General features: G+C 39.2%; 41 protein-coding genes and 1 pseudogene (1 of these 42 running past the window's edge). 24 read left to right on the plus strand and 18 right to left on the minus strand.

Annotated elements, in window-relative coordinates:
- The 4 genes and pseudogenes from ABJH98_RS03415 to ABJH98_RS03430 all read left to right on the plus strand — a co-directional run.
- Nucleotides 1-269, plus strand: a pseudogene (locus ABJH98_RS03415) (transposase); the annotation flags it as partial.
- 218 nt (nucleotides 270-487) lie between these two features.
- A complete protein-coding gene (locus ABJH98_RS03420) occupies nucleotides 488-1447 on the plus strand; it encodes a hypothetical protein (RefSeq protein ID WP_348306225.1) in 960 nt (319 codons plus the stop codon).
- A 303-nt stretch (nucleotides 1448-1750) separates the two neighbouring features.
- Nucleotides 1751-2662 carry a tail fiber protein gene (locus ABJH98_RS03425; protein WP_348306226.1) on the plus strand — a complete coding sequence of 304 codons (912 nt, stop codon included), beginning with the start codon at nucleotides 1751-1753 and terminating at the stop codon, nucleotides 2660-2662.
- Between the two features lie 280 nt (nucleotides 2663-2942).
- Nucleotides 2943-3854, plus strand: coding sequence for a hypothetical protein (locus ABJH98_RS03430; protein ID WP_348306227.1), 912 nt, complete (start codon nucleotides 2943-2945; stop codon nucleotides 3852-3854).
- A 145-nt stretch (nucleotides 3855-3999) separates the two neighbouring features.
- On the opposite strand, the gene ABJH98_RS03435 is transcribed toward ABJH98_RS03430, so the two are convergent.
- A complete protein-coding gene (locus ABJH98_RS03435; RefSeq protein ID WP_348306228.1) occupies nucleotides 4000-4743 on the minus strand; it encodes a hypothetical protein in 744 nt (247 codons plus the stop codon).
- 318 nt (nucleotides 4744-5061) lie between these two features.
- Between ABJH98_RS03435 and ABJH98_RS03440 the strand changes: the two genes are divergently transcribed.
- The 4 genes from ABJH98_RS03440 (at nucleotide 5062) to ABJH98_RS03455 (ending at nucleotide 10552) form a co-directional block, all read left to right on the plus strand.
- Complete coding sequence (locus ABJH98_RS03440; protein WP_348306229.1) at nucleotides 5062-5934, plus strand: tail fiber protein; 873 nt, start codon at nucleotides 5062-5064, stop codon at nucleotides 5932-5934.
- 273 nt (nucleotides 5935-6207) lie between these two features.
- Nucleotides 6208-6786, plus strand: a complete 579-nt coding sequence (locus ABJH98_RS03445; RefSeq protein WP_348306230.1) for a hypothetical protein — start codon at nucleotides 6208-6210, stop codon at nucleotides 6784-6786.
- A 314-nt stretch (nucleotides 6787-7100) separates the two neighbouring features.
- Complete coding sequence (locus ABJH98_RS03450; protein ID WP_348306231.1) at nucleotides 7101-7463, plus strand: hypothetical protein; 363 nt, start codon at nucleotides 7101-7103, stop codon at nucleotides 7461-7463.
- Between the two features lie 14 nt (nucleotides 7464-7477).
- Entirely contained in the window at nucleotides 7478-10552 is a 3075-nt protein-coding gene (locus ABJH98_RS03455; protein WP_348306232.1) for a T9SS type A sorting domain-containing protein, read from the plus strand.
- 94 nt (nucleotides 10553-10646) lie between these two features.
- Here the strand turns inward: ABJH98_RS03455 and sucD are convergent, their stop codons facing one another.
- From sucD to ABJH98_RS03475, 4 genes are all read right to left on the minus strand, one after another.
- A complete protein-coding gene (sucD, locus tag ABJH98_RS03460) occupies nucleotides 10647-11519 on the minus strand; it encodes a succinate--CoA ligase subunit alpha (protein WP_348306233.1) in 873 nt (290 codons plus the stop codon).
- 136 nt (nucleotides 11520-11655) lie between these two features.
- Nucleotides 11656-12150 (minus strand): HAD-IIIA family hydrolase, encoded by a 495-nt coding sequence (locus tag ABJH98_RS03465; protein WP_348306234.1) that lies wholly within the window; start codon nucleotides 12148-12150, stop codon nucleotides 11656-11658.
- Nucleotide 12151: 1 nt separating this feature from the next.
- Entirely contained in the window at nucleotides 12152-12760 is a 609-nt protein-coding gene (locus tag ABJH98_RS03470; protein ID WP_348306235.1) for a hypothetical protein, read from the minus strand.
- A gap of 3 nt (nucleotides 12761-12763) precedes the next feature.
- Entirely contained in the window at nucleotides 12764-13135 is a 372-nt protein-coding gene (locus tag ABJH98_RS03475; protein WP_348306236.1) for a hypothetical protein, read from the minus strand.
- A 245-nt stretch (nucleotides 13136-13380) separates the two neighbouring features.
- Between ABJH98_RS03475 and ABJH98_RS03480 the strand changes: the two genes are divergently transcribed.
- The 6 genes from ABJH98_RS03480 to ABJH98_RS03505 all read left to right on the plus strand — a co-directional run bounded on the left by ABJH98_RS03480 (nucleotide 13381) and on the right by ABJH98_RS03505 (nucleotide 21149).
- A complete protein-coding gene (locus ABJH98_RS03480; RefSeq protein ID WP_348306237.1) occupies nucleotides 13381-14679 on the plus strand; it encodes a sugar MFS transporter in 1299 nt (432 codons plus the stop codon).
- 157 nt (nucleotides 14680-14836) lie between these two features.
- Nucleotides 14837-16900: a M13-type metalloendopeptidase gene (locus tag ABJH98_RS03485; protein ID WP_348306238.1), complete on the plus strand. Its 2064-nt coding sequence runs from the start codon at nucleotides 14837-14839 to the stop codon at nucleotides 16898-16900.
- 146 nt (nucleotides 16901-17046) lie between these two features.
- Nucleotides 17047-19107 carry a M13 family metallopeptidase gene (locus ABJH98_RS03490; protein WP_348306239.1) on the plus strand — a complete coding sequence of 687 codons (2061 nt, stop codon included), beginning with the start codon at nucleotides 17047-17049 and terminating at the stop codon, nucleotides 19105-19107.
- A 48-nt stretch (nucleotides 19108-19155) separates the two neighbouring features.
- Nucleotides 19156-19290, plus strand: a complete 135-nt coding sequence (locus tag ABJH98_RS03495) for a 30S ribosomal protein THX (protein WP_348306240.1) — start codon at nucleotides 19156-19158, stop codon at nucleotides 19288-19290.
- An 80-nt stretch (nucleotides 19291-19370) separates the two neighbouring features.
- The gene (locus tag ABJH98_RS03500; RefSeq protein WP_348306241.1) at nucleotides 19371-20042 is read left to right on the plus strand and encodes a porin family protein; all 672 of its coding nucleotides are present in this window, start codon (nucleotides 19371-19373) and stop codon (nucleotides 20040-20042) included.
- 54 nt (nucleotides 20043-20096) lie between these two features.
- A complete protein-coding gene (locus tag ABJH98_RS03505) occupies nucleotides 20097-21149 on the plus strand; it encodes an alkane 1-monooxygenase (protein WP_348306242.1) in 1053 nt (350 codons plus the stop codon).
- A gap of 4 nt (nucleotides 21150-21153) precedes the next feature.
- Here ABJH98_RS03505 and ABJH98_RS03510 read toward each other — a convergent pair whose 3' ends face one another.
- Nucleotides 21154-22128 (minus strand): alpha/beta fold hydrolase, encoded by a 975-nt coding sequence (locus ABJH98_RS03510; protein ID WP_348306243.1) that lies wholly within the window; start codon nucleotides 22126-22128, stop codon nucleotides 21154-21156.
- A 172-nt stretch (nucleotides 22129-22300) separates the two neighbouring features.
- Here ABJH98_RS03510 and ABJH98_RS03515 point away from each other — a divergent pair, with 172 nt between their 5' ends.
- Nucleotides 22301-23251: an ROK family protein gene (locus tag ABJH98_RS03515; RefSeq protein WP_348306244.1), complete on the plus strand. Its 951-nt coding sequence runs from the start codon at nucleotides 22301-22303 to the stop codon at nucleotides 23249-23251.
- A gap of 133 nt (nucleotides 23252-23384) precedes the next feature.
- Complete coding sequence (locus ABJH98_RS03520; RefSeq protein ID WP_348306245.1) at nucleotides 23385-25082, plus strand: pseudouridine synthase; 1698 nt, start codon at nucleotides 23385-23387, stop codon at nucleotides 25080-25082.
- A gap of 57 nt (nucleotides 25083-25139) precedes the next feature.
- Here the strand turns inward: ABJH98_RS03520 and ABJH98_RS03525 are convergent, their stop codons facing one another.
- Together ABJH98_RS03525 and ABJH98_RS03530 are read right to left on the minus strand one after the other, a co-directional pair.
- Entirely contained in the window at nucleotides 25140-26327 is a 1188-nt protein-coding gene (locus ABJH98_RS03525; RefSeq protein ID WP_348306246.1) for a phosphoglycerate kinase, read from the minus strand.
- A gap of 248 nt (nucleotides 26328-26575) precedes the next feature.
- A complete protein-coding gene (locus ABJH98_RS03530) occupies nucleotides 26576-27196 on the minus strand; it encodes an L-threonylcarbamoyladenylate synthase (protein WP_348306247.1) in 621 nt (206 codons plus the stop codon).
- A 78-nt stretch (nucleotides 27197-27274) separates the two neighbouring features.
- On the opposite strand from ABJH98_RS03530, the gene ABJH98_RS03535 reads away from it, so the two are divergent.
- The 6 genes from ABJH98_RS03535 to ABJH98_RS03560 all read left to right on the plus strand — a co-directional run bounded on the left by ABJH98_RS03535 (nucleotide 27275) and on the right by ABJH98_RS03560 (nucleotide 41422).
- Entirely contained in the window at nucleotides 27275-27874 is a 600-nt protein-coding gene (locus tag ABJH98_RS03535; RefSeq protein WP_348306248.1) for a ribonuclease HII, read from the plus strand.
- Nucleotides 27875-28033: 159 nt separating this feature from the next.
- Complete coding sequence (locus ABJH98_RS03540; RefSeq protein ID WP_348306249.1) at nucleotides 28034-31084, plus strand: tail fiber domain-containing protein; 3051 nt, start codon at nucleotides 28034-28036, stop codon at nucleotides 31082-31084.
- 36 nt (nucleotides 31085-31120) lie between these two features.
- Nucleotides 31121-35053, plus strand: coding sequence for an Ig-like domain-containing protein (locus tag ABJH98_RS03545; protein WP_348306250.1), 3933 nt, complete (start codon nucleotides 31121-31123; stop codon nucleotides 35051-35053).
- A 197-nt stretch (nucleotides 35054-35250) separates the two neighbouring features.
- On the plus strand, nucleotides 35251-38316 hold the full coding sequence (locus tag ABJH98_RS03550) for an ATP-binding protein (RefSeq protein WP_348306251.1): 3066 nt from the start codon (nucleotides 35251-35253) through the stop codon (nucleotides 38314-38316).
- A gap of 119 nt (nucleotides 38317-38435) precedes the next feature.
- Nucleotides 38436-38777, plus strand: coding sequence for a helix-turn-helix transcriptional regulator (locus ABJH98_RS03555; RefSeq protein ID WP_348306252.1), 342 nt, complete (start codon nucleotides 38436-38438; stop codon nucleotides 38775-38777).
- On the plus strand, nucleotides 38774-41422 hold the full coding sequence (locus tag ABJH98_RS03560; RefSeq protein ID WP_348306253.1) for an ABC transporter permease: 2649 nt from the start codon (nucleotides 38774-38776) through the stop codon (nucleotides 41420-41422). Before ABJH98_RS03555 ends, ABJH98_RS03560 begins: the two co-directional genes overlap by 4 nt.
- On the opposite strand, the gene ABJH98_RS03565 is transcribed toward ABJH98_RS03560, so the two are convergent.
- The 9 genes from ABJH98_RS03565 to ABJH98_RS03605 all read right to left on the minus strand — a co-directional run bounded on the left by ABJH98_RS03565 (nucleotide 41391) and on the right by ABJH98_RS03605 (nucleotide 52983).
- A complete protein-coding gene (locus ABJH98_RS03565) occupies nucleotides 41391-42272 on the minus strand; it encodes an acyl-CoA thioester hydrolase/BAAT C-terminal domain-containing protein (protein ID WP_348306254.1) in 882 nt (293 codons plus the stop codon). The genes ABJH98_RS03560 and ABJH98_RS03565 overlap by 32 nt on opposite strands.
- A gap of 1 nt (nucleotide 42273) precedes the next feature.
- On the minus strand, nucleotides 42274-43080 hold the full coding sequence (locus ABJH98_RS03570; RefSeq protein ID WP_348306255.1) for a helix-turn-helix transcriptional regulator: 807 nt from the start codon (nucleotides 43078-43080) through the stop codon (nucleotides 42274-42276).
- Between the two features lie 105 nt (nucleotides 43081-43185).
- Nucleotides 43186-43620: a hypothetical protein gene (locus tag ABJH98_RS03575; RefSeq protein WP_348306256.1), complete on the minus strand. Its 435-nt coding sequence runs from the start codon at nucleotides 43618-43620 to the stop codon at nucleotides 43186-43188.
- A 169-nt stretch (nucleotides 43621-43789) separates the two neighbouring features.
- Nucleotides 43790-44926: an efflux RND transporter periplasmic adaptor subunit gene (locus ABJH98_RS03580; RefSeq protein ID WP_348306257.1), complete on the minus strand. Its 1137-nt coding sequence runs from the start codon at nucleotides 44924-44926 to the stop codon at nucleotides 43790-43792.
- 10 nt (nucleotides 44927-44936) lie between these two features.
- On the minus strand, nucleotides 44937-49259 hold the full coding sequence (locus ABJH98_RS03585; protein WP_348306258.1) for a CusA/CzcA family heavy metal efflux RND transporter: 4323 nt from the start codon (nucleotides 49257-49259) through the stop codon (nucleotides 44937-44939).
- 59 nt (nucleotides 49260-49318) lie between these two features.
- The gene (locus ABJH98_RS03590) at nucleotides 49319-49693 is read right to left on the minus strand and encodes a hypothetical protein (RefSeq protein WP_348306259.1); all 375 of its coding nucleotides are present in this window, start codon (nucleotides 49691-49693) and stop codon (nucleotides 49319-49321) included.
- Nucleotides 49694-49943: 250 nt separating this feature from the next.
- Nucleotides 49944-50618, minus strand: a complete 675-nt coding sequence (locus ABJH98_RS03595) for a bifunctional 4-hydroxy-2-oxoglutarate aldolase/2-dehydro-3-deoxy-phosphogluconate aldolase (protein WP_348306260.1) — start codon at nucleotides 50616-50618, stop codon at nucleotides 49944-49946.
- A 4-nt stretch (nucleotides 50619-50622) separates the two neighbouring features.
- A complete protein-coding gene (locus ABJH98_RS03600) occupies nucleotides 50623-51843 on the minus strand; it encodes a 6-phosphofructokinase (protein WP_348306261.1) in 1221 nt (406 codons plus the stop codon).
- 93 nt (nucleotides 51844-51936) lie between these two features.
- On the minus strand, nucleotides 51937-52983 hold the full coding sequence (locus ABJH98_RS03605) for a sugar kinase (protein WP_348306262.1): 1047 nt from the start codon (nucleotides 52981-52983) through the stop codon (nucleotides 51937-51939).
- Nucleotides 52984-53148: 165 nt separating this feature from the next.
- Between ABJH98_RS03605 and ABJH98_RS03610 the strand changes: the two genes are divergently transcribed.
- A complete protein-coding gene (locus ABJH98_RS03610; protein ID WP_348306263.1) occupies nucleotides 53149-54183 on the plus strand; it encodes a LacI family DNA-binding transcriptional regulator in 1035 nt (344 codons plus the stop codon).
- A 380-nt stretch (nucleotides 54184-54563) separates the two neighbouring features.
- A complete protein-coding gene (locus tag ABJH98_RS03615; protein ID WP_348306264.1) occupies nucleotides 54564-55892 on the plus strand; it encodes an RICIN domain-containing protein in 1329 nt (442 codons plus the stop codon).
- 86 nt (nucleotides 55893-55978) lie between these two features.
- On the opposite strand, the gene ABJH98_RS03620 is transcribed toward ABJH98_RS03615, so the two are convergent.
- Nucleotides 55979-57671, minus strand: partial view of a polysaccharide lyase family 7 protein gene (locus ABJH98_RS03620; protein ID WP_348306265.1) — the 3' portion only. Its footprint extends 278 nt past the window's final position; the window shows 1693 of its 1971 coding nt (coding positions 279-1971); the start codon falls outside the window, past its right edge — the gene reads right to left on this strand; it ends in the stop codon at nucleotides 55979-55981.

Here is a 57671-nt window from a genome sequence, read left to right on the forward strand (position 1 = left end):
AGCTCAATGAAAGTAGGAGAGAGTGGATGCTGAAGAAATTTGAATATGCTGCCAAACGTGTAAAGAAAGGAGTGAATTATAAAGTATGGCAAGATGGGTACCATCCCATTCACCTTTCATCAAATGAGATGATTGACCAACTTTTGGTTTACATACATCAAAACCCTGTAGATGAAGGATATGTTTATGAGCCAGAGCACTACGTATATAGCAGTGCCAAAGATTATGCTGGGCTACCTGGTTTAATAGCATTACAAATGCTCACTTAGATTTGTCACGCTTTGCAAAAGCGCGCCAGAGGGGGTTATGCTGGAGGAAAAGGAATTTTGAATATAGATTATGTTTGACTTTAGGGGAATGGAGAATGGATACGAGCTATAAGCTCGCACCAGCAGGGGGGATTAGTTTAATAAAAACACAATATAAAGAACCCTAGAATTGTTGATTTGTTGTCTATATTTACGGTGATTATATAGTTTTTTTTGCAATGAAATATATTTTACCGTCGCTTGTGATAGCCTTTTTTTCATATAGTGCCTTCGCTCAGCAGGGTATAGGTATAGGTACGGACAACGTTGATGAATCAGCGGTTTTACAAATTGATTCCCCCACGGGAAAGCAAGGCATTTTGATTCCCAGAGTTGATATTGACCTGGTAGCCACACCAGCCAATGGACTTATTATTTATAATACGGACGATGCTGGAAGCTATGACAATGGTCTGTATATCTATGATAAAAATGTGACACCCAACCAGTGGAGAAGGCTTGTAATGTCACCAGCAGTGGAAAAAATAGATATGAATTCTAATCAAATCATAAACCTATCTGATGGTACGAATGCCAAAGATGCTGTAAATAAGGACCAGTTGGATGCTGTGGACTTGTCCAATATTAATCGTGACGGATCAGACGTCATGACGGGAGATTTGAATATGGGAAACCATAAGATCTTAAATTTGTCGGATGGGACTGGGAATAATGATGCTGTTAATTTGAATCAATTGAATGTAGTAAAAGCAGATTTGAATGGGGGTATCAATGATTTAGCCGATCAATTAGGGAGTGCAGCTGCAATTAGCATCGTAGCTGATAGTTATTGTGGAACTGGATTTACTGTGAGTTCATCGATTGTTGAAAAGGTTGAAGTTGGTAGTTTGGTTAAAATTAGTGGTTATATAATTTTTAATGTTACTGCAGAAAGAGATTGTATCTCGGTAAGAGTGACTAGCACCATCCCAGAATTCAACGATATATATACTCCAGATTTTTCATACGCTGAGTTGGCCATATATCAAAGTTCAGCGTATAACCGTGTTCCGGGTTCAGTCCAGGCTGTTAGGTCAGGAGGGAATAATTACTTGGTTTTTCGAAGATCTGATTATCGAGATGTTATTCATGATGGTTATAATTGGCGTGCACGATTCCAAATTTCCTACAACAAATAGAAAGGTTTACTGGTGTAGCAGTCACGCATAGCGCTGTCGCTAAACGCGGGCCAGTGAATACAGTTAATGAATTTATAATATGCTTGGAGCTAGTAGCGTTGATAATGCCCCCGCTGGCGCAAGCTTGTAGCTTGTGCTGTGTCGTCCTGATTTTACTTTACAAGTTAAGAGTAATTATAAAGGCACCAATCCGTCTCAAGATGTTTATCATTGTTTTTCTTGTTTTAAGTCATTTTTTGTGTGTCCCATTCGGTGCTAAATTTCACTTTTAAATTTAGTAATGACCTCAAAAAATTATTAATAATGAAAACCCTAACCTTATTTATAATTGCCGTAGTGGCTTTTTATTCTTTGCATGCCCAGCAAGGTGTTGGCATTGGAACTGACGATGTAGATGAAAGTGCAATTCTCGAAATTGAAAGTAGCACCAAAGGATTGCTAATACCTCGACTCACAACTACTGCTATGTATACCATCAGTAGCCCTTCTGAAGGACTATTAATTTACAATATGACAGCCAAAGCTATGTTTATATATTCCAATGGAACTTGGTCACAACTCGGAACGCCAAAAGGATCTATCGTGATGTGGTCTGGTAATATTGGTAGTCTCCCTGCGGGATGGGCGTTGTGTGACGGACGTTGGTACAATCCGCAAGACAATTCGGATAGAGGAGTTAGCGCTTCAGCGTATCGTACAGTTAAGACTCCTGACCTGAGGGCTCGATTCATTGCCGGCTATGATCCAGAGTACGATGGGGCTAATAATGCATATGATAATCCAGGAAATTTCAGTACCGGAGGAACAACGGATGGTGATACAGGAGGCGAATCTTCTGTGGTACTAACAACTGGCCAAATTCCTTCTCATAATCACACCTCCAGCACTGGAGGGAACCACAGCCACACCATCTCGGTCAGCAGTGGAGGTGATCACGATCATGTTCTAAGAACCTCCAGAGAATATAATCGTTATCCGGATCTGGTCAATGGGCCTGGAGTGGTCTTCACAGGCGGTGGTGATAGCGATATTGATAATATCGATTATGAAACTGTTAGCACAAAAGCAGATATCGAGAATGACGGTTCGCATACCCATACTGCCTCAGCAAGTACACATACTGGTCATACCCATACCATTGGATCTACAGGTGGAGGTGCAGGACATGAAAATAGACCTCCGTATTATGTGCTAGCTTTTATAATTAAACTCTAAAGCATGTACGCGAATTTTGATGCCTTGATACACAAGAGAATTTCAAAGAAAAAAACGGCCAATTGATCTAGTGATAGTATAAGTGTCGCCGAATCTGAAATACCAGATTTTATTAGGTTTCAAGTCATTTTTCAGGGTATTGCTAAATCAGTGTAATAAATAATGTTGCCTCAATTTCTTGCAATCTTATCAATAAAGGACTAGGTCAATTTAAGATTTTTAAATCCTTCAAATTTCCTTTTTAATTTGCTATTAATTCATGTATTTCTCTCTATTTTAGATGATAAACCTAACCGATTTATTTATGAAATACATGGTGCTAGTCCTCCTGATTGGAGGTTTTTTGCAGGCCAAGAGCCAGCAAGGCGTTGGAATTGGTACAGATGTGGTCGAAGATGATGCCACCCTGCAAATTGAATCTACCACTGGTGGTCTCCTTATACCTCGAATGTCCACGACACAAAGAACCACATTAGGAGCAACGTCCGCTGGCCTAATAGTATATGATACGAATCTTGAGGCATTCATCTACTTTGATGGTACAAACTGGCTCCGTTTGGTAGTACAGCCCGCTCAGCTGAATCTCGATATGAGTAATCATCAAATAGTGAACCTTTCTAATGGTACAAGTGCCAATGATGCTGTGAACAAAAATCAATTGGATCTTTCAGCTTCTGGTGTGGACGGAGACAATTTGAGTTTAGACGGTTCGGATCAAATGGCAGGAGTGCTCAACATGGGTAACTATAAAATAGAAAATGTCTCTGACGGGGTTAATGCCTCGGACGTAGCTACTAAATCTCAATTGGACAATTTAGAAATTCCAGAACTGTTTTCGGCTGTAGGAGGCTCTTCGTCCTTTGTTGGTGGGGTGAGATGGACTATCATTGATACAGGAAATACTGACAATAAGAAGGTGGATCTGACCGCATGGTCAGATATCAATCAAGGAGGAGGTAATGGTTATTTAACCATTCAAATTCGTGGTGGCAACACAAGCCCGGCTAACTCTACTGCAAACAGTCTAGTGCTGCAGCGAAATTTCAGACCCAATGTTTCGACTATTGTTTCTCAAGAGGCGTTAAATTTTGGTATTTTCAATACAAACTATCGGTATTTTCACATTCGGGTTGAGCCTAAGGATGGGGCTACTGTGGGCTACTACGGACTCAAAGTTCGAGTACTGAAGTAAGGTTATACAAAATCAAACGCAGATGGAGCTTTGAAGATCGGAGAGTATAGGCGGAGAGTTTAAAAGTACGAAAATATGAAGCAGTAAAAATCCCTGTTAAAGTTTATTGCATTAACAGGGATTTTTACTGCTTAATTTAAACAGGTTAGGCGTTTTTGTATGCCTTCTTGTTTTTCTTTTTGAATTCTTCTACTAATACGTCCAGCGCATCCTTATAAACTTGCAATACTTTAGCACTTACATCTTCAGGACTCGCTCCGTCGCTCATTTCTACACCTCCTACAGAAGTTTTTGTAGAACCTACTACGATTTCAGTTTTTTCTTTGATTTCGAATTCTTGTACTACTTTTCCTTTGCTGTCTGCAATCGCTAATTTGATGACAGTCGTCGGTTTAATTTTACCTCCTACTTCAATTCCCATGGCGCCTACTCCCATGCCACCTTTATACATTTCTACTTGGTAACTCATATAAAAAGCTTCTCCTGGAGCACTTTTTAAAACTTTTTTGAATTTGTATAAATGTGGGTATGCTCCGAAATAGTAAATTTTTCCTGCAAGTTTATCTTTCGGTTCAATGGTGATTTTGAGTTCTTCGCCAAACGCTTTGTATGTCATATTTTCGATCTCAGTATATACTGTTTCTCGAAGTTTGTCGGTGCGTTCGTCGCCAGTAGTAGGGAAGTCGGATACTGCATCCCCCAGATTCTCACTCATATCTCCAGCTATATCTTTAGCAAGGTTTTGAAGAGTAGCATTAGGAGCTACGGTTTCATAAATTTCCGATGATAAACTAATATCGAAATAGTTAAGCGTTGCTTTGTCATTGATTTGAGCAAAATTCACATTTGAAATCAGGCAGACTAGTAATGTTAGATTGATTTTATTCATAGTTGTTTTTATAATTTGATAATTAATGAAGGGCAAGGATAATCTATAAAAATTAAAAAAATTAGTATAAGAATCACATTTTAAAACTTTATTTAAAATTACTTGAATCCTTTCAAGCACTGCTTTATTTTCGCGACTTCCAAAGGCTAGATTTGATTTATAATTTACTTTAATTAAATAATGAACTTGCTTTTGATGTCATACTAGCCAATGCATGAACTTGGAACATTGGCCTTTTGGCTAGTCTTAAATGTAGTGAAGGAGAATTATTGAACTAACCTGATTTTGAAAACCATGCCTATCAAATTTTGTTTCTATTTGAAATTTCAAATAGTTGCCTTTCTATTAATTCTGGTATTTATTCAATCTGTTTTTAGTCAACAAGGGATTGGTATCGGTACCGACAATGTCAATGATGATGCCATTTTGGAAATTGATTCTAGAACAGGTGGATTGCTCATACCAAGAATGACGACTGATGAGCGCAATACTATAAATCCTTCATCTCAGGGTTTGATAGTATTTGACATCGAACACCAAGCTTTCTTCTACTGGGATAAAACGGAAAGTATATGGAGGAAATTAGTAGATACCGAAGAGGATTTGGATGTAGAGTTAGGTGCTAAATCAATTAGTGCAAGCGACTATGGATTAAATGCTACAGGAAACGGACCCGTCCCAAAAGGCGGAATTATCATGTGGTCTGGAGCGACGGATGCAATTCCATATGGTTGGGCCTTATGCAATGGTAGATGGTATAACCCAAATGATAATACTGATTCAGGAATTAATAGTTCAGGCACAAGAACAGTAAAGACGCCTAATCTAACAGGTCGTTTTATTGTAGGAGCTGGAGGAATTTATTCGCCAGATGCAACTGGTGGAAGTAGTAGTGTCACATTAACTACTACTCAAATGCCTGCTCATACGCATGATAAAGGATCTTTATATACCAATACTACTGGTAATCACAGACACTCCACCAAGATTAATAATTTGGGTTTGGATCACAAGGGTTCTGCAACGGAATTAGGTAGAGGTCAAGATCAAACAAATGCCCAAGTCTATTATTCAGATTATCAAGGAAATCACTCACATACGATCTATGGATCAACTGGATCAACTGATAGTAATGGATCACATGAGAACAGACCACCGTATTATGCACTCGCTTACATTTTGAAAATGTAAATGATGAGCTATGGTTTGGCCTCTAAAATTTAGAAAAAAATACCTAAGACATCAAATTGCTCAACTGAAAATAGAGGCAATCAGTGATAACTTCCTTATGGTCTAGCATTGTATTTTATTTAGTTTTTTTGGTATTAGCTAATACCTAAAATTACGACCTAATCATAAGCGATATGTTCTGTAAATAAATCAAAATAACAAATATCGAATCAGTTGATCGAGTGAAAAATGTTCAACAGGTTCGCACTTTAACAATTAAAACAATTAAATAAAATGAAACTAACGAGTAAAAAAAACACTATGTTCTTAGCCATTTGCACAATATTTTTTATGGGTTGTTCGGATGATGATTCAAACGAAGATCAAATATTTGATGTAGTAAGTGAAGTCGTTTACGATGGAGAAACTTATGGTTTGGATAAAGGATATATCTACTTGGGTGGTGAAAATTATGATAACCAAGGAGAAATAATGGATGATAGTTTTATTATAGAGGCTTCTCTTGTGGCTTCTGGTTTGAGTTATATAGCACATGAGGATTGGGTTGAATTCCAAGGGTCGGGTGTGTTTTTGTCTATTGATTTCAATTCATCAGAAAAAAGCAAATTGGCAGATGGAATTTATGAGTTCGCTGGGAAATTAGACAACCGTGATGCGCTGACATTTTCAGGTGGAAATTTCACCACAGATTTAAGTGCATTAGCAGACAAAGATAGTTATGACGAAATTACTGGAGGTACCGTTAAAGTATCGAATGAGGATGGTGTAGTTACATTAGCCATTAATATGACAACTGAAAATTCTACGATCAAAGGAAACTTTTCTAATACCACCGAGGTAATTGAGCAATAACCTGGTGCAGTAGAATACTTCTTGATACTTTTATAAAAAAACCAAGGTCTGAATTTAAAATTCAGACCTTGGTTTTTTTATGGCTGTTACAGTTGAATCAACATTTAACGCTCGGCTTTTTCCATTGGGAATAAAATGAAGAGGTGAGATTAGTAGATACTTGAAATTTGTTTTACCTCATCTTTTAGTTTCAATATGCCAACAATTTAAATTTTACTCTTAAGTTTTCGACGTTTCATCGAAAACTAAGCATAAGTAGTGCGATATAGGGTATAAATTGCTGTAAAATAGATTTCAATTATAATAACCCCTAAATGATCAATTTGAAATATTGTTTTGCAGCCTTCAGCTTTTCAATTCTAATTTTTTCTTGCAAAAGCGCAGACGTATCTACAAATGAAATGTCTTATGCTTACGTAGTTTTATTTGATGAAAATACCACCCCTTTTGAAATTGATGAATTGAATCAATTTGAGACTAAAGAACTAAAGAGAACCAGCCGTTCTCAAAATCTTTGGCAATTGAAAATAATTACAACAAAACCCGAGGATGAGATTCGGGAACTACTGTCAGATTGCCCTTCAATTTTAAAGCTTAATAAAATTGAGAATATAGCCGAGGAACCTACTAACTCTATCAATTCTAAAAATGGAAAATCTAAACCAATCAAAAACTAACTCTGAACATTAAAATGAAAAATTTTACAATCATTATTACCTTGTTTGTGTCGTTTAATTTGAACGCCCAGAATCAAAAAAAAGAAATATTGAACAATGTGGAAGTTTCTTCCACAAAAGCATTTTTTCTGGGTAAAACGGAAAAAATAATAGATTTAGTACCAATTCGGTCTACAACCAGCGCTACCAAAAACCAATACAGAAAAGATAAAGCCACTCCACCAAACTTTAAAAATCGAGGGAAAAGTAAGGTTGTCCGACCTGAATTGGAGCATCTAGGGCCAGATCCTATAAGGCAAGTCTCTATAGAGAATAATAGGGGGGTAGCCATAGATCCAATCATCAATATTGAAGGAAAAAAGAATGGTTCGCACCCGCATGATCCAACTGGTGCCGCTGGATTGACTTATTATCTTCAAGCAATCAATTCAACGCAAATTGGAGTTTACAATAAAGATGACGGTACATTGGCTTTATCCTTTACAGGAAATACTTTATGGTCAACTCTAGATGAGTCTTCTTTAGGAGATCCTATAATTCTATATGATTCGGAGTATGATCGTTGGTTGATTACGGAATTTGCTGACCCTGCGAACTTATTAATTGCAATGAGCGATTCTTCTGATCCTACGGGTAGTTATTACGTATATTCTTTTTCCACTCCTGAATTTCCAGATTATCCAAAGTATGGAATATGGACTACTTCTTACATTCTAACAACCAATGAAGGATCCACCGGTGCATTGCATCAATATTTCTTTGATCGTGCGGCTTTGATCGCTGGAGACGAGAGTGTTACTATGCAACGAGTTGAGATTACAGGTAATACTAATACAGAAGCAGGCTTTTATGTGACTACACCAGTTAACTGGGTAGGAGAAGCGAACCCTGAAGACAATCAGGCGATGGCAGTTAAAATAAATGATTCTTCTTGGGGGGAAGTAGATGATGATGTAGTCGAAATTTTTGCATTCGATATTGATTTCGAAGATGTGGAGAACACCACGGTAACTAAAACTTCAATTATAACGACACCTTTTGATAGCTATCCATGCGATGATTTAGTTGAAGGCACATTTTCTTGCTTATCCCAAGGATCTACAGGAGGTTTAGATGCAATTCCCGAAGTAATTATGAATGTACCTAACTACAGAAATTTTGGTACACATGAGTCAATGGTTTTGAATTTTATTACTGATGTTAATGACGGAAGTAACCTTTCTGGAATACGTTGGATGGAATTGAGACGTACCGATGGTGATTGGGAATTGTATCAAGAAGGCACATTTGCTCCAGATGACAATCTTCATAGATATATGGGATCAATCGCTATGGATGGAAATGGAAATATTGGTTTAGCCTACAGTGTAAGTGGCCCTGAAGAATTCGCTGGAATTAGATTTACGGGACGATTTTCTGACGACCCTTTAGGAGAAATGACAGTTGAAGAATATGAAGTAGTAGAAGGGAATAGTGCAATCAGTAGTTATCGATTTGGCGATTATTCACACATGAGTGTTGACCCATCGGATGATATGACCTTTTGGCATACTGGAGAATACGGAGGAAATGGTTCTGGTAGTGCGAGGACTAGAATATTTTCGTTTAGGTTGGAAAAGAAGGATTATGATTTGTCAATATCAGATATCATTTATCCTGAGACATCTAGTGAACTTACGGATTCTGAATCTGTAGTCGTGGAAATTGAGAATACTGGAAATTTTACCGCTGAAAATTATACTTTGACACTGTATTTGGATGGAGAGGAAATACAAGAGGCCATTGATGGGACATCTTTAAGTGAAGGCGAATCTCTTGAATACACTTTTACTACTTCAATTGATCTTTCTGAAATTGGCGATTATTTAGTTGAAGTAGAAATTCTTTATGAGCAAGATGAGTCAAGTAGCAATAATAACTTTAAGAAGAATATTAGTCATTTGTATGATACAGATGTAGCCATAGAACTTGAATTACCTTCGACCGTATGTCTTGAAACTTTGGATGGTAAGGTCCTGCTCACCAACAATGGTCAGACTACTATAACGACTGCCTCTATAGACTTGATGAATGATGGAGAATTCCAAGAAACAGTAGAATGGTCAGGTTCAATTGAAATGGAAGAATCTGAGGAAATAGAGATTGTTTTTGATGATTTGACATCCGGAAACAATAATCTTTCTGTTGTTATTAATGAAGTAAATGGTTCTGAAGGAGATGAGAATTCTGAAAACAATACTTCAAATGCAGAAGTGAGTATTGATAATACCAAGAAACAAGTAAAGTTGAAATTGACATTGGACAGTTATCCAGAAGAAACCACATGGCATCTGAAAAATGATGAAGATGAAATTATTTTCTCTGGTGGTCCCTATGAAGGAGAAACAGGCACTATTTTAGAGGATTTATGTGTTGACGAAGTAGGGTGTTATACATTCACTATAGAAGATTCATATGGAGATGGGATCTGTTGTGATTTAGGTGAAGGTTCTTATATAATAGAAGATGTTGAAGGTAATGAACTAGTAATTGGGGATGGTATATTTGAATCTTCAAAAAGTGATGATTTCTGTCTGGAATTTGAGTGTCTTCTCACAGCTACCTTATCAACTTCAGATGATATTGGAGGGGAAGGCGGATCCATAATGATTGATGCACAAAGTGGTGAAGATATTGAATACAGCATAGATGGAGGTTCTTCATTTAGCACCAAATCACTTTTTGAAAACTTGGAAGCTGGAGACTATTCAGTAGTTATTAAGTCGGATCAAGGTCAATGTATCATTGAAGAAAACGTCACTATTTCCTTTGTGTTAGACACAAGTCCAATTTTGGATGGCCTAAAAATTATCCCTAATCCTTCCAATGGAATTTTTAAGCTGCAGTTACAAGGGTATAATTATATTGATGGATTTTTAAATATTGAAATACTTAACATCAATGGACAAATTATACAGAAAAGGAAATTTAGCAGATATAACGAATCCTTTGAAGGAACTATTTCACTTTATGCCTATCCAAATGGTATCTATTTTATTAAACTCGTAAACTTAGATACTAATCGTCTGATTAAAGTGGTAAAAAATTAATCTAATATAGTCTGGAATAGAAGAATGAGTAGAAAAGAAAAGCCCCATGTCTGATGCTCAGACATGGGGCTTATTAATATTATATATATACGACTTACTTAACAGCCTTCGCGATAGTCTCCCCTATATCTGCAGGAGATTTTACCACGTGAAGTCCGCATTCAGCCATGATTTTCATTTTAGCTTCAGCCGTATCGTCTGCGCCACCGATGATCGCACCAGCATGACCCATTCTTTTTCCTTTTGGAGCAGTTTGTCCAGCGATAAATCCAACAACTGGCTTTTTGTTACCTCCTGCTTTGATCCATCGTGCAGCATCTGCTTCGTAGTTGCCACCGATCTCGCCAATCATGACGATAGCGTCAGTTTCAGGATCGTTCATCAAAAGTTCAACTGCAGCCTTGGTAGAAGTACCAATGATTGGATCACCACCGATTCCTATGGCAGTAGAAATACCCAATCCAGCTTTCACTACCTGATCGGCAGCTTCATACGTCAATGTACCAGACTTAGACACGATACCGATTCTTCCTTTTTTGAAAACAAAACCTGGCATGATACCAACCTTAGCCTCTCCTGGAGTGATTACCCCTGGGCAGTTAGGTCCGATCAAAGTCACGTCTTTGTTCTCCAAATATTTTTTAGCAGCTACCATATCTTTCACAGGAATACCTTCTGTGATCGTAATGATTACTGATATGCCTGCATCAGCAGCTTCCATGATCGCATCAGCGGCAAATGCTGGTGGTACGAAAATAATTGAAACATTAGCACCAGCTTGGTCCACAGCTTCTTTTACTGTATTAAAAACAGGTTTGTCTAGATGTTTTTGACCACCCTTGCCAGGAGTTACTCCACCTACTACATTGCTTCCGTACTCGATCATCTGCGTTGCGTGAAAGGTACCCTCAGTGCCAGTGAAGCCCTGGACTATGATTTTTGAATCTTTATTTACTAATACGCTCATGCTATTTCAATTTTGTGCAAAAATAGGATAATATATGGCATAACCAAAGGTTAAAGCGGAGTTGCGTACTCCGAATAATCATTAATTTGAGTTCAATTTTAAATGTAAAATTGTTATTGGACTGTAGACCAAATAATTAGGCAGTTTTAGTGTAAGTAACAGACATGTATTTGTCGATAAATTCTCGAATACAGCCATCTCCACCATCTTTAGTTAGGACCATATCTACATAAGAAACTACTTCATCAGCTGCATTGGCAGGGCAAGCCGAGAGTCCCACTTTTTTCATGGCTGGAATATCATTGAGGTCATCGCCAATGAATGCGATTTCATTCATATTCAATTCTAATTCCTCACACCATTGTTCGAGTATCTCGTCTTTTTCTTCTAAGCCCGTATAGATGTGAGAAATGCCTAGCATTTTACCTCTGGCTTGAATAGCTCCTCCTGAAAAACTATGGCTGACGATCCCGACTCGAATTCCTTTTTTAAGGAGCATACGAATGCCGAGCCCATCTCTGGCATGAAACTGCTTGAACTGATGGCCTTCTTCGGTCACATTGATGCGACCGTCCGTCATGGTGCCATCCACATCCAGGACAAGCATTTTAATTTTTTCTGTGTTGATCATGTTATTTGAATTGATAAGAGATACCTATTCTAAGATCATTTTCGAATTCTTTAATGTTGCCATCCGTATTTTTCAATCTATTCAAAATACTCCTTTCGTATCGAGCTAATAAAGAAACAGAGCCAATCGGGTAAGTCAATTGAATTGGAATTATTATGTTGAATGGACGGATTGAGTTGTTTTCTGTTTTAAAGTCATCTGATTTTTGCTTGTATATGATTTTTGAAGAAATCGCATATTGGATAGCTAAACCTGTAGCAATACTTAGCTTATTTAGGTTTTTAGATAAAAGGGCACCCAATTGAATGTTGAAATTTTGGTTGATTGTTTTTAGTGACCCTAAGTCACCACCAACAACGTCAACCAATTGAGTTTCATTTCTTAATTTGATACGGCTGTATTCTAACAATACCTCATAAGTCAGCCATTCATTCTGTTCATATCCACCTTTCAGAAAAGCACCCAGGCCCATGTTGTATGGGTTTTGAAACTCCTGATCTGTTGATACGCTTATGACTGTTGAGGAAAAGCCGCCAGCTATGCTTGTAGTAGGTTGGGCATAGCTAACAATAGGAATGAAAAAAGTAGCGATAATTAATAATATTTTCATTTCTTACTCTTTTATAAGATTGTATCTTTCGGTCCTGCCATTTACAGTTACGTCCATAATGTAGGTTCCGGATTTCCATCCTGCTGCAGTTATTTCATAATTATTATTATCAGTAGCACTCAAAGATTCTTTTATTACTGGATTTTCATCAGGTGGTAAGTTGTCCCACAACACTTGATCATCCTCTGGGTGATCCAATTTTCCATAAATACTTACCTCCAATTTTGTCTCTTTCTGTGCCTGTACATTTATGAATACAGAATTATGAAATGGATTCGGATAAACGCTAATATGAGCATCAGAAATTTCTACTTCTTCAGTATGACAAGAGATACAAAAAAGCATCGAAAACAAGACGGAAAAGAAAAGCTTCATTCAAGAATTTTTTAGCAAGCTACGAATTTATGCAAAGCGTCATATCTAACAAACTATTGTGTTCCTATCTTTTTTTAGAATGCTTTTCAGAGACTAACCCTTGCGCTTCAGCGAAAAAACAAATTGGGAGGCATTATAAAAGTTTTGCAATTTGGATTTATTGCTATATTGGCAAACTCAAAAGAGTGGACGGCTTAAAATGGTAAAGAATAGGCTGAATTGTTAAGAAATTTTAAATAACGGATATGTCAAAGCAAAAAGGGAGTATGATCGTGCCAATCGCAATAGTAGCTGGATTATTTGCCACATTAGGGTTTGTCACGTGGGTGAATGGTGCTTTGATACCTTTCATGAAGTCAATTTGTGAGTTGACTGATGCGGAGTCGTTCTTGGTAGCTTCAGCTTCATATATTTCATTTTGTGTCATGGCGCTTCCGGCGTCTTTCATTCTTCAAAAAACCGGATATAAGAAAGGCATGTCTTTGGGGCTACTACTGATGGCAGCAGGAGCTTTAGTATTTATCCCAGCGGCTTCTTCGAGAACTTACTTTGTATTCCTAACTGGTATCTTCATTCAAGGAGCCGGTATGACGCTGCTTCAGACAGCGGTGAATCCATACATTACCATCTTGGGTCCGATGGAAAGTGCCGCGAAGCGTATTTCCATTATGGGCATTTGCAATAAAGCAGCCGGTGCTTTGGGTTCCATTATCCTCGGTACGCTTTTGCTTTCAGGAATTAATGAAAAGAACGAGTTGCTGGCTTCGGTTGGGGAGGCCGAGAAAGAAACGCTACTCAATACCATGGCCAGTGGAGTAGTTACTCCATATATTGTGATTGCTTGTGTACTGGGATTGCTGGCTGTATTGATCAATTTGGCGCCGCTACCAGATATTGAGGCACCGGAGTCTGAAGAAACTTCTGACTCGGGTGAAGCGAAGACTAGTATATTTCAGTTTCCTCATTTGTGGTTGGGCGTGTTGACCTTATTTACTTATGTAGGTGCTGAGGTGATTGCAGGTGATTCTATCATTAAATATGGGATTACCTTAGGACTTGATAATGCTGAATTTTTCACCTCTTTTACTTTAGGAGCGATGATTTTGACTTACTTGTTAGGAGTAGCATTAATCCCAAAATACATCAGTCAGGAAACTGCATTGAAAATCAGTGCAGGGCTGGGCATAGTATTTTCACTTTGCATCTTATTTACCTCAGGTTTTACCTCTGTATTGTTTGTAGCCTCATTAGGAATAGCGAATGCATTGGTTTGGCCGGCTGTTTGGCCACTTGCACTTAACGGGTTAGGGAAATTTACAAAAACGGCCTCTGCGCTTTTAGTGATGGGGATTTCTGGAGGTGCTATCATTCCACCTTTGTATGGTGCCCTAGAAGATGCAAAAAAGGCAGCCTTAACGGCAGAAGGAGCTGCAGATGCTGCAGCAACAGCAGCTACTGGTAGTTATTGGATTTTATTACCGTGCTATGCTGTGATCTTATTCTATGCTTTTTCTGGGCATAAGATAGGCCTGAAGAAAGGTTAAAAGAAAATAGTTAAGAATTTGGGTTAGATGGCCGTCCTGATGGAAGATTGGGGCGGCTTTTTTGGTTCATAACCAATTTTGACCGATCATATACTTTGCATTCCTAAGTGTTTTGTTTTGATCTATATTGGTTGGATTAACAAATCAACAATTACTCATGAAAAAACTCAAAGTACTAAAATACTTCAGTAGTGCAGTCCTATTAGCGCTTATGGCGTCGTGTGAATCGACAACAGATCAAACTACAGCAGTCCCAGGAATCAACCTTGCGATGATGGACACTACGGTGAGCCCTGCAGATGATTTTTTCAAATACGTGAATGGCAATTGGCTGAAAAATGCCCAAATCCCAAGTGATAGAGGTCGTTGGAATAGTTTCGATGAAGTTCGCGATGTTAATAGTCAAACCGTATTAGATGTATTGGAAAAAGCCGCGAAAAGCGGTAAGTATGTTGCAGGCAGCGACCAGATGAAAGCAGCTGATTTTTATAGTGTTGGAATGGATTCTCTCTTGGCAGAACAAGTGAGCATTCGACCAATTCAGTCTCAGCTAGAAGAAATTGCAGCTATTGAAGACACGGAAGATCTCCAAAAATACTTGGCAGCTCAAGAAACCTATGGTGGAGGTGCATTCTTCAATTTTTTTGTCAGTCCAGATTTAAAGAACAGTAAGGAAATGGCAGCCTATCTCAGTCAAGGAGGTTTGGGATTACCTGATCGCGATTATTACACCAAGACCGATGAGAAGTCAAAAGACATCAGAGCTAAATACTTGACGCATATCACAAAGATGCTTCAGTTTTTAGGTGACACCGAAGATAATGCTTCGGCTCAGGCTGAAAGAATCATGGCCATCGAAACCAGAATGGCAGAGGCTTCCATGACTAATGTAGAGAGAAGAAACACACCAGCCCTTTATAATCCTATGTCATTGGATGAATTGAGTGAACGTGTGTCTGCTGTTGATTGGGCTACTTATTTAGCAGATATGGGTGTGGAAAATATCGACACTTTGATCGTGATGCAACCCTTATTCATGGATGAGTATGAAGCAATTACCACTGAAGTACCTATTGATGAGATCAAAGAATACTTAAGATGGGATTGTTTGAATAATGCGGCTAACTTCCTGAACTATGACATTGTGAAAGCTAATTTTGATTTTTACAGCAAGGAATTGAGAGGTGTTGAAGAAATGAGACCTCGATGGAAAAGAGTCATTGGCACGACCAGTGGTGTTTTAGGTGAAGCAATCGGCAAACTCTATGTAGAGGAAGTATTTCCACCAGAGGCCAAACAAAAAGCGACCGCCATGGTGGACAATATCATGCAAGTCTATGCTGAGAGAATAAAGGCGTTGGATTGGATGACAGATTCTACTAAAATCAGAGCATTGGAAAAGCTGGATAAAATGTCAGTGAAGATCGGATATCCAGACAAGTGGATTGATTACTCAAGCATGGTGGTCAATACCGACCCTGAGAAATCTTCTTATTATGACAATATCATCGCAGCACAAAAATTTGATTTCCAATATGAGCTAAATAAAATGGGCAAGCCAGTGGATAATTCGGAATGGGGCATGACTCCTCAAACCGTTAATGCAGGCTATCACCCGCTGTACAACTCAATTACTTTCCCTGCCGCTATTTTGCAGCCTCCATTTTATAATTATAAAGCTGATGAGGCAGTCAACTATGGTGGAATAGGAGCAGCCATCGGGCATGAGATTTCTCACTGTTTTGATGATAGCGGTAGCCGATTCGACGCGGATGGCAATTTGAACAATTGGTGGACTGATGCTGATTTGGAAAATTTTCAGGAAAGAACAACCAAGTTGGTTGCACAATTTGATGCCTACGAACCGTTGGATAGTGTTTTTGTCAATGGCAAATTCACACTGGGTGAGAATATTGGAGACCTAGGAGGAATTTATGCTTGCTATTATGGGTTGCAGAAACATTTAGAGCAAAATGGCGATCCAGGTCTAATAGATGGCTTCACTCCTGAGCAACGTTTTTTTATTAGCTGGGGCACCATTTGGAGAGCCAAATACAAGGATGATAATTTGAGAACATTGATCAACACGGATCCACATTCTCCTGGTATGTATAGAGCCAATGGGCCACTTTCGAATATGCCAGAGTTTTATGAAGCATTTGATGTAAAAGAAGGAGACGCCATGTGGAGACCAGAAGAAGACAGAGTCTTGATTTGGTGATACCTGATTTTTGAAGCAAAAACCTTTAAAAAAGCTATTCAACGTCAGTTGGGTAGCTTTTTTGTTTGTCAATCTTTAGCATTCATTTGTTTAATATCTGTCTAATTGTTCTACCTTGCACCTTTTTGAACTAATTACCTTTAACGATGATGAAATTAAAATCCACTGTGAGTGGTGTAGCGTTGTTATGCGCAACTTTTCTCTTTAGCTGTGAGACAGCAAAAGAATCTAGTGAAGAAGAAATTGAGATGGTCAGCCTTGACCTTTCATTAAGAGATACCACTGCACTTCCAAGTCAAAACTTTTACCGCTATGCCAATGGTGGCTGGTTAGACAAAACAGAAATTCCTGCTGATCGTTCGGCATGGGGTAGTTTCCATGAGCTATTCGAATACAACGAAAAGGTATTGAGCTTTGTACTCGAAGAAGCCACTAAGGGTGAATTGTACGATGAGAATTCAAACGAAATAAAAGCGGCTAATTTCTATGCTTCTGGAATGGATTCATTGGGCATTGAAGCGCAAGGAGCAAAACCATTGATGCCGATGTTGGCTCAAATCGATAGAGTAGGCAGTAAAGATGATTTAGAAAGTACCTTGTCAGCATTGCAAATGATCGGTATTACACCGTTATACAATATCTATGTGGGTATTGATGACAAGCAAACAGATCAGTATATCATGAATTTGACTCAGTCTGGACTAGGTCTACCTGATAGAGACTATTATTTCCGAGAGGACAACACTGGAAAAGATATTATCGCTGGGTACAAGGCGTACATGACTAAACTTTTTGTGTTAGTAGGAGGGGATTCTACTACAGCCGCTGCCAAAGCTGAAAATATTTTTGCTTTGGAATCTAAGTTGGCCGAAAATTCAATGACAAGGTTGGAGCGTAGAAACCCAGAAACTACTTACAATAAGTTGACCCTAGAAGATTTGCAGGCTAAGAGCGACTTTATTGACTGGAAAAAGTTTTTCAGTGGAATTGGCGTAAATGACATTAGTGAGGTGAACGTAAACCAAATCGAATATATAGCTAAAATGCCTGCAGTAATTGAAAGTACCGAACTTTCAGATCTAAAGGACTATCTCAAATTAAGATTTATTAGCTCAAGCTCAGGTTACTTGTCTAATGATTTTGTAATGGCTGGTTTTGACTTTTATAGTAAACAATTGTCTGGTCAAGAAGAGATGAGACCAAGAGCCAAAAGAATGGTTAATTCCACAAATGGTAATTTGGGCGATGCATTAAGTAAGCTATATGTGAACGAAGTATTCCCTCCAGAAGCGAAAGAAAAATGCTTGGAGATGGTCAATAATATCAAAGCAGCCATGCACAACCGAATTGATCAGTTGACATGGATGAGCGAAGAGACTAAGAAGGAAGCTCACATGAAATTGACTAAGCTCAAAGTGAAAATTGGATATCCTGACAAGTGGGAAGACTATAGCAGCATTGAGATTACAAAGGACAACTATGTGCAGAATAGATGGAATGCCAATACATTCTCTAATGAAGAAAACTTTGGCAAACTTGGGAAGTCCATAGATCCAGATGAATGGCATATGGCTGCTTCTGCAGTAAATGCATATTACAATCCTCCTGCTAATGAAATTGTATTCCCAGCAGGGATTTTACAGCCTCCTTTCTATAATTACAAAGCTGATGAAGCGGTGAATTATGGTGGGATAGGTGCTGTGATCGGGCATGAAATTACACATGGATTTGATGACAGCGGCCGTAAGTACAACCATGAAGGCGAATTGAAAGATTGGTGGACAGAAGCGGATGCAGAGGAGTTTGATCGAAGAGCTCAAATCATGGTGGGGCAATATGATGCCTTTACCGTTCAGGATACACTCAATGTGAATGGTAAACTAACTTTAGGCGAGAACATAGCTGACCTTGGTGGAATGCTGATTGCCTATGATGCTTTGCAGATGTTTTATGAAAAGAACGGTAGGCCTGAAAATATTGATGGAATGACGCCAGAGCAAAGATTTTTCATGTCTCAAGCGACGCTTTGGAGAGGCAAATACAGACCACAGCTCGAGCAGCGGTTGCTGATTGGAGATACGCACTCACCAGGTAAATTTAGAGTAAACGGTCCAGTGTCTAGCATGACAGCTTTCTATGAAGCGTTTGGAATCGAAGAAGGAGATGAATTGTGGAGATCACCAGAAGAAAGAGTTGATATTTGGTAATTCGCTGATTTCCTTTTAGATTATCTTCTACAACTAAAACAACATTTCATGGGTAGAGGAGACATAAAAACAAAAAAAGGTAAAATTAGCAAAGGGTCTTTCGGCGTGAGTCGCCCACATAAAAAGAAAGCAACCACATCTGAAAAGCCAAAAGCTAAGGCCAAAGCCAAAAAGAAAAAATAGTCCTGATTTCAGGACTATTTTTTTTGTCCTCACTTCTATTCCCAAGCAATTTGATAATTTAGCGGTTCGATAGATTTCAAATGAAAAAAGTATCCGTATACCTGCTCTTGATTTTAGGCATTTTCATCTCAAATGAGACGCATGCTCAAAGAAAAACCTATGTGGGTTTGAAAAGTGGATATAATCTATCTTCAGCTTATTTTTTCCATTCATTTAACGGGTCTAATATAGTAACAGGATTGGAAGGTGGATACCAGGGAGGTATCATTGCGATGAACTATATCCGTCACCATATAGGCTTACAAGCCGAATTGCTTTACACCCAAAAAGGCTGGAAACAAAAGTTTGACAATGGAGAGCCGGATTTCATCACTGAGCTAGACTACATTGAAATACCACTTTTGGTCAACCTACACACCGGTAAAAAGCAGCTTCATATTTATGCGAATGCAGGATGTTTTGCAGAGTTCTTAGTGAATGTAACCCAAAGTACATTACCATCCGATACAGGAGATCAACAATTTTATCCCTTCGATGAATCCAGAGATCATAAGTTTGGGTATGGCTTTAGAGGCGGTGCTGGTGCATTTTATGATTTTGACTTTGGAACATTGATGCTGGAAAGTAGTTTTTCGTTTAGCTTGAGCAATATGCTCGAACCTGGCTCTTTGTCATCGGGCATTCCTAATACATCCAACAATCTGGTATTTGGCGTATCAATAGCTTATATGTTCTCCTTTGGGGAATTATAGGAATAGTACTTTTACCACATTATATTTATAGGTGATACAAACAACGGATTACCCATGAATATTCGATTTCTTAAATATTCCATAGTATTTATTATTCCATTTGTTGCCTATTTCTCTATCAATACGTCTGGTTGGTGGACTTTCAGCACCGCTATTTTGGTATATGCTTTACTCCCTTTCTTAGAGTTATTCTTTCGTGCCGATCAAAAAAACTTAGATCAGGCGCAAGAAGAACTGTTAGCCAAAGACCGCATTTATGATTATTTGCTGTATTTGGTAGTACCTGTTCAGTTTGCCTTACTTTTTTATTTTGTGTCTGTTATTGGCGTTATAGAAAGCACACCGTTAGAGTTAACAGGGCGCATACTTTCTATGGGCATTACTTGTGGTGCATTAGGTATCAATGTGGCACATGAGCTGGGTCATCGCAAAAATAAATTTGAAAGGTTTTTGGCGAAGTCGTTACTGCTTAGTTCTCTTTATATGCACTTCTACATCGAGCACAATAGAGGTCATCATAAAAATGTTTCAACTCATGAAGATCCTTCATCTGCACGAAGGGGAGAATGGGTGTTTTTCTTTTGGTTTCGCTCCATGATCATGGGATATATTTCGGCATGGAAAATAGAGACAGCACAAATGAAAAAGAAGGGCTACAGCTCTATCTCTATTCATAATGAAATGCTAAGATTCCAACTGATACAATTGGCTTTTTTAGTCTTGATTTATTGGGGTTTTGGCTACATGCCAATGATCTATTTTCTTGTAGCGGCTCTGATAGGAATCATACAGTTAGAAACTGTCAATTATATTGAGCATTATGGATTGAGTCGTACACAAAAAGAAACTGGACAATATGAGCGCGTGCAGCCATGGCACTCCTGGAATTCTAATCATACGCTTGGTAGGCTATTTCTTTTCGAACTCTCTAGGCATTCAGATCACCACTTTCTGGCCAGTAGGAAATACCAAATTCTTAGTCATCATGAAGCGAGTCCTCAAATGCCAACTGGATATCCCGGTATGATGTTACTATCTATGGTTCCGCCTTTGTGGTTTGTAGTAATGCATAATCACATCGAGCGGATAAATAAGGAAAAGGCTTAGTTGATTAGAGTCTGGCGTAATCCTTTACAAACTCAAGCGCTCTTTCGTCCATCCAAGAAGTTTTAGATCCCAGTTTAAAGAAACCAACATGACCGCCTTTTCTAGGTGTTTCCAGATGTAAGTATTCATGATATTTACAGGCTTTATAAGGGTAGCATTTTTCTCCAAGGAGCGGATCGTTTTTTGCATTCACAATTAAAGATGGCAATCTGATACCTGCATAGTGAAGATCGGAAGTAGCGGTACGGTAAAAGTGTCTGCTGTTTTTAAAGCCGTGTAAGGGAGCAGTATACCTTTCGTCAAATTGGCCAAAAGAAATAATCTGATCAATACCATCAATATTTACTTCACTAGGGAATTGATCGTGTTTTTGTTTGACCTTTTTGATCATTTTTTTAAGAAACCGCTGTTTGAAAAACCAGTTTTCTCTAAAAGTCAGCTGATGCGCACTATCCCAAAGATTGCAGGGGACAGAAAAAGTAGCCGCAGCTACGATATGTTTCGGAACACCAGGCCCATATTCTCCGAGGTATTTGAGCGTAGTACTTCCTCCCATCGAGAACCCTACTAAAACAATTTTTTTATAACGTCTCGTATCTATCGCATGCGTAATGACTTGCTCTAAATCTTCCGTATCTCCATGGTGATACAGCCTTAGCTTTTTATTGATCTCTCCACTGCATGACCGGTAATTCCATGCTAATACATCAAATTCATGATTATTAAAATGCCGGGCACAACTTTTCACATAATGACGATCTGAGTTGCCTTCCAAACCATGAGAAATTATAACTAAACGTTCATGCCCAGATTTTATCCAATCCAGATCCAAAAAGTCCTCGTCGGGAGTTGAAATTCGTTCGCGCTCATATTTAACGCCTTTAACTTTCCTGAATAAGCTAGGAACAATGGTTTGTAAATAACCATTCTTAAGGAAGTCTCTAGGGGAGTCGTATGAGGAGTAACCGTATATGGACATATTTCTCCATACAATTTATAAACTTGTTTAAGGATATCATATAAATTTTTATGGTATTAACGGTTTTGTTTAATTGTGATACGTAGAAGTACAGAAATCAGCAAAAAAAGTATATTTTATTACACCTAATCATCTCGGCTTATTCTATTTTTGAGAGGTTAAAAGGAAAAATATGGCAGATTATATACTAGGAATTGATATCGGTGGCACCAATACTAAATATGGCCTTGTAGATAAGAAAGGCAATATGATTGCTGAGGGTACTTTTGCCACTCGTGCGCATGAAAATGTGGATTCATTCTTAGTTGAGCTAAAAAAAAATATTCTTCCATCCCTAGAGGGTAAATCTGTCGTTGGTGTAGGCGTAGGTGCTCCTAATGCTAATTATTTTGATGGTACGATCAAGCAAGCTGCCAACATTACATGGGGAGATAATGTTCCGCTTCAGAAATTGATTAGTCAAGTTTTCGATTTGCCAACGGTTTTAACCAATGATGCAAGTGCCGCCGCGCTAGGTGAAATGAACTTTGGTGGTGCGCAAGGCATGAAAGACTTTGTGGTATTTACATTAGGTACGGGTCTGGGTAGCGGTATTGTAGTCAATGGCGAGATTGTATATGGCCATAGTGGGATTGCAGGAGAGATTGGACATGTAGGTGTTAACCCTGATGGAAGATACTGTGGTTGTGGTCGAAGGGGCTGTTTGGAGACTTATGTATCCGCTACAGGTATTAAAAAAACCGTATTCAAAATGATGGCTGACTATACACGGCCTAGTGTATTGCGTGATGTGAGTTATAATGACATGACGGCTGAAATGATCACCAATGCCGCAAAAGATCATGATTATATAGCAATCAAAGCCTTCGAATATACGGGGCAAATTTTCGGACAAAAGTTGGCAGATACTGTTGTGCATACTAGCCCAGAAGCGATCTTCCTTTTTGGAGGATTAGTGAATGCCGGTGATTATTTGCTCGATCCAGCCACGTACTACATGGAAAAATTCATGTTCAAACCTTTCAAAAATACAGTAAAACTTCTCCCTTCTTCCTTGATGGACCGCAATGCAGCCGTTTTAGGCGCCGCTGCTTTGGGTTGGAAGGAGTTTAAAAAGAAGTAGTAAGTAACAAACCTTCTGGATTTTTCTAAAAAGACTTTCTGTAATGGGCTATCGAATGCTGTTGCATACAAGTTATGATGAACCTGGTATCAGGTTTCGGTAGTCTGAATCATTCCATCTACCTTTGCCACTTATGAGTCAGGCACCCTTAGTCGAGGATAAACTATTCACCCGTTTCCATGAAAATATCGATGGAATAGAACTGCCCAAGCAGTTTACCTATCCTTTCTTCTATGAGCCACATCCCTTGTGTCTGATGGCTGCAAAGCAACTTCAAAAGCATTTGCTGGAGCAAAAAGATTGGCAGCATGATTTTGGGATTGACCGCTGGGTGGATGGTGTCAACATTGGGAAAATGTTTGGCGTGCTGTTGGTTCAAAATCAAGAAGGAGCAATTGGTTTTTTGTCTGCTTTTTCTGGAAAATTAGCGGAAGAGCATCACTGGCCTGGATTTGTCCCTCCTGTAGTGGACTATCTGACTGTTGATAGCTTTTTTAGAAAAGGAGAAAAAGAGATTGAACAAGTCAGTGAAGAACTGAGGGAATTGTTGAATTCCGAAGAGTATCTTGAAGCTGTTTCAGAATGGAACAAAATTCAAAAAAAAGCTCAGGAAGAGATATCTTCATCAAAAAAAAATCAGAAGGAAGCCAAACAGAAAAGAAAATTAAGGCGAGAAAAAGAGAAAGCCTCAATGTCTGCTGATGCCTTTGAACAGTTGGAGGCTAAACTCAAAGAGGAGAGTATGCAGCTGCATTATCAAAGTAAGGATCTAGCGAGAAAGTGGAAAAAAGAGTTGATTCAGCAAGAAGCGGAATTCAAAATTTGGGAGGAAAAAGTTCAAGCGCTGAAGAAGAAACGACGAAACTTGTCAAATGAACTCCAGCAGAAAATTTTCGATCAGTATCAATTTTTGAATATTGAAATGAAGACCCGCGGGGTTTGTGATATCTTCTCTGAAACAACTTTTAAAGTGCCTCCGTCTGGGGCTGGAGATTGCGCTTTGCCTAAGTTGTTGCAATATGCTTTTCAACATCAATTGAAACCATTGGCAATGGCTGAATTCTGGTGGGGTCAGTCGCCTAAGTCCGAAGTAAGGAAACACAGCTTTTTCTATCCTTCCTGCAAGGGAAAATGCGAGCCTATTCTGTCCCATATGTTAGAAGGAATGGAAGTAGAAGAGAGTCCAATGATGCGCGTTTCTACAGAGGAAAAAGTACTAAATGTCGTGTATGAAGACGAACATTTATTGGTTGTTAACAAACCTCATGAGTTTTTGTCGGTTCCGGGAAAGTCAAATGCAGATTCGGTATTGGCCAGAATGGCTAAGAAATACCCAGAAGCTACTGGGCCTCTTTTAGTGCATCGTTTGGATCGCGCCACTTCAGGATTGCTGTTGGTGGCGAAGACTAAAGAAGTTCACAAAGACTTGCAGGATCAATTTTTGAAAAGAATGATAAAAAAGAGATATGTGGCACTTTTGGAAGGTATTCTCAAAGAAGATTCGGGTACAATTGACTTGCCGCTTCGACCAGATATCGAAGACCGTCCGAGACAGTTGGTGTGTTTTGAGCATGGCAAGCCTGCCGCCACAAAATGGAAAGTTGTTAAAAGAACTGCCAATCAAACTCTGGTTCATCTCTGGCCTTTAACTGGCAGAACACATCAGTTGCGAGTGCATGCCGCTCATCAGGACGGACTGAATACGCCCATGGTGGGGGACGACTTGTATGGTAAGTCTGATGCCAGATTACATTTGCAAGCGGCAGAGCTGTCTTTTATTCATCCTGTCACACATGAGGAATTGAATTTCGTGCTGGATTCAGAATTTTAGAATAAAAAAAGCCTTTCTGACGAATCAGAAAGGCTTACCTATAATTTTTTGAATCAATTAATCTTCCAAAGCAGCTACTCCCGGCAATACTTTGCCTTCCATGTATTCTAGCAATGCACCACCGCCTGTAGATACATAAGAAACTTTGTCACCGTAGCCCAAATTGTTAATCGCAGAAGCAGAATCTCCACCTCCGATTAGGGAGAATCCATTGTTCTCAGTCGCAGCGACTACTGATTTGGCAATAGATTCTGTTCCCGTTGCAAAATTTGGGAACTCAAATACACCCATTGGTCCGTTCCAAAGTACAGTTTTAGAATTGGCAACTACTTCACTAAACATTTTGATAGTTTCTGGTCCGATATCCAATCCCATCCAGCCGTCAGGAATTTTATCTCCATCTACAAAATCTGAATTTGCATCATTATTGAAGTCATCAGCAATTTTGTTGTCAATAGGTAAATACAAATTCACCCCTTTTTCTTTGGCTTTGGCTTCAAGCTCCTTAGTCAGTTCTAGTTTGTCATCCTCACAAAGTGAATTTCCAATCTGCCCACCTTTGGCTTTAGTAAATGTGTAAGACATACCTCCACCGATGATCAAGTTGTCTACTTTATCAAGTAGTTTTTCAATGATCATGATCTTATCAGAAACTTTAGCTCCTCCCATAATCGCGGTGAATGGTCTGTTTGGGTTGTTCAATACTTTTTCAGCATTGTCCAATTCTGCTTGCATTACATAGCCACACACTTTGTCAGAAAAATACTTGGCCACTATTGTAGTTGAGGCATGCGCACGGTGAGCCGTACCAAATGCGTCATTTACATATACATCACCAAGCTTAGAAAGCTTTTCAGCAAAAACATCATCACCTTTAGTTTCTTCTTTATAAAACCTTAAGTTGTTGAGTAGTAAAACTTCGCCTGCTTGTAAGCCAGCTGCTAAATCAGTCGCATCTTGTCCAATACAATCTTCTGCGAATTTCACTTTTGTACCAAACCTTTCGGATAATGTATCAACCAAGTGTTTTAAAGAGAATTTTTCTTCAGGACCAACTTTTGGTCGGCCCAAGTGACTCATTAAAATAGCAGATCCTCCATCAGAAAGAATCTTCTTAATGGTTGGCGTTGCCGCTTTGATTCTGGTGTCGTCCGTAATTTTAAATTCTGCATTCAAAGGCACGTTAAAATCTACCCGTACTAAAGCTTTTTTGCCTTCAAAATTGAATTGATCAAGTGTGTTCATTGTAATTCGTGTTTATTATCTAATAAATTTTTAGCAATCATGGCCATTGGTAAGGAGAGTGAAGGTTAATTCTCTTTAGTCATTTCGACGGAACGGAGAAATCTTAGCGTCATTTTTCTTGATTTCGATGAGATTTCTCACTATTGTTCGAAATGACAAAGAAGCTTTTGCTTAATTAGCCTTCACTATTACATCAACGTGCCTTTTGGGTCATGCGCTTATTTATTAACCATGTTCATTTAAATTCTCTAATGGCTCAACTTCAAATTGAGTGTTGCCAAAATATCTTCTTCCGAAATCGCTCCTTTTCTGAGAATGACGGGCATTTTATTTTCAAATCCTACGATGGTCGACTCTTGTCCGTGTACACTTGGCCCACCATCCAATATATAGGCAATTCTGTCCCCAATTTGCTCATTTACTTCTTCTGCCGTAGTGGGGCTGGGGTGCCCACTCAAGTTGGCACTGGTTACAGCCAATGGAAAATCGAGCTGCTTGAGAAGCTCCAAGGTCATATCGTGATCGGGCACGCGAAGTCCCATGGTTTTTCCATTCGAAAGCATGACAGGTGAAACTTCTTGAGTCGCTTCAAAAATCAAAGTCAATGCACCTGGCCAGTACTTTTCTGCCAAAGTCCGAGCGTGATTGGGTATGTTTTTTACAAAGCCGGTCGCCTTTTCTAGGTGGTTTACCTGGGCTATGAGAGGTTTGTCTTGTGGACGCTTCTTGACAAGGAAAATCTCCTGGAGAGTCTCCGTTTTTTGCGCGTGACCAGCTAAGCCATAAACCGTATCAGTAGGGATGGCTACCAATTTTCCGGCTTTGAGAAGGGCTGCAGCGTGCAATATGTCGGTTCCTATTTTTGCCATTTCTATTAAACGAAATGCGAAGGTACAGAATACAATGAAAATAGGAGTTTTTCTTTACAAGATTCCTATTTTTGACGGATGTCTTTGTTGTCATTTTTTGAAGAAGGAATTATTGAAGCAGGATGCGACGAAGCTGGGCGAGGTTGTCTGGCAGGTCCTGTGGTAGCAGCTGCTGTGATTCTCCCTTCCGACTATTCCCATGCTGTATTAAATGATTCCAAGAAACTAAGCCTAAAACAGCGAAATGCTATTAAAGAGGAAATCAAATCTGATGCTATTGCTTGGGCTGTAGGTGTGGTCTCACATACCGAAATTGACGAAATCAATATCCTGAATGCTTCTTTTTTGGCTATGCATAGAGCAGTGGATCAGTTAAAAACTAAACCCGAGCTGTTGCTGATTGATGGCAATAGATTCAAGACCTATTCTGACATTCCACACGAAACCATCATCAAAGGGGATGGAAAATATTATTCAATCGCCGCAGCATCAGTACTCGCCAAAACTTATCGGGATGAGTTGATGACTGACTTGCATCAAGACTTTCCTGAATATGGTTGGCAATCGAATGCAGGCTATCCGACCAAAGCACATCGCCAGGCGATTCGCGATTTTGGTATCACTCCCCATCATAGAAAAAGTTTCAGATTGTTGCCGGAGCAACTTGAATTATTTTAGCCAAACGTCCTCTTACTTGAACTGAATCGATTTATTCTTGTATTATTTCAATATCGTATTGAAAAAGTACTAAGAAATAAGTATTTAACTTCTTTGTAATTCTTCTTTTATTTGATGGTCTGACAATTGTCAGGTGACTTGAAAAGAAAACCGAGAATTATGAAGCTTAATTACAACTCTTGCATAGCGTTGCTTGGTGTAGCAATACTATCCATCTCAAATCTATTTGCTCAAAATCAAAGGATTCCCTTTCAGGGAACTTTGTATCAAAGTGGAACAGCTGTAAATGGTACTGTGAACATCACTTTTACCATCGATGATCCAGCATGGACCGAGACACATGAAAATGTGAATGTGACGCAAGGAGTTTATGCCGTAGTGTTAGGCGCTTCGACTGCTTTTCCTACAGACATGTTTACAAATGGCGCAACGCCACAAATGACGGTTAGCATTGGAGGAACGGAAGTTGCAGATGTTCCGCTATATGCTCCTTTTATTAGTAAGGAAATAGTGGGGGAAAATATTCCAGATCAAATCAATAAAACATTTGACGAAGATGGGCCAGAATTTAATGGGCTTACTGTGGTAGTGGACGGTTCAGGAGATGCTCAAACAGCGGCTTTAGAAGGAGTTGCTCAATCAACCACTCAAAATACCGGGGTAGAAGGTTTTGCTGTTTCGGGCGCAGGCAATACAGATTTTCAATATGGTGTTTATGGTCAGTCAGCAGGTGATGGTACAGGAAATCATCGTGGTTTGATGGGTTACGGAGCTGGTGCTGGTAAGTACAATCATGGAGTCAAAGGATACGCTACTGGAAACGGGAACGGTGACACAGGAACAAACTATGGAGAAGGATCTATCAACTTTGGTGTTGAAGGAAATGCCAATGGAAATACTTGGAACAATACGGGAGTGGAAGGCTCTAATTCTGGAACTGCTGGGGTATGGAACTTCGGTGTGCACGGTATATCAAATGCAGGTACTGGTGATGCGGTAGAAAATCACGGGATTGCTGGTAGAGCATATGGGCCTGGGGTAAACTATGGTGTCTATGGGCAAGCCAACGATGGTGTGGAAAATTATGCTGGATTTTTCGAAGGTGATGTGAACATCAATGGTGAGTTGTTAGTAAATGGTTCACCAATAAATCTGGCAAGTGACTCACTGTTCGAAGTGAGAAATCCAGACGGTGACGTAAGAGCAGAGTTAAGCTATTTTGATACCAACGATGCTGGTTCGGTATTGCTTTATGGTACTAATGATTCTACAAAAGTAATTCTGGGAACATCAAGTGGTGGCTATGCAGGGGGACTTTGGTTATATGATTCTTTAAGAAATCTAGGTGCTCAATTAAGAGTGACTAACAAAGGTAGAGGTAACTTATATACCTATAATGAAAACCATCAGAATGTTGGATGGTTTGGAGGCTATAATAATGATGGCTTCGCTCAAATCGTCACGTATGATGATGCAGAAGAAGTAACAGGTGCCGCACTTATTGGTGCTTTTGCAGATGGATCTAATCCTGAATTCTATTTAGAAGGTGTCAAGCAAGAATATTTAGGTTTGGCTCGAATGAGAGTGGAGCAAGTTGGCGCAGAAGAAGCCGGTAAACTGGAAATTAACACCAGTAACAATGGAGCTGCATTCTCTGTGGGTGTAATAAATGATGCCGGAGGAAATGATACCGATGGTTATTCAACAGAAATGTTTCTCAGAGGAACGAATACACCAAACATACAAATGGGTGGCCAGGCCTGGGAAAACAACGATTTGGCGAATTTTCAAATGTACGGTAGAACGGATTCGGGCGATGGTTGGTATCATTCAAACATTAATATGTCTATCGGATCAAACGGAACTGATGATTGGGGTGGCTTGTCTATTACCAGATCAAATCTGGCAGGAAATACCAATACAGAAACTTTCAATGTCAATGGTCAAAATGGAGACGGAACTTTTGCTGGTTCAGTCAGCATGGGCAACAACAGAGTTAACCTTGGAACCAAATCTTGGGAAGGAAACGGCGGATCTGAAAGAGGTGTCATTTTCTTAGATGGTACTGATGATAGCGGCATAATTGATAGAGGCAGAGCTTCTCTCGAAGTAAATAATGATGGATCTGGAAGCTATGGATACTTGCTTTTGAGAAATTATGTTGATGCAGGAGGAGGAAGTCCAACGCATACAGTGGAATTGAATGGTGAAAATGGAGATGCTTCATTTAATGGAAATGTCGTAGCGGGAAGTTTTGAGTCAAATGGTGACTACAAAACCAATAACGACAATGGTGCCAATGTAGGTTGGTTTGGAAGAAATGGAAATGATGGGTATGCACGATTACTCAGTTTTGATGATTCAGAGAATTACACTGGTGCAGCAATTGTTGGTTCTTTTATCGACGGTAGTAATCCAGAGTTTTATCTGGAAGGGTCCAAACAAGCATTTTTTGGTTTGTCTAGACTGAGAGTAGAACAAGTAGGCACAGAAGAAGCCGGTCGATTGGAATTGAATACAAGTAACAGCGGGTCTAGCGTAGTAGCAAGTAATGTAGATCTAGGTGGTGGAAACTATTCAGGAAGTCTTGAATTGAGCACCAACCAAAGTAATGATTCTAAAATGAGTATCACTTCTGGTGGAATTAACATGGGTCAAAATGCTTATACTGATGGTATTGTTATGAATTATGATAATTCTGGTGGAGGTATACTGGAAATGTACTCAGGAAGTGCGGCACAAGTAGTCCTTAATGGTACTAATGGAACAGGAGATTTTACTGGAGCCGTTACTCACACCTCGGATGCTCGTTTCAAGAAAAACGTCAAATCCATCGATGGCGCTTTGGCTAAGACTCAGCAGTTGAACGGTTATACCTATAACTGGAACAAGTTGGCTAAAAAGCAAAAAGGCATTGATAACAAAGAAGAACAAGTCGGTGTCTTGGCACAAGAGCTGGAAGCCGTATTTCCACAATTAGTGAAAACGGATGACGAAGGATACAAATCGGTAAACTATGCCGCGTTGACCGCTGTGCTAATAGAGGCCGTAAAAGAACTGTCGGAGCAAGTAGGAACACTGCAAGGAGAGAATGCTGAATTGAAAGCAGAACTGACCAAAGTAGACGAGCTTGAAATCAAAATTGACTTAATACAAAAACTATTAGCGAAGCAAACCATGGAGGCTAGCAAAGCCACTGTCTCTCGATAATTGATTGTTTGATTGTTTAACTAAAACACAAAAGACATGAAAACGATAAGATATTATCTAATAGGCATCATGCTCCTCGCTGTACAACTGGTACAGGCTCAACCCGATACCTTGTTAGCTCCTAGTACACTACACCTGGGTGCAGGATGGGGGACGAATGGCGGGTATACCACTTTTGGTATCGCTGGCCAATATGTACAAGGAAGCATAGCGGGCGGAGACTATACTGGTAAAATTGGCTATTTGTTGGGTGATTTGGCTCAACCGGAAGTTAATGATCCACCAGTAGCGATATCCCCTTCCATACAGTTTTATTATGAATTGGGAGAGGTATTAGAACTGGATGGTTATGATCCAGAAGGTGCGCCCATTGAGTTTGAAATCACAAGAGAACCTGAAAAAGGTACCTTGTCATTGGCTGATGGCCTCGTTACCAATGAGTTGATTTTTACGCCGAGTCCAGGACTTTTGCCGGATATAGTTTATAAGGATACTCTGGAGTTTCAAGTCAATGAAGTGAATACCAATCTTTCTTCACAAGAAGCCTTGGTAGCATTCAAATTCTTACTTCAGGATACGCCTCATCAGGTGACGGATTTGACTAGAGATGGCAATACATTTGCCGTTCATTTTGCAGATACTGTTTTTAATGAAAATTATGGAATTGACGTTAATTACTACAATATCAGTGATCCGCTCAATCCACAGTTTGTCAATATAGAAAAATCAACAATTGCCAATACGGATTTGGAGTTGGGAACTTTGTCTGCGTCCTATGAATTTGACGTAAATGAAACAACGCATAATTATCTCTTTTCTGAAGCACAAGTACTTATTACCGTTTTAGTTACTGCTGATAATGGATATTCTTCTTTAGATACCTATGTGATCGACAATAATTCAGGAGGAAAAATAAGAGCTGGTGAAGATGGAGATTATTTTGTGATCGGAAGTGATATGACCGTTCCCGAAAATAAATCGGTTAAAGTGCAAATGATTGCGATTGATTTTGCAGGTTTTGAATCCACTCCTACATTGGAATTCACAACCAACCCAGGAAAAGGAGTGATCAGTGGACTTACTTTGGTGAAATCCAATAACAATCTGAAAGTTTGGGAAGCAAAATATACCTCTACTGGAGATTTGGGTGGTGAAGATAACTTTGGGTTCAAAGTTTACAATCCATTTAGAAATGTTTTCGAAGATGCCGAGGTTAGTTTAAGTGTAAAAGCCGTCAATGATGCACCAAAACTAGCATCTATTCCAAACCAACAGGTGGATGAAGGAGATTCCAAACTGATTGGACTCAACTATTCGGATCCGGATAATGAACTAACTGTTTCTGCTTCTTCTAACAATGAAAACCTTTTAGTAAGTATTGTAGATGGTGATTTGAGCTTGACTCCAGTTGGAAATTTTAATGGGAGTGCAGTAGTCACTGTGTGGGTAGAAGAGGTAGACACCGAAGAGGAATATTTGGTTTTGAGACAGCTTAACGTAACAGTTGTGCCAGTCAATGACTCGCCGGTATTAGCGGATGTTACGGATAAAAGTGCAGATGAGGACGTTACGATAGAAGTGCCACTTTCAGCCACAGATGAAGATGGTGATGTACTTATATTTAGTTATTATGCTTCTATTGATGACCCTACATTGGCATATACACAGTTTACTGGAAATACGCTGAAGATTGTACCAAGAGCAGACGCTTTTGGATCTGCCACTGTCACAGTAGTAGCTGATGATGGCTCTGGTGCTAGCAATGCACTATCAAACACAGTCAGTTTTGATGTGACTTTTGATCCGGTCAATGATGATCCTGAAGTGATTCAGGAGATTCCAGATCAATTGTTAGTAGAAAATTTTCCTGATTATACTTTAGATATGGCTTCTTATTTCAAAGATGTTGAAACTGATATAGCAAGTTTATCCTTTGATGCTACTGGAGAGACCAACATCGGGATTTCTTTTCTAAATGAAATTGCTACGGTAGTCTCTACTACTGAGGATTTTAGCGGAACAGAAACCATAACTTTCACTGCTTCGGATGGTGGTGGAGGTACTGATGCGTCTTTCATCGTTGATTTTGTAGTGGAAGCTGAAAGTGTCACAATATCAATTGGAACTCCGTTAGGTACGATTGCACTTGATGAAGATTTTGAAGACACACCGATAGATATATCAGATGTTTTTAATTCTGGAAGTGCATTATCTTATCAGTTGGTTGGAAATGATCTTTTCACTGCTACAGTGGATGATGTGAATGAATTAATTGAAATAAGTAGTATTGAGAATGTAAATGGAACCGAACAATTGTTCCTAATCGCATCAGCAGATGGGGCTTCCAAATTGCATGAGTTTACTATTAACATCAGCGCTGTAAACGATGCGCCGATTATAGAAGCTGTTGCTGATCAAACTATAAATGAAGATGGCACGCTTAGCGATTTGGTAATAGAGGTAATTGATCCAGATGGAGACGCGATTACTACATTTGGAGTGACCTCTTCGGATCAGGGAATTGTCGATAATTCTAACATTTCTTATGAGCTGAGTTCGCAGTATTATACAGTAAGTGCTACACCAGAATCTAATCAAAATGGTGAATTGGAATTAACTATAAGCGCATCGGATGGACTTTTAACTTCAGATTACACGCTAAGTCTCAACGTGGCAGCGGTTAATGATTTGCCGTATGTGTCAGGGTCTTTAAGCGATTTTGATGAGGATGGAAGCTTTAGTTTGGATATCACTTCTTTGTTCGAAGATGTAGAAGACGATGAGTTAGAATTTGAAATAGACAGTAAACCAGAATGGATGACTCAGAATGGCGAAGAACTGTCTGGAACTCCATCTAATGACGATGTTGGATTGAGCGAATTGACGATTACAGCTTCAGATTTAGGAGGTTCGGTAAGTGCTACATTTGAATTTGAAATTCTAAATATCAATGACGCTCCCACCAGAATTCAAGAAGCTGGGTCAGTTGCCATATTTACAGGTTCTTCATTTAGTTATGATTTCCCTACTGGCAATTTCGATGATGTGGATGCAGACGACGAATTGACTTATTCTATTTCTGACGCACCTGAGTGGTTGACAGAAAGTGATAATAACCTTTCAGGAACTCCAATGAATGAGGACGTAGATACCTACGAAATCGTGTTTAGAGCTACGGATGAATCTGGTGCGTATGCCGAAGATGTCTTGTATTTAGAAGTGAAAATACAGACCTACGAGGTTGAGATTACATTTTCAAATGTTACTAACTGTGAAGGAGATGCCTCTTCAGTGACTGCTAGTGGTGCGTATGAATACAACTGGTACAACGAAGACGATGAGCTTATTCAGGCAGGTGGAGATACTTATGAATCTACAACTGGTGAAACATTATTTGTCGAAGGAGTAGATGCACAAGGAATTACTACAGATGATAAATTTGAGACAAGTATTGAACCTTACGCATTACCAAATGTGGAGATCAGTCAGTCAGAGCATACGTTGGAGGTAGCTCAAGTAGAAGGGTATGAATATGTCTGGTACAAGGATGATGCTGTGATAAGTGGGGCTGATGAAGCTACTTATGAAGCCACAGAAAGTGGAGTATATAAGGTGACAGTTGAATCTGGCAATGGATGTTCAGCCACTTCTGATGCAGTGACTATTACCATTACTGATGATGAGGAAGAAGAGGAGGAAGAGGAAGAAGATGTCTTAGGGTTTGAAGAAAATAATGAAATAAGACTCTATCCTGTTCCAGCTCGGGACATTCTTACGGTTTATCTTCCTGATGATTGGACAATAGGAAGTTTGAGAATTTTCAATATGCAAGGGCAGGTCGTTTATTCTCAAGACCATATTCATCTTTCAGTTCAAGAACTGGATGTAAGTCCTTTGGATAATGGCATTTATATTCTAAGTCTAAATCAAGATAAAAAGAATACCCAACTGAAATTTATTAAAGAATAATTTCAGATATCTACAACAAATAGGAAGAGGCTAATCTTATGATTAGCCTCTTTTCATTTTTAGAAACTTCAATTAAAGCCAAATACCTATTTTATAGTAAATGTCTGTTTTATTGCTGGCGTAGCTAGGTTTAATTGATAAGTTTCCGTTAATTTATGATTCCATTCCTCCTGTCTTTAATATAACTAAGAACTTAGATGAGTTTAATGAAGTCAGCTGTACTCTGTTTAGCCATCCTACCTACCTTCTTATGTAACACTTGGGCTCAGTCTAGTGAAAAGGGGCTTCCTTTTATAGATTATTATGCCCCTTCAGACTATCGTGCTGGTAGTTTCAATTTTAACGTAATCAGGGATTCTCTTGGTATTTACTATTTTTCTAATGACGATGGAGTCTTGGTCTATAATGGTGTAGACTGGAGCCTAGTTAAAGTCACTAAAGAGAAATCAGTTTATTGGTTACAACAAGATGACAACGGAAATATTTATGTTGGCTCAGATGGTGAATTTGGTTATTTGAATGCCTCTGCGTCTGGAAAGTTAACTTATGTTTCGCTGATGGATCGCGTAGACCCCAAGTTTCATGATTTTGGCGCTGTCTGGGAGATTGCCTGTTCAAGCAAAGAAGTTGTATTTAGATCAAAGAAATACATATTCCGATTAAAGAATAATGAGATCAAGGTGTTTCACCCAGCGGATCAAGAATTTGATGTTGCCTTTACTGTACGAGACACGATCTATACTCGAAATGCAGGAATAGGACTTATGTATTTGGATGGAGATGAACTCAAGCTAAAAGAGGGAGGGGAGTTTTTTGCAGATATGAAGGTTAATATATTCTTGCCCTATGAGGATAAACTTTTGGTTGGAAGTAGATTTGATGGGCTCTTTTTATTAACAGATGGTGAAGTTGAGGTTTTTGAAACTGAAGCGGATGATTTTTTTAAGGAGTATAAAATATATCATGGTTGTATCACACATGATGGAAATTACGCATTTGCAGCCTACACAAAAGGGGTAGCAATAATCGATAAAAATGGAAAGCTATTAGAAATGCTGGATGAAAAATCTGGGCTTATAGATTTTCAATACCTGTTCGTGGATATGTTCGACGCCAACAATCTTTGGATAGCCAATGGTGTAGGCACCAGTAAGGTGAAAACACTTTCCCCATTGTCATATTTTGATCATCGTAGAGGCTTAAAAGACGTAGGCACAGACATTATCAGATACAAGGGTAACATATATGCCACTACTCTGAGAGCACTTTTCAAATTAGAACAAGGTGAATTTGGAGGGCACTTCATTCCGTTTAATCCAGAAGATTTTTTCGAGATATTATCACTTGATCTCATGAAAGACCGAATGATTATAGCTTGTCAACGGGGACTGATAGCCTTCGATAATAAGAATTTTGAGTTTTTGGATGATCAGCGCTTGCACTACGCTAAAGTTTCTAAAGATGAAACGAAAGTATATGTTGGATCTGGTGAAGTAGGCATGGGAATGTACTATCAAAACGGAAATAGTTTTGAATACATTAATCTGGAAGGATTTACTGAACCTATTAAGAAAATAGAAGAGCTAGGAGATTTGATTGTATTCGTGTCTAAGTATGGTACACTTGGAATCGTTTCACATAGATTCGCTAAGGATACCCAATATTTAAAACTAGAAGAAGAATATCAGGTTGGAAATGCAGCTATTGTTCCTTGTGGCAATAAAGTACTGGTAGTGGCTCGAGATGCTTGGTACTATATAGATCAAACGGGTAAATTATCTGATCCACGCCCATTGGCTCTTTCTAATAAACCAGCCAAAATACTACAGGTGGTTTCTGCAAGCGAAGAAAAGCTTTGGGTAAGTTATCAGGACGAAGAACGAATCAACTACAATGAATTGGTGGTAATGAACGAAGGACAAATGACAGCTACCGGTTTAGCTTTTGGGTCTCATTTTCACGTTACATCTTCTTTCGCCGATCAAGATAGTGTACTTTGGTTTATAGGTGATGGTGGTGCAGTTCGGTATGATCAGAAAATCCCAACAGTGGCAGAAGTCACAGATTTTCGTTGTTACATAAGCGAAATGAGTTGGGGAAAAGATTCATTGATTTTTGAAAATGGTTTTGATGTAGATCCAGTAGTGTTGCCTTATGACCAAACTGATATAAGGTTTAAATTTTTCACGAATGAAGTGAATGCTAGTGAGGAAAAAGTATTTCAATATAGACTGGTGGGTCGTGATAATGAATGGTCCAAATGGTCACATGAAACGAAAAAGGATTATACGGGACTAGCAGCAGGAGAATATATTTTTCATGTCCGCTCTAAAAATACGGTCAATCAAGTGAGTAAAGTAGACGCCTATCACTTCTTTGTGAGTAGACCATGGTACAGATCCAGATATGCCATTATTGCTTATGTCGCAGGTATTCTTATATTGATCTATGTGCTTTTTAGAATTAGAACAGCAAGTTTGGAACAATCAAAATTGAAATTAGAGCATCTTGTTTCTAAGCGAACGGCTGAAGTCGAAGTGCAAAAGAAGGATTTGGAAACTCAAAGGCTTATTCTTCAAAATGCCAATGATACGAAAACGCAATTGTTTTCCATTATTGGTCATGACTTAAGAAGCCCACTCAATTCACTTCAAGGTTTAACGGATTTAATCCATCATTATCAAACCGAACAACAAACCGAAATGGTGGATGAGTTAGTTGAGCACATGTCAGATTCAGTAAAAAGATTGAGACATTTATTGGATAACCTATTGACCTGGGCATTGAACCAATCTGGCAATTTCAAAGTCAATCCTGAATTAATCAAGATAGATTTTTTCCTCAAAGAAATTATATCTGTGCTTAGAGAATCTGCTAAGTCAAAAAAGATTGAATTAAATCTTTCTGGTTCTTCTGGCTGTCTGATACATGCAGATAAAAATTCACTTTCTACTGTGATCAGAAACTTGATCAATAATGCCATAAAATTCTCCAATGAAGGATCTAAAATAGAAGTTGGATATACCTGTGATCACCAAAAGACAACGATTACTATCTCGGACAATGGAGTAGGTATTTCTCCAGATAAACTAGAAGAAATATTCGAATTGACCCACTCTACTTATGGTACAAACAACGAAAAGGGAACAGGGTTAGGGCTGGTACTTGTCAGTGAGTTTGTTGCGCTCAACGATGGTACTATTGATGTATCAAGTGAAGTCGGAGAGGGTACCACATTCACCTTGACGTTCCCAAACAAATAATTGCAGTTTGGTAGGTGCAATTCGCTTTGCGGCGTAATCTTCATTATTTCATTTGCAAATAGGAAACTAATCATTGTACTTAGCGTATTAGAATCCTAATTGTATATTAAATCTTAATTATGAAAGGGACCTATCTGGGGGAATTTGAAGAGCTTGTACTTTTGGTTATTGGGGTATTGAATGATAATGCCTATAGCATCTCAATCAAAGAGGAATTGAAGGAAAGAACGGGTAGGAACCCAAGTATCGGAGCATTACATTCTGCTCTCAATCGACTTGCTGAGAAAGGATTTATCAGTTCAAAAGAGGGAGGAGCAACCAAAGCCCGAGGAGGAAGAAGGAAACGCTTTTATACGATTACTTCTGCAGGCCGAGCCGCTGCTAGAGAGGCGCATGACTTGCGTACAGGACTTTATCAAGCATTGCCTAGCTTGTCTTTCAAAGGTTTGTCACTTGTATGAAGGAGTTAACGCCTCCAAAATGGGTACTGAAGCTACTCGACTTTTTTTGCCGAGAAGAGCATTTGGAAATGCTGAAAGGGGACTTATACGAACTGTACTCGGATAGATATAATAAAAAAGGAAAACTGCACGCCAAGTTATTTGTATGGTTTGATGCACTGGATTTACTAAGACCCTTTTTACTCAAAAAAAACTCAATTACACATAACAACACATTAGCCATGTTTCAAAATTTCCTCAAAATTGCTTATCGAAATTTCATGCGTCAGCGTGTGTATAGTCTCATTAATACAGCGGGTCTGGCCATCGGGGTTGCCTGTTTTTTGCTCATTTTTCTATATATCCATGATGAGCTGAGCTATGATCAATTTCACTCCAAAGCAGATCGAACGTACCGATTGGTGGAGCATTTTGAAAGTGATGGAGTAGGCGAGCATTCAGCCAGTCAGCCATTTCCTGTCGGTCCAGCACTAATTAACGATTATCCAGGCCAGATAGCTCACATGACCAGAATGTTTGATTTTCAGTCACCATTCCTTACGCTGGCTAATCGTAAATTAGAAAGAAGCTTCAATGAATCACATGTCTTCTTTGTGGATTCTACATTTTTCGATGTCTTCGATTTTGAGATAATCGTAGGAGATAAGTCTACAGCACTGGATGAACCCAATTCCATCTTGATCACGGAATCAATGGCCAAAAAGTATTTTAGTGATGAAAACCCATTGGGTCAAAATATTCAATTTCAAGGGGAAAGAAATTTGGTGGTTAAGGGAATATTAGCGGATGCCCCACATAACGGTCATTTCAAATTCGATTTTTTGATATCATTTTCGACCTTACGTGCCCATTACAATGATCGAAATCAAGGTCATACCATGAATAGATGGTATTGGAATCCTTGCTGGACCTATCTGGTACTAGAAGAAAATTCAGATCCTCAAGTTTTGGAAGATATGTTGCCTGATTTTGTACAGAAATATTTTCAAGAGGGAATGAGGGACGATGTTTCAATGGAACTACAACCATTGGCAGATATTCATCTGAAATCAAAACTTGACTATGAAATCCAGGCCAATAGCAACGAAAGTAACATATATGTCTTTTCAGCTGTAGCTGTATTCGTATTGTTGATTGCTGTGATAAACTTCATCAACTTGTCTACTGCCAGAGCAACGAAAAGAGCCAAAGAAGTGGGCATTAGAAAAGCGTTAGGTAGCCTCAAAAAACAGCTGATTTATCAATTCATCTTTGAGTCGATCCTTCAAACAATATTGGCACTTTTAATAGCCATTATGGCAATAGTATTCATGCTGCCCAGCTTCAATGCATTGACAGAAAAATCTATAACGTTGATGGTATTTTGGTCACCGTTTTACCTTTTAGCCATAGGAGGATTGACCATGTTTGTAGGTTTGATTGCAGGTTTTTATCCTGCTTTTGTTTTGTCGTCATTTAAGACTACTGAGGTAATCAAGGGAGGAAAGCTAAACAACCATGGAATGAATTTCAGAAAAGTATTGGTCGTTCTGCAGTTTTCAATTTCGATGATTTTGATAGTGGGTACCATTATCGCCATTAAGCAATTGGAATTCTTGCAAGATGATGATTTGGGTTTTAATAAGGAGGCGGTCATCATGGTTCCTGTGATTGGTACACCTATAGCCAATCATTATGAAAGCATGAAAAGCGAAATGCTGTCGAAGGCTTCAATAAAATCAGTGACAGCGTTAGAAGAAGTTTTGGGTGCTAAACATCAGGTGATGAATTATACATTCGAAGGAGTGGAGAAGTCCAAACCTTATCCAAGGCTTTTTGTAAGACATGATTTCCTTAAGACTTTTGACATCCCGATTTTGGCCGGTCGAGCTTACGACGAGTCCCACGTCACGGACGATAGTTTAGCTTTGGTAGTGAATAAAACTATGATCAAGCAATTAGGTTATGGAATGCCTGAAGCAGCCATTGGTAAGTCCGTCGAGCTTATGGGGCAAAGGAAAGGTAAAATTATTGGCGTGGTGGAGGATTTTAATTTTGCTTCTAAGCACAACCCAATGTCTCCTATAGCTATCGACTTATGGGCGCAACCTTTTACTTTCAATTTGTTTATGAAGTATATGGCAGTGAAAGTGGATGGGGATAATCTTCAAGAATCGATTGCAATAGTAGAATCTTCCTGGAAGCAATTTATTCCAAGTAGACCTTTTGAATATTTCTTTTTAGAAGACCGATTGAATGAGTCTTATAAAGCTGAAACCAAATTGAGTATGATCACAACTGTATTTTCAGGTTTAGCTATTTTGGTAGCATGTTTGGGGCTTTTTGGATTAGCAACTTTTACAATGGAGCAACGAACCAAAGAAATTGGTATACGAAAGGTTTTAGGTATTGAACCAAAGGAAATTGTATTACTACTTTCAAAAGACTTTATGTTACTTGTGGGTATTTCATTCGTGATCGCAGTTCCTATCGCCTATTTGATGATCGATTGGTGGCTGGCCAGTTTTGCCTATCGTATAGATCTCATGTTGTGGCCTTTTGCAGTGGCCGGATTGGCTACTTTTTTGGTGGCCATGATTACTGTTGGTGCTCATTCACTCAAGGCAGCGACTATTAATCCAGTGAAGACGTTGAAGTATGAATAATTTCAGGTTTGAAATTTTCATCCAGGAATTGAAATATTTCATCAAATTCCTTCAAAGGAGCACCATGTCCACCAGGTACTTTTATATGTTTATGTGGATAGGGAAATGATTGATCTTCTAGCCTTTTTATGATTTGATCACACATATATGAGGAGGGCCATTGTTCGTCATTTTCAGCGGACAATAGCAAGATACTTCCCTGGATTCGTTCTACAGGAATTAATGCAGCTTTGGTAGCTTTCTTATCTTTTAACATGACTTCAAAAGCTTCACCCAGTTGCCCGCTGAGCAATGGGGAAAGTGCTGCAAATGAGGCTGGCACGTACGTCAACTCTTCTTCGTTTAGCGTCCACGACGAAGTATTCATCCAGGGAGTATGAGCCGGAAATGAAACATGTGAGGGAACCAAGGCAATAACGCAAGAGAAAACCGAATATTGACTGGCTAAATTCAGGATGAGTTCACCACCTTTGGATCCTCCAATTAGTGCTATTTTGTTGGAAGTGAGGTTGTTTTTACTAACTATAGATTGAATAGAATCATAAATAGCATTGAGCGAAATTCTATCCAATTCATCAGGAGTTGTTTTAGATCCAAAATAGCCAATAGATAAAAATGCAAAACCTTCATTCAGAAACCGTTGACGAGTGGTTGACCAGTGATCAGAGGTCCACGGACTTCCTCCTTCGGCTCCGCCAAAACCTACGATCATGGCTTGAGGTTTGCCTTCAGGTAGGTAAAGCTTCAAATCCAGCTTTCCGTGATTAATAGATAGTGGTGGCGTGTATGAGAATAGTATTATCATGCCTATGATAAATGAACAGATGATAAGGCAAGCAGTTTTTTTCATCTTAAATTGATTTTGCGGTGTTGGCAATCATTTTATTAGATTGGTGCTCGTACATATGGTAGAGCAGAACTAATTCCAGAAGGGTTGCGAGGATCAATAAGAACAGACCCATAAAGGCTAAGAAGAAAGACATAAAAAGTATGCCGACCAGTATTTCAAAGACGCCAGCTAATTTTGCTGTAATTCCCAAAGAATTGCCAAGCTTGAATAGGGCGATTCCAAAAATAATATCAGCTCCACCAAAAGTTACGGCTTCAATACCTTTAACAAACATGAATTCTTCTGCACTCATGGAAGAGAAAATGGATATCACATCGTAGACTTCAATGATAGCAAATGCTCCAAACATGAGGTACGCAGATATTTTTAATAATGGAACCTGATAAATATTGTGCATGGTTGCAAAACCGTGCATCATGAAGAAGTAACCAGTTACTGAGATCAGTTTGATTACTGTATAGATCCATGGGAAATAGGCTGGTAGGTCAGAATCAAACCTCGTGCTGTCCGCGATCGCTTCTAAGAAACCAAGTCCAAAATAGATGCATCCCCCAATAAGCGCATAAAGTAATATTTCTTTATTTTTCTTAGTCTTGGCAGATTGCTCTACTTCTGTGTATTGATAGCCTAGCGCTTCAAGAAGAATCCTCATGGTGCTTTCACGAGGAGTTACTTCACCAGCTTCGATTCTTTGCAGCGTTCTTACGCTTACATTACAACGCTCTACCAGTTCTTCTTGCGTGATTTTCTTTTCTTGACGAAGCGTGAGTATCGTTTGTCCTAACTGCGGTTGTTTTAGAGTAGCCATATGTCATGGGTTTAGGCTACAAGACTAGACGTCTGGCGCTAAATATTCAAATTAAAAATTGGAATTAGACCCGTCATTTACACGACACTTTATAAAATACCCTTATTAAGGGGATTTGAGCAGATTTTTGATGAATAGCCATTCAATCATCAAAAGCCAAAACAGCACAACGAATTCAAGAGATACCATGATGTGCCATTCGAATGGATAGGTAAGCATGGACGTATCGTATCCAAAACTTATATAAATCAAAAAGGAAGTACCTAAAGTCACAATTCCAAAAATGATAGTAAATGCTAATGAAAGCTGTGGGGTTTTTTGTGCGACAAACCGCATCAGCATATAGCTATGTCTAAAAGCAATTAATGATCCTCCCAAGTAAAAAATGGCTGTTAGTGGGTTGGTTATTATCGTAAAGAATTCGAGCGGAGGTTCAAATTTGGTGAGGTAATCAAACTTGAACAAGTAGCCAATAAATAGAATTGAAAAAAGTGCAAATCCTATATTCCAGTACCGTTCTCCTTTTTCTATTTTAATCACTATTACTCTTAATTCTTATGGGTGCTCAAAAATGCTAATAACGGCTGACTTAAAAAAAGGATACTGGAATTTCCAATGTCGCATTTAGCAACCCAATAAGTTTTGAAAACCCATAGGGATGGAAAACAATAAAAGACCCTTTCTCAAAGGCCTTTTCATTGATGTATGCCTATATTCCAATCAGCCCGAAAGCACCTTCAATTAGTAATTGTTTGTTCTTTAGCACCTCTTTATTTTTCACTTCTATCCATAAGTTTGATTCTCTACCTAGGACTACTTCCTGCTGATTGAATTGGAGAACTCCATTCTTTAGATGATTTTTAACTAGGACATAATTTTTTTCTTCGCCTTCAACAATAGCACTTTTTGGCAAGCAAAATAGAGAATCACTTTGGACTATAATTTGTGCTTCGACATACATGCCTGGAATAAAATCCTCCGCAAGAGCTTCATCTATATGGCCATGAATTGCGATGGTACGCTGTTTATCGTCCACCTTTCTACCAACAAGGTACACTTCGCCATTAAATCTTTTTTTCCCAGATTCAGGAACTGAAAAATTGATTTTTTGTCCTTCTTTTATTTTACCTAGATCTTTTTCAAATATCTCTAATTCCAAATGAAGATGGTCTGTGTTGACTATTTCCAATGCAACTTCAGATGAATTCACATAGGCACTTTTGGTTACACGAACCTGAGTGATATATCCATCAATTGGGGCATATATGTTTATCGTATGGGTCATCTGACCTTGATTTAGTTTTGGTATGGACACATTCATCAACTTGAGTTGTTCTTGTAATCCCAAATACCTGGCCTGCATTACTTTATAATCTGATTCGGCTTTTCTGAAGCTTTTTTGCGAAGCAATTTGTTCATCAGCCAGACTGAATTGCCTTTCATAATCAGCTTTTAAATAGGTTAATTGCTCCTTTGCTTCTAGGTATGATTGCTGTATTTTTAGATAATCTGGGTGCTGCAAAGTGAAAAGAATTTGCCCCTTCTTTACAAACTGTCCTGGCAATATATTTATAGCATTTATATATCCACTATAGTATGGACTTACTGCCGCTCTGTTCTCTGGTGGCACATCAATGTATCCTCTAGTCGAAGTGGTCTGAGCGACTTCCCGAAGGCTCAACGTGCCTAATTTCATTGCGGCAGTTTCAAACTGTTTTTTTGAGATATTGATTTCATTGCTAGGACTGATGCCTATTGTCTTGTCCTCTTCATTATCAGCTTTGCAAGCAAATAATATAATTGATAAAAGGATGAGTGGATATATATGCGATCGTAATAAATTCATTTTAATAGGATTAATTCATGAGGTAATTGATTTCTATTGCCGTTTCATTGTACTGCTGTAAACTTTTCAAATGGGCAACTTTAATTTGTATCCCACGATCCATGGTCTGGATATATTGGAAAAAGTCTATTTCTCCACTTTCATAGGAGCGAGTAGCAGTGTGCAAGAGAGCATCGGCCAGTGCTTCTCCAGAGTACTTGTATGTCTGAATTGCTTTGTCGTATTTAGCTAGATCTATTAGCAGTTGATCTAATTTGGCTTGAAGTTCAATCTTATAATTTTGAGCCTCAAGTTGGATACGATCTTTCTCTAAGTAGCTGGCATGTACTTTCGCTTTCTGGCTACCATAAAACAAGGGGATCCCGAGTCCTATTTGAAAACCATTATAGTTTTGAGCGTTTGAAAAACTATTGGTGCCGCGGAAATATTCCAATTGCAAATTAGGTAACCATTGGCTTTTCTCAAGCTTTGATGCAAGCTCCTTAGAAGAGACAATTCCATCATAATATTGGATTCCAATATGATCCAACGTATCCAATTTTATAATTTCAATTTTAGACAGGGCAGTGTTCGCTATCTCAAAGTTATCATTGGATTGCATCCATTTTGCCAATTCGAGATAGGCTGAAGCGACATCTTGGTTCACCTGATCAAGTTCTAGCTGAATCTCGTTTTGTTTGCTTTCTGCAGTTAGTCTTTCCAAATAGTCTGTTTCACCTAGTTCTAATTTTCTTTTGGCCGCCTGAGCAAAACGATCATAAATGCTATCCAAGATGATGTATTGCTGCTCCAGATTTTGGAGATAGAGAATTTGATAATAGGCCTTAGACACCTGCTTTTCAAGCAAAAAGTCGGCAATTTCATACGCTCGTTGACTCAACAAAACTTCTGATTCTTTTAATTTTTTCCTACTATCATATGCTGTCGGGAATTGAAAATTTTGCTGTACTCCCCATACCTTCAGCGGATTGTTATTAGCGGCTATGTTGTTTTGGTCATAGTTATAATAGACATTCGTTTTCTCAATATCAATGGCAGTTCCGACCAGAGCCTCACTTTTTCTGATTTTTAACTCGGAGGCTTTCAATGAAGCATTGTTGGCCTTGGCTAATTGCTGAGCTTCATCCAATGTCAGCGTGCTGTCTTGCGCAATCGAAAGGGTAGGTAATAGAAAAATCAATAATACTAGTGCTTTAGGTTTCATATTAATTCGCATAGTTTTTTCTTCTAAGAGATAATACAATACTGGCAAAACGACGAGAGTCAATAACGTAGCGGTAACCAACCCACCGATGACCACAGTTGCCAGTGGGCGTTGTACTTCAGCACCTGCAGAAGTTGAAATGGCCATAGGTAAGAAACCTAGGGCAGCGGCTGCAGCAGTTAGCAATACCGGACGTAATCGCTGCACAGTGCCTTCTATGATGAGTGCCTTAAGATCAGAGAATCCTTTTGCTTTTAGTTCTTTGAAATGCTCGATAAGTACAATTCCGTTGAGTACTGCTATTCCGAAAAGGGCAATAAATCCAACTCCCGCTGAAATACTAAATGGAAGGCCTCTCATCCATAGGAGTAGTACGCCACCCACAGCTGAAAGTGGTATTGCACTATAGACCATTAAGGCTTCTTTTGTAGATTTAAAAGCAAAGTGGAGCAGAATGAAAATCAAAATTAGTGCAACAGGAACGGCGTAAGTCAATCTTTCTCTTGCACTTCTAAGATTTTCAAATTGTCCGCCATAAGTGATTCGATAACCAGGTGGAAGTGATATGCTATGTTCTATCAGAGCTCTCACATCTCCAACTACTGATTCTAAATCCCTGTTCCTCACGTTAACGCCAACTACAATTCTTCGTTGCGTATCATCTCTGGCGATTTTTGCTGGCCCTTTTGTGTAATTGATAAACGCTAATTCATTCAGCGGAATTTGCTGACCCGAAGAAGTTGTGACAAAAGTATTTTTGAGATGGCTGATGTCCTTTCTATAGTCCGAATGATGACGTACGACCAAATCAAATCGCCTTTCACCTTCGAAAACACTTCCAGCTTTCAGACCGGCAAAACCCATTGAAATCACTTGATTGACATCTGAGATATTTAATCCATATCTTGCAATTTTGGATCGATCATAGACTACACTCATCTGTGGTAAGCCGTCTATTTTTTCCACAATAATATCGGAGGCACCTGCTACGTTTTTTATCAGTTGTTCTATTTCCTGAGCCTTTTGAGTTAATATTTTTAAGTCTTCGCCAAATATTTTAATTGCCAAATCGGCACGGACTCCTGTGATGAGTTCATTGAATCGCATCTCGATAGGTTGCGTGAATTCATAATCTACTCCTGGTATTTCCTCAACTAGTGCGTTTTTGAATAGATCAGCTAATTCATCCTTGCTTGTGGTTGATATCCATTCACCTTTTGGTTTTAACGAAATGATCACATCTGTTTCTTCCATTGACATAGGGTCAGTAGGTACCTCTGCTGCACCTATACGAGTAACCACCTGTTTCACTTCTGGAAATTGTTTGATTACTTTTTCTATTTGGGTGGTTGTTTTTACTGTTTCACTCAGAGATGTGCCTGTTTTTAAAACGGGTTGAATAACAAAATCTCCTTCATCAAGCGTAGGAACAAATTCTCCACCCAAAGTGGAAAATAAATATCCAACACTTAGCAATAAGGCAACGGCTCCGCCTAAAACGGTTTTCCGATTAGACAATGCCCAGGACAATACGGGTTGATACAAGCGTTGTAAAAAATCAATGAGTTTGGATGAAATATTGGACTTAGCTGTATCAGTGGGTTTTAATAACAAACTGGAGATCACTGGCACATAGGTGAAGCAGAAGATCATAGCTCCAATGAGTGCAAAGCAAAAAGTCATAGCCATAGGCTTAAACATCTTTCCTTCAACATTGACTAGAGACAATATTGGAATAAAAACAATGATAATAATGAGCTGACCAAATATTGCCGAGTGCATCATTTTTGATGCCCCTTCTAGAGTGATTTTATCTATGAATTCACGTTTTGGAGCACCTTGTAGCTTAAGTAATTCTGATCTTCGAGAGGTGATCTGAAAAGCAGTGAATTCCACAATTATGACTGCACCATCAATGATAATCCCAAAATCAATCGCGCCTAAGCTCATCAAGTTGGCATCCACACCGAAGATATACATGAGAGAGATAGCAAAAAGCAAACAAAGAGGAATCACAGCAGCAACTACAAGCCCTGTTCTAATATTGCCGAGTAAAAGCACAACCACAAAAACAACGATCAAACATCCTAAAACTAAATTTTCGGCAATCGTGAAGGTGGTTTTTTCAATTAATTCGCTTCTTTCTAGAAATGGATTGATACTGATGCCTTCTGGTAACGTATTTTGAATTTCGGCTACTCTTTCTTTCACTGCCTCAATTACAGCTTTGGAGTTGGCATCTTTCAGCATCATGATCTGACCCAACACTTTTTCGCCTTCGCCATTGCCAGTAATTGCGCCGAATCTGGTAGCATGCCCAAACGCAACCTCTGCTATGTCTTTAATATATATAGGGAGACCATTTCGGTTTTCTACAACTATATTTTGGAGATCTTCAGTATTAGAAACTAGTCCTTCACCACGAATGAAAAATGCTTGCTTTCCTTTCTCTATATAACCACCTCCAGTTACATTGTTATTCATCTCAAGTGCATGGAATACGTCTACTATTGAAATATTTAATGATCGTAGTTTGTCAGGATTGATCTGTACTTCATATTGTTTTAAAAAACCACCCCATGTGTTGATTTCTACAATACCGGGTATTCCAGATAACTGCCTTTTGACTATCCAATCCTGAATGGTTCGTAAATCCATAACCGAATATTCAGATTTATATTTTGGATCTACTTCCAGTGTATACTGATAGATTTCTCCCAATCCAGTTGTAATAGGACCCAATTCTGGAGTTCCAAAGTTTTCGGGTATATTTTCAGAAGCTTTTTTTATTTTCTCAGTGATCAACTGTCTGGGTAAATATGTACCCAATCGATCTTCAAAAACGATCGTCACTACAGAAAGACCAAACTTAGAAATAGAACGTATTTCTTTTACACCTGGGAGATTTGCCATTTCCAGCTCTACTGGATAAGTGATAAATTGCTCTACATCTTGAGTAGAAAGATTACGAGAAGTGGTAATTACTTGTACTTGATTATTAGTCACATCTGGCACTGCACCTATGGGGATATTCAGTAAAGCATAGATACCAAATCCAATAATTGAAAAGGTAAATAATAAAATGATTAGCTTATTCTTTAAGCTAAATTTGATGATGTACTCCAACATAAAATAAAATTTAGAAGACCACAAAAAGACTTCACATCGGTCTGTGCCGAGTGAATGAATTATATCTGTTGCGGAGGACCTCTAAATCTTAATTCTTCATAAAGATGTCTGATGATAAAACCAGACTTAAAAGAAGGGAAATTGACTTGCGTTTCATTTAAAAGTATTGGCTTCAATACAAGTGCTACTTCGGCTATAATAGGAGCCAGAAAATCTGATTGATATTCCTTAATAGGCTCGAATTCTTCTAAATGATTTTTACCAGGGTTAAAATGAAATGCTAATTTGATTAAATCCATCAGACTATTTGCAGTCTCATGCGCAATCAAATGTTGTTGGCTATTTAGCTCATCATGATGCTCATGTGGTAGTACCGAATGCAAAAGCAAGATAGCTCCAGCTACTAAAATCGATATTTTACTGATGAGTTTCATTCTTTAATAAAGATACGAAGCTTTTGGGGAAATGTTCAATGCATTTGAAATTGTAATTAATGCTGGGTTGATTGAATGTAAAAAAGACCCTTTAGAAAGGGCCTTTTCATTGATGCATAATCCATCGGGCAATGGACTATATCGTAATAAACACACTAATCGTTTTTCTTTTTCTGCTGTCAGTTGGTGACAACACCAACTGAGGCGATTTTTTTATTGTCCTTGTTGGTCGTGTGACCAACAAGCATTATTAATTCCCTCTCAACTTCTGGATCAAAGCCAAAGTAGCTTTCACTTTAGCAGTCAAACCAGCGTAGTCATATTCTCCTTCTGAGTTTTTGACGAACAGTTTTGATCCCATACCAACACAGTGTACACCAGCATTGATCCAGCCTTTTAAGTTGTCTTCAGTAGGCTCTACACCTCCTGTTGGCATGATGCTGCTCCATGGAAATGGACCTTTTACAGCTGCTACGAATGAAGGGCCGCCTACTTGAGAGCCGGGGAAAATTTTTACTACCTCAGCGCCCAATTCTTCTGCATAAGAAATCTCAGTCAAAGAGCCACAGCCCGGAGACCATGCTATTTTTCTACGGTTACAAACCTTAGCCATGTCGGCATTTAAGATAGGAGAAACTACGAAGTTGGCTCCATTCTGAATGTATAGTGAAGTGGTACCTGCGTCCACCACAGATCCGATTCCTAAGATCAACTCAGGCGTTTCCTTGGCCGCCCATTTGTTCAATTCATTGAAAACTTCGTGCGCATAATCGCCTCTGTTTACAAATTCGAAAACTCTCACACCGCCTTCATAGCAGGCTTTCAAAATCTTCTTGCAAATTTCGATGTCTTTGTGATAAAATACGGGCACCATCCCTGTGGCTCCCATCTGCTGCGCTACTTCTATTCTTGTAAATCGTGCCATAACTTTATTTCCAGTTTAATATTTTGTTGAATTCGTAGGTTTCAGGGTCAGTTACTATTTCTTTGGCTTTCGCCAAATCGTTTTTTTCTATAAAATGTAGGTTGTGCAAACTGAGTTTGTAAATCTCCGCCTCCGTATCTACCAAACGTGGAGGAATTACTCCATCACTATTCTCAAATTCTGACAAGAACATCGGTTTGATATCTCCTCGTGAGTTGGCAGTAGCAATACAGCCGCTAGTTCCTTCATCAAAAAGTTTTTTCACTCCCGTGCCCAATAGCGTACAAAGGGTCAAATCATATCCTATCGGTCTGCAGCATCTTAATTCATAACCCAGCTCAACTGGTCGACTTTTGATTTTAATACCTAATGTCTTTAGTTTCTCTTGAACTAATACATTAAAGATATTGGACTTACTCACGTTTCCCAGCTCAGGATGGCCATGATCATCATAAGTAAACAAAATACCAGAGTCCTTCAACTCTTGCTCATCTATCTCATGAAATACGCCTTCACTGACCAACGCAACACCATAATTGATGCCTTCGAGCTTACGCTTAATCATAGATGAGATGATTAAATTGACCACCTTGTCAAGCGTGACCTTGGTCTTGTTGAACATCTCAGGGATAATCAACATGGGAAAGTGACAGGCTGAGGCGATCCCGAAAGCCAGATGTCCTGCCGACCTTCCCATGGCTGACATGATAAACCAGTTTTGACTTGTGATGGCGTCTTCATAGATCGTGTTTCCAATCTTTACGCCCTCATCCTTGGCCGAATGAAACCCAAATGTTGGATTGCGATCGGGTAGAGGCAAGTCATTATCTATTGTTTTTGGGACGTGAATGTTTTTCACATCCAATTCACTTTTCTTTAAAAATTTGGATAGACGGTTGGCTGTGCTAGCAGTGTCATCTCCGCCGATAGTCACCAAAAGTTTTACATTGTAATCAATGAAAAATTTAGTATTGAAATCGGTGTCTTTAGGCTTGAAACGACTCATAACCAACGATGATCCGCCTCTACTGAATATTCGATCTGCATAAGCGAAATCGAAGTCTGTAATTTGAGGGTCATCTGATAAAATGCCCTGATAACCACCATGTACACCGATCACTCGATAGCCATCTTTCAAAAAGGTTTTGGCCACGGTACTTACCACGGTGTTGATGCCCGGTGCTGGGCCTCCTCCGCAAACAATTGCTATGGATGGTTTGGACATTAGTTTTTTAGTTTTGGAATTAGGGAAAAAGAAGGGCGATCTCGGTTTAAATATTCTAGGAAAAATACAGACCGCCCATTCTTCTGAATCTTGCTATCTGGCCACTCTACCCGATGCGTCTCCACCCATCAGTTTCTCAACTTCTGCAACCGTTACCAGGTTAGCATCCCCTTTAATAGTATGTTTTAGACAAGAAGCCGCTACTGCAAAATCCAATGCATTTTGATCGTCTTCTGGAAATTTCAGTAATCCGTAGATCAATCCTCCCATAAACGAATCTCCACCTCCAACTCTGTCTACAATATCTGTGATTTGGTATTGACGTGTTTCAAATAGCTTGTTGCCATCGTACAATACGCCAGCCCATGTATTGTGAGAAGCAGATATACTTCCTCTCAATGTGGTGATTACTTTCTTGGCTTTAGGGAATTTCTTCATCATCTGCTTACATACAGACAAGAAAGCTTCTCCTTTTACATTGTGACCTTCTGTTTGAACAGAGATACCTTCTGGCTTGATGCCAAAATGCATTTCAGCATCTTCTTCGTTACCCAACACGATGTCGCAATAAGAAGTCAATTCTGTCATAATTTCTTCTCTCTTCTTCGCATCACAAAAGTTCCACAGTTTGGCTCTGTAGTTCAAGTCAGTTGATACGGTTACGCCCATTTCAGAAGCAATTTTTACAGCCTCTAGACAAGCATCTGCTGCGCTCTGTGAGATGGCTGGCGTGATACCTGTCCAGTGGAAGAAACCAGCATCTTTGAATACTTCTTTCCAATCCACCATGCCTGGCTGGATTTCGCACATCGCAGATCCAGCTCTATCGTACACCACTTTACTTCCTCTGCTTACAGCACCTGTTTCTAAGAAATAAATGCCCAAACGGTCACCACCAAAAACGATGTTATTGGTGTTTACACCTCTTTTTCTCATTTCCATCAAAGCGCACTCACCGATATCATTCTTTGGTAGTCGAGTCACAAAGTCAACATCTACACCATAATTGGCTAGTGATACTGCTACATTAGATTCTCCACCACCATATACTACGTCGAAATTGTTGGCCTGAGAAAATCTTAAAAACCCCTGTGGAGCCAATCTCAGCATGATTTCTCCGAATGTTACTACCTTTTTCATAATCGTTTATTGTTTTTGCTTTTACCGTGTTCGTTAACGGTACGGATCAAAAATAAATCCCTCATGCGAAGGATTTTCAGCCGTGTTCGTTAACGATGAATACAAATGTACTATATTGCTGGTAATTTCAAAATGAATCAAGCAATTTTTTCATATTTGCCCTGCATGAAACGAATTACAATAAAAGAAATAGCCAAAAAAGCCGGAGTATCAGTAGGCACGGTTGATCGTGTATTACATAATCGAGGTGAGGTAGCTGAGAAAACAAAAAAGTTGGTCAAGCAAATCGCTAAAGAAGGCAATTACTCTACTAATGTATTTGCTCGAAATCTAAAATTAAATAAGACCCATCGTTTTGCTATTATTCTTCCGCAGGATAATGAATATTGGAAAATTCAACGTTTTGGGATTGAAACCGCAGCGGCAGAATTTGCAGCTCTAGGAGTGGAGTTAGATTTTTATACTTTCGATAGGCAAAACCAAGATTCGTTTGTGAAGCAGTCAGATTTGGCACTGCAGTCAGATCCAGATGGAGTAGTGATGGCTCCACTGTTAGAGAAAGAGGCTAGCGATATTTGTAGCCAGCTGGATAGTAGTCAAATACCCTATGTATTTGTTGATTCGAATTTAGAAAGTGCTAAGCCATTGGCGTTTATCGGGCAAGATTCGGTGCAAAGCGGCTACTTGGCCGCGAAGTTGTTGAATATTGGTCACCCTCCCAATTGTCATTCATTAATTATCAAGTTTCGTGATTTTGATAGTATAAATAAAACGATCGATGAGCGTATTGAGGGTTTTAGAAAATATTATCAAGAACATCAATTGGATGAAGCTGGAATAAGAGAAGTGGAATTAGGTTTGGACGAAGCAGCCTTGAAAAAATGGTTTGAGTCTGTAAATGATAAAGAAGCTTTGATTTTCGTGCCGAATTCCAGATCGCATCAGGTAGCGAAACAAGCTGCTTCGGTTTGGTCAGCTAGGTCCTACCGATTGATTGGTTATGATTTGGTTTCAAAGAATTTAGAGGGATTGGAAGATGGTAAAATTGAGTTTATCATTCATCAAAACCCTAAGACACAGGGTGTATTAAGCATTCAGACGCTATATAGACATTTGATTCTGAATGCAGAAGTGCGGAACACCCAGTTTATGCCCTTGGATATTTTGACTAGGGAAAACGTTGCCTTCGCGGATAATTAATATGGCTTTGATTCTGTTGTAATTCACCTCTTCGATTTGCTTGTGCCAATCGCTCATTTGGTGGTTCTTTCTAACTAAATGTTCATTAGAAGTGACGGTATGAAGTACGCTAAATTTCTTTGAATTCCAATTAAATTAAATTGGTCGACCAATATTTTTCACAATTTTATTCGTCTTGGTCTGTATGAATTTTCTTCGATTTTGGACTAAAAACACGTATTTAATCTTGTATTGATAAAATTAGGATTGAAGAATTGACTTGCCTATTCAGACCAAGTTTCTTTATTTATCAAAATATAATAAATTGGTTAACCAAAAAAATGATAGATCAATTATTAATCGGCCAGGATTGTATCATTTTTTAACTAAACCAATTTATCATGTTTTCAAACCTAAAACTACTGACGTTTAATCAGTCATTTGTACTGGTGGTTGGGGTGCTTTTTAGTGCCTTGATTACCTTTAGTTGCGCAGAGGAAGACGTATTGTCTGAGCCTGAATTTACGGAGATCAAAAATGAAAGATCTGCGGTGCCAACCGTTTCAAAAACCTATTTTATTAAAAATCGAAAAAGTGGGAAGTATATTGATGTAGCCGGATATAGCCACTCCAATGGTGGAAAGTTGCATCAATGGACCCATCACGGTGGTCTAAATCAGCAGTGGGAGATTATCTCTACTGGAGGTGGCTATTTTCGATTGAAAAGTAAAGAAAGCGGCAAATCATTTGATGTGGCTGGTAATAGTACAGCCAACAAAGCGTACTTGCAGCAGTGGGCCTACGGCGGCGGAACTAACCAACAATTTACATTTCATAGTGCTGGCAATGGCTACTACATGATCAAAGCTAGGCATAGTGGTAAAGCGCTAGATGGTACAGGTCAGACAGCCAACGGTTCTCGTATTTGGCAGTGGACTTATAATACCTCTAATCAAAATCAGCATTGGCTGTTTGAGGAGGTAGGATCATCCGGCGGAGGCTCCGAGACTCCAGGTCAAAACCTAGGGCTTTCCATGGATGATTGGAAGCTCAATGGATTTACGGGTAGTCCATCAAGCTCCACCTATCGAGATGATGTACTGGATGCCACTGGTAAGACTTTTGCTAACTATTCGGACAACAATTATTTCTGGACTGATGGTACTTGGACTTATTTCAGGGTCTATAGAGGTCAGCCTAGTTCGAGTGGATCAGGCAATCCTCGAGTCGAATTGAGAGAATTAGACGGAGGAGACCTGGCTGCCTGGAGTGGTTCTAGTGGTAACAATACCATGACTTGGACTGCCAGAGTAGACCGATTGGGTAAAAGTGCCGATGGTGGAAGCGGAGTCACCTGCTTTGGGCAGATTCATGGGGATGGCGATACTGTGGATGATGTTATCCGCGTACAATTCCTTGGTTCTCCAAATCAAACTTCTGGTGCTGTGAAGCTCAAAATCAGTGGATATGTAACGGAAGAATTGCAAGGTGGGAGTAAAACGTATACTGGCTATTCGCTTGATACTGAATATACTTTCAAGCTGACCTATAATAGTAGCGTCGTACGCTTTTATGTAAATGGTTCGCAAGTATTCAGTCAGTCCATGAGTGGTCACGACACGTCAAACAATTATTTTAAGGTAGGTGATTATATGCAGTCCGTGCAAGGAGCTAGCTATGATGGTTCTAATGCCGTTGTAGCGATCAAAAATTTGAGTGTGACGCATTAATGTTAGTAGCTTAATCTAATTAAAAATTAAAGGCTGCCACGTACATGGCAGCCTTCTTCATTTATTAATCGACCGGTTTTTAAGTATTAGTTGTGTGACACCCAGAAGTCGTAGACATATACTTCCCCATAATTGTTAGGGTCGTCTGTATCACTGCCTTCTCTATCTGGATTGCTTTGCGTATAGTTGCCTATTTTGAAATAGGTCTGGTCATAATTAATGTCCATTACATGGTCATTACTACCATCTTTTACCAAATAACTTGAAGCATTGCCGCTATTATATGCATTGGCTAAATTACCGTCCTCGCTATAGTAACAGTAGTGTTTGCCGTTTATGATTTCAAATATGACTTCATGCTGAGTGCCTAGTGTGTAATTGGTTTTGATGGTCAAATCGCTTCTCAGTTTTCCTCCGTTAAAACTCAAAAACAAGTGAGAACCCTCTAACCTTAGAACCATGGCGTCGTCAATTCCATCAGATTTATTCCCATGGATTTGGGTCGCTACTAAATGATTCTTGTTGATAGGAAGATGAGTGATGGCTTGCTTGGAATAGACCACATGCTGGCCGGTAGTGGTCCAATAGATATCAGAGCTTCCATCTTCTTTTCTTTCTCTCAATTCTGATCTGATGTAGTCGGAATTTGGTGTAGATCCATTGTTGCTGCGAATTGGCACTCTGAATACAATAGCGTCTTGATTGTCGCTCACGAAGTAGAATTCGTTGTTTGCTTCACCACAAAGCGTTTTATCCTCGCTTCCATCCGGGTAAGTGATCTTCCATTGATTACAATTAGCCATCAAGTCAGAAGGTACATCGGCTGACCCGCCACCATCACCTGAGCCTTGAGGAGTAGCACTAACGGATTTGCTTGAAGATGCATTGCCAGAATCATCATATGCAACCACATTGAAAGTGTATGAGTTGCCATTTGTAAGGCCCGTTATCGTTTGGCTTGATGATGAAGTAGAACTGCTACTGCCATTGTATGAAATTTCAACATGATCAAAATCTGAATCAGAAGGATTTGTCCAAGACAAGCCCACTTGTCCATTACCTGCAGTTGCACTTAGTCCAGAAACTGAACTAGGAGGGGTAGTATCTCCACCGCCGTTGCTTGATTCTCCCCAGATCTCCGTTTCTGTGATGCTATTCCAGCTATTGCTCGAATTGCCGAAACCGGTGATCCGGATATAGCGCGCATTCACTGCATCAAATGAATAAGTTTCTAGCGAAGTTGTATTTCCGCTGCTGCCACTCGATTGGGCATTGTACACATCCGATAGGGTTGAGGTTGTATTTCCGGCTCTGATTTTGAAGAATGAGCTTCGTTGATCTCCTTTATACCAGGCGATTTTCAGACTGCTCACACTTTTAATGCTTCCTAAGTCATAGGTAATGTACTGTCCGGAACCATTGGCTGACCACCGGGTACCTAGGTTTCCATCCAAAGTGTTGGCTGGAACATTACCATCATTTGCGCTGGCCGACGCAGAGGATATGGTTAGTTTGCCATTTTCACCGCCTGATCCTCCAGACCCACTGCCTTCTATTAGAGCGAAGTCATCAAACCTTCCTGTACCTCCATTGTATTTGCCATAGATAGTGACATTGGTATTGCTACCAGAATTGAAAGCAACAGAAACTTCAGTCCAATCATTATAGTCTCCGCCGTCGCTCAAGTCATTACTTCCAGTGATTACACCAATTGTTCCTTTATCAAGGACGTATGCAGTTAAAATATAATTGGTGTTTTGTGAAACAGATACCGTCTGT

This window comes from Reichenbachiella sp., from assembly GCF_039969095.1.
GTDB lineage: Bacteria > Bacteroidota > Bacteroidia > Cytophagales > Cyclobacteriaceae > Reichenbachiella.

What these genes read in the sequence shown, in the direction of transcription:
- ABJH98_RS03570 (WP_348306255.1), bottom strand. Translation starts at nt 43,080, where the DNA reads ATGGCTACTCTAAAACAACCGCAGTTAGGACAAACGATACTCACGCTT.
- ABJH98_RS03550 (WP_348306251.1), top strand. Translation starts at nt 35,251, where the DNA reads ATGAGTTTAATGAAGTCAGCTGTACTCTGTTTAGCCATCCTACCTACC.
- ABJH98_RS03465 (WP_348306234.1), bottom strand. Translation starts at nt 12,150, where the DNA reads ATGATCAACACAGAAAAAATTAAAATGCTTGTCCTGGATGTGGATGGC.
- sucD (WP_348306233.1), bottom strand. Translation starts at nt 11,519, where the DNA reads ATGAGCGTATTAGTAAATAAAGATTCAAAAATCATAGTCCAGGGCTTC.
- ABJH98_RS03510 (WP_348306243.1), bottom strand. Translation starts at nt 22,128, where the DNA reads ATGTCCATATACGGTTACTCCTCATACGACTCCCCTAGAGACTTCCTT.
- ABJH98_RS03540 (WP_348306249.1), top strand. Translation starts at nt 28,034, where the DNA reads ATGAAGCTTAATTACAACTCTTGCATAGCGTTGCTTGGTGTAGCAATA.
- ABJH98_RS03450 (WP_348306231.1), top strand. Translation starts at nt 7,101, where the DNA reads ATGATCAATTTGAAATATTGTTTTGCAGCCTTCAGCTTTTCAATTCTA.
- ABJH98_RS03560 (WP_348306253.1), top strand. Translation starts at nt 38,774, where the DNA reads ATGAAGGAGTTAACGCCTCCAAAATGGGTACTGAAGCTACTCGACTTT.
- ABJH98_RS03600 (WP_348306261.1), bottom strand. Translation starts at nt 51,843, where the DNA reads ATGTCCAAACCATCCATAGCAATTGTTTGCGGAGGAGGCCCAGCACCG.
- ABJH98_RS03520 (WP_348306245.1), top strand. Translation starts at nt 23,385, where the DNA reads ATGAGTCAGGCACCCTTAGTCGAGGATAAACTATTCACCCGTTTCCAT.
- ABJH98_RS03515 (WP_348306244.1), top strand. Translation starts at nt 22,301, where the DNA reads ATGGCAGATTATATACTAGGAATTGATATCGGTGGCACCAATACTAAA.
- ABJH98_RS03475 (WP_348306236.1), bottom strand. Translation starts at nt 13,135, where the DNA reads ATGAAGCTTTTCTTTTCCGTCTTGTTTTCGATGCTTTTTTGTATCTCT.
- ABJH98_RS03595 (WP_348306260.1), bottom strand. Translation starts at nt 50,618, where the DNA reads ATGGCACGATTTACAAGAATAGAAGTAGCGCAGCAGATGGGAGCCACA.
- ABJH98_RS03495 (WP_348306240.1), top strand. Translation starts at nt 19,156, where the DNA reads ATGGGTAGAGGAGACATAAAAACAAAAAAAGGTAAAATTAGCAAAGGG.
- ABJH98_RS03470 (WP_348306235.1), bottom strand. Translation starts at nt 12,760, where the DNA reads ATGAAAATATTATTAATTATCGCTACTTTTTTCATTCCTATTGTTAGC.
- ABJH98_RS03525 (WP_348306246.1), bottom strand. Translation starts at nt 26,327, where the DNA reads ATGAACACACTTGATCAATTCAATTTTGAAGGCAAAAAAGCTTTAGTA.
- ABJH98_RS03580 (WP_348306257.1), bottom strand. Translation starts at nt 44,926, where the DNA reads ATGAATTTATTACGATCGCATATATATCCACTCATCCTTTTATCAATT.
- ABJH98_RS03610 (WP_348306263.1), top strand. Translation starts at nt 53,149, where the DNA reads ATGAAACGAATTACAATAAAAGAAATAGCCAAAAAAGCCGGAGTATCA.
- ABJH98_RS03585 (WP_348306258.1), bottom strand. Translation starts at nt 49,259, where the DNA reads ATGTTGGAGTACATCATCAAATTTAGCTTAAAGAATAAGCTAATCATT.
- ABJH98_RS03605 (WP_348306262.1), bottom strand. Translation starts at nt 52,983, where the DNA reads ATGAAAAAGGTAGTAACATTCGGAGAAATCATGCTGAGATTGGCTCCA.
- ABJH98_RS03455 (WP_348306232.1), top strand. Translation starts at nt 7,478, where the DNA reads ATGAAAAATTTTACAATCATTATTACCTTGTTTGTGTCGTTTAATTTG.
- ABJH98_RS03565 (WP_348306254.1), bottom strand. Translation starts at nt 42,272, where the DNA reads ATGAAAAAAACTGCTTGCCTTATCATCTGTTCATTTATCATAGGCATG.
- ABJH98_RS03500 (WP_348306241.1), top strand. Translation starts at nt 19,371, where the DNA reads ATGAAAAAAGTATCCGTATACCTGCTCTTGATTTTAGGCATTTTCATC.
- ABJH98_RS03615 (WP_348306264.1), top strand. Translation starts at nt 54,564, where the DNA reads ATGTTTTCAAACCTAAAACTACTGACGTTTAATCAGTCATTTGTACTG.
- ABJH98_RS03545 (WP_348306250.1), top strand. Translation starts at nt 31,121, where the DNA reads ATGAAAACGATAAGATATTATCTAATAGGCATCATGCTCCTCGCTGTA.
- ABJH98_RS03445 (WP_348306230.1), top strand. Translation starts at nt 6,208, where the DNA reads ATGAAACTAACGAGTAAAAAAAACACTATGTTCTTAGCCATTTGCACA.
- ABJH98_RS03430 (WP_348306227.1), top strand. Translation starts at nt 2,943, where the DNA reads ATGATAAACCTAACCGATTTATTTATGAAATACATGGTGCTAGTCCTC.
- ABJH98_RS03490 (WP_348306239.1), top strand. Translation starts at nt 17,047, where the DNA reads ATGATGAAATTAAAATCCACTGTGAGTGGTGTAGCGTTGTTATGCGCA.
- ABJH98_RS03480 (WP_348306237.1), top strand. Translation starts at nt 13,381, where the DNA reads ATGTCAAAGCAAAAAGGGAGTATGATCGTGCCAATCGCAATAGTAGCT.
- ABJH98_RS03555 (WP_348306252.1), top strand. Translation starts at nt 38,436, where the DNA reads ATGAAAGGGACCTATCTGGGGGAATTTGAAGAGCTTGTACTTTTGGTT.
- ABJH98_RS03435 (WP_348306228.1), bottom strand. Translation starts at nt 4,743, where the DNA reads ATGAATAAAATCAATCTAACATTACTAGTCTGCCTGATTTCAAATGTG.
- ABJH98_RS03530 (WP_348306247.1), bottom strand. Translation starts at nt 27,196, where the DNA reads ATGGCAAAAATAGGAACCGACATATTGCACGCTGCAGCCCTTCTCAAA.
- ABJH98_RS03425 (WP_348306226.1), top strand. Translation starts at nt 1,751, where the DNA reads ATGAAAACCCTAACCTTATTTATAATTGCCGTAGTGGCTTTTTATTCT.
- ABJH98_RS03485 (WP_348306238.1), top strand. Translation starts at nt 14,837, where the DNA reads ATGAAAAAACTCAAAGTACTAAAATACTTCAGTAGTGCAGTCCTATTA.
- ABJH98_RS03420 (WP_348306225.1), top strand. Translation starts at nt 488, where the DNA reads ATGAAATATATTTTACCGTCGCTTGTGATAGCCTTTTTTTCATATAGT.
- ABJH98_RS03535 (WP_348306248.1), top strand. Translation starts at nt 27,275, where the DNA reads ATGTCTTTGTTGTCATTTTTTGAAGAAGGAATTATTGAAGCAGGATGC.
- ABJH98_RS03590 (WP_348306259.1), bottom strand. Translation starts at nt 49,693, where the DNA reads ATGAAACTCATCAGTAAAATATCGATTTTAGTAGCTGGAGCTATCTTG.
- ABJH98_RS03505 (WP_348306242.1), top strand. Translation starts at nt 20,097, where the DNA reads ATGAATATTCGATTTCTTAAATATTCCATAGTATTTATTATTCCATTT.